We start from the raw sequence: 57,671 nt of genomic DNA on the forward strand, positions 1-57,671 counted from the left end.
TGTGGACATTATCAAAAGAGCCGTACCAAGCGCTGCCAGACGTGATGGACCTCATCCGGCCAAGAGAACCTTTCAGGCAATCAGAATTGAGGTAAATGACGAGCTGAACATATTGAACAAAACTATCGAGGACAGCGTAACATTGCTGAAAAAAGGCGGAAGGCTTTGTATTATAACCTTCCATTCCCTTGAGGACAGGATTGTTAAGGTTCAGTTCAACAAGGAAGTAAACCCCTGCACCTGTCCTTCCGCATTTCCGGCCTGTGTGTGCGGCAAAGAGCCCAGGGCGGTACTGGCAAACAAAAAGCCCATTGTATCCGCAGCCCGGGAGCTGGAGGAGAATCCCCGTGCCAGAAGTGCAAAACTGAGGGTTTTGGAAAAAATTTAGGTCTTAAATTAATATTTAAATATACTCAAGCAGTCAATAAAAAGTACAAAAGAAAACAAACCGAAAAACAAAAGAAAAAGTAACCAAATTACAAAAGAAAAAAATAATAAGACACAAATGAACACTTGCACAACCTTAAGCAACAAATGATGGAATTTACTGCAAAAGACAAATTTTCATCTCAGATGAGAAATCAATGTACCAAGGAAAACACTCGGAGAAACAAAAGCTAAAAAACTTCTAAAAATGGTGGGAATCAGATTGATTCTGATTCCCGAATATTTTCTTAAAATGCAGGACTTAAGTTATTTCAAGGGAGGGATAGAAGCATGGCTGGAAGAGACAGCAAGTATATTTATGGATCGGCCGCTGAAAAAATCAAACATGAACAACAGCTCAATTCATACTCCTCTGCAGCCAACAGCGAGTATTACGACCCCTACGAACAAAATGCAGTCCTCAAGTCCAAAAAGCTTGCAAGAAATAATGCAAGACTTAAAAAAAGGATAATGATTAACATGTTTCTTGTTTTTGGCATGTGTGCGATTATAATGTTCAGATACGCTCAAATCAGCCAGATGAATTATGACAACAATAATTTAAGCAAGCAATACACCGCACTGCAAAATGAAAATGCCCAGCTCACCCTGGATATAGAAAAAGCCAGGTCCTTGCAAAGCATAAGAGAGATAGCAGAGAACAGGCTCGATATGCACTCGCCTGAAAAGAGCCAGATAGTATATATAAGCGTACCTAAGCAGGACGTTACCATTCTTGCGGCAAAGCAGGAAGCAAGGCTGGTGGAAATGGTCAGGGACATTGGCGGGGGAATCAAAAAATTCCTTGGCAGTTTCAATTGACATGTGGCAGGCATACCTGCCTTTTATGAGAGGCAATATGTATTTAACAAATAATAGAAGGATATTGCAAAAGTCAATTACTATCGGCTGAAAGCCTCCTGAAGTATGGACTTCTTAAAAGCCGAAACCGTTGAAACCTTTAAACAAAGTGCTTGAAAGCACATATTCGCCTGGAAGGCGAAGGTTTCAACCGTAATTGACTTTATGAACTGAATATTTTTGTTTATTACTATAACTATAGATTAATACAATTTGAGTCTATAGTTTTTTCAATTAGGCTTGAAACAGGAATATTTATGTTGATTTTATAAATTCTTTCTTACTTAATAATATATTTTAATCTCATTTAATATTAATAATTAAGAAATCATAAATTGCAAAATACTGTAAATTCATCAATATACCAACGGGGAGGGGATATTTTGTCTAGTCCGAATATTACACTGAAGAAAAGGCTCCTGTTTATTCTTGGAGTTTTTACATTTTTCACAGTTATACTTGTGGTCAGGATTGGCTGGATTCAAATTGCCAACGGTCAGGAGTACCAGCAAAAGGCATATGAGCAGCAGACCAACAACCGTACAATCAGCCCTAAGAGAGGAACTATCTATGACAGGAATATGAAGCCGCTGGCTATGAGCGGCTCTGTTGAAACTATCACAATAGATCCTCAGATAGTGAGAGATTCAGGTATGGAGGCTGACAAAGTCGCAGCAGGACTTGCCGAGATACTTGAAATGGATAAGGACACCATCCTTAAGAAGATAAATAAACAATCCCAATATGAGCTTATCAAGAAGAAGGTGGATAAGGAAGTGGGGTCAAGGGTTCGCCAGTGGAAGAAGGATAATGAGATAGGCGGAATATTTATTGACGAAGATACAAAACGCTTTTATCCCAATGGAAATATTGCAGCCCATGTAATCGGCTTTACGAACATAGACAATGATGGAATTGACGGCGTGGAAAAGATGATGGAGCAGTACCTGAAGGGCATTCCGGGGAAAATCCTCAGTGAGGTTGACGCCAGCGGCATGGAATTGACAATGGGGGAAGAGAAATATATACAGCCACAGGATGGCAACAATGTAATTCTCACCATTGATGAAACAATCCAGTATTTTGCCGAAAAGGCTCTGGAGAAGGCCATAGCCGACAATAATGTAATAAACGGAGGGACTGCCATAGTCATGGACCCCAGAAATGGCGAAGTACTGGCGCTGACCTCCAAGCCTGATTTTGACCTGAACAATCCAAGAGCGGCGCCTAAGGGAAAGGATGCTTCAACCTGGACGGGAACCAGTGTAGAAGACGTTCAATACCTTCAAAAGACTGTTTGGAGAAACAAGGCGGTGGTTGACACCTACGAACCGGGTTCTACCTTCAAGCCTGTTACTTCTGCAGCAGGACTGGAGGAAGGGGCAATTACCCCGGAGACACAGGTGACAGATGCTACCGTAAAGATAGCCGGACACAGCATAAATTGCTGGAAACCCAATGCCCACCTGCACGAAACCTTCAGAGAAGGGGTTTATAACTCCTGTAACCCCGTTTTTGTAAGACTGGCACAGCAGCTTGGAATATCGAAGTTTTACAGCTATGTAAAGGCCTTTGGCTTTTATCAAAAGACAGGTATTGATCTTCCGGGTGAAGCAGGAAGCATAATTCATACAAAGCCCACGGAAATCGACATGGCAACAGCCTCCTTCGGGCAGCGCTTTCAGATAACTCCAATTCAGCTTATTCAGGCCTATGGGGCCATAGCCAACGGAGGTAATCTGATAACACCCCATGTTGTAAAGGAAGTAGTGGATGACTCGGGAAATGTTATAAAGAAATTTGAACCCAAGGTAGTCAGAAGTGTAATATCCAGGAAGACTTCCGATACCCTGAAGGATATATTGAAGGGCGTGGTAGATGTGGGTACGGGTAAAAATGCCCGCATACCCGGCTACAAGATAGGCGGAAAAACCGGTACTTCCGAGACCAGAGAAAATGAGCAGCTCCTGGTACAGGGGAAAAACAAGAGATATATTGTATCCTTCTCGGCCATTGCTCCCACAGACAACCCGGTCATATGCGTCCTGGTGGTTCTTGATTATCCTGACGTATATAATCCCGGCGGCGGTATGCTGGTTGCTCCCGTGGTAGGCAAGCTGATTGACGAAATACTGACTTACAAGGGCATAGAAAAGGAATACAGTGAAGACGACAAGAAACTGCTAAAGCAAGAGGTACAGGTGCCGGACGTAAAGGGCAAAACTGTCAGCGAAGCAATAAAGCTGTTGAAACAAAACAAGCTGGAGTATAAAATAGAAGGCAGCAATACCGACCTAAATGCCACGGTGCAGGAGCAGACCCCGAAAACAACAGCCATACTGCACGAAAACTCAATGGTCATACTGTATACCTACAAGCCGAAAAATGAAGCTGAAGCCATGGTGCCAAACGTCAAGAACAAGACCATAGATGAAGCCACACAGGCCTTCAAAAAGGCGGGAATAAACATTGTAATAAATGGGACGGGAACGGCAGTAAGCCAGGAGGTTGACGCCGGGAAAACGGTTAAAAAGGGCTCCACCGTAGAGGTCACTTTTAGGAACATTTTTGAGGATTAGTCTTTAAATTGACGGGAAATTATGGGTAAATCCCGCCGGAAGGTGTAATTATTAAGCCTGACGGCAAAAATTTTATATAATATTATCTGGAGGTGTGGGTTTTGATACTTGCTGATTTGATTAAAGGTCTGAAAACAAAAAGCGTAAATGGGAAGCTTGATATGGAAATAGACGGAGTTGCGTACGATTCAAGGAAAACACGGCAGGGTGTGCTGTTTGTGTGTATCGAAGGCACTGTGGCAGATGGGCACAAATACATTAGCGATGCTATTGAGAACGGAACCAGGGCATTTCTGGTGCAAAAGCCTGTGGAGGTGCCTGAAGGCATTACGGTTATTGAAATCGAGGATACAAGATATGGCCTGGCCTTTGTTTCGGATGCATTTTTCGGGCACCCCTCAGAGAAATTGAATCTTATCGGTATTACCGGCACCAAAGGAAAAACCACCACCACCTACATGGTCAAATCCATATTGGAGGCGGCCAGTCATAAAATAGGACTCATTGGCACTGTGTCCAATCTTATAGGACAGGAAATATTGTACACCTCCAGAACCACGCCTGAATCCTATGATCTTCAAAGCCTGTTCAATGATATGGTGGAAAAAGAGGTGGATACGACAGTCATGGAGGTGTCCTCCCAGGGGCTGGAACTCCACAGGGTGGCAAAATGCGACTTTGATGTAGGGGTATTTACCAACTTTTCACGGGATCACATCGGGCCAAAAGAGCATGCCACCCTTGAAGAATACTTCAATGCAAAGGCAAAGCTTTTCAATATGTGCAAGCAAGCGGTCATAAACATAGACAATGAGCACGGCAGAAAAATGGCTGAACTTGCCAGGTGCAGGGTTTATACCTATGGCCTTGGGGAAAATGCAGATATCAGGGCTACTGATATAATAAAAAAGACAGCCTACACCTACTTCAAACTGACCACTCCCTGGGGGAATACCGAGATAGAGACAAATCTTCAGGGTGAGTTCAACATATCAAATGCTTTAGCTGCCATAGGCTCCTGCTGCCTAATACCTGGAATAACTCTTGAACATGTAAGGGCCGGTCTTGCAAGGGTAAATGTTCCGGGGAGAATGGAAGCGGTGACCACCGGAGGAAACTATTCGGTGCTGATAGATTATGCACACACTCCCGACAGCCTTGAAAAGGTTTTGTCAACAGTTAAGGAATTTGCCCATGGCAGGGTGGTAAGCCTGTTTGGGTGCGGCGGAGACAGAGACAGGGGCAAGCGGCCGGAAATGGGAGCTATTTCGGGAAATATAGCGGATTTTACCGTAATAACCTCTGACAACCCCAGAACCGAAGAGCCTGAGAGAATAATCAACGATATTGAAGTTGGTATTCAAAAAACCAACGGAAAATATGTTAAAATCACTGACAGAAGGCAGGCAATAAAATTTGCACTTGAAAATGCTCTGGATGGAGATATAATTATTTTGGCGGGTAAAGGCCATGAAACCTACCAGCAGTTTAAAGACAATACCATTCATTTTGATGAGCGGGAAGTTGTCGCGGAGCTGATAGAAGAATTAAAAGAGGCTGGAAGGAGATAAAGATGGTAGCTTTTGACTGTGCGGAACTTATGGAGGCGGTTGGCGGAAAGCTGCTCTGGGGTCAAACAGAAAAAGCCTTTTGCGGCATTACCACCGATTCCAGAAAGGTTGAAAAGGATAATCTTTTTATACCCTTGATAGGTGAAAAGTTTGACGGCCATGATTATATAGAGCAGTGTTTTGACGCCGGGGCAGCAATCTGCCTGACTCAAAACCCCATACCTGAGAGAAAGGACAGAAGTGCCATACTTGTAAGTGACACTTCCAAGGCACTTAGGGATATTGCCACCTGGCACAGAAACAAATATAATATACCTGTTATAGGTATAACCGGAAGTGTTGGAAAGACAAGTACCAAGGACATGGTAGCCTGTGTTCTGTCAAAAAGCTATGAAGTTCTGAAAACCCAGGGCAATTTTAACAATGAAATCGGCCTTCCTCTCACCTTGCTCAATCTTGAAGCACGACACCAGGCTGCGGTCATAGAGATGGGCATGAGCGGTTTTGGTGAAATAAGCAGGCTTACTGCGGCAGCACAGCCTGAAGTTGCCGTTATAACCAATATTGGTGTTTCTCACATTGAAAAGCTTGGCTCACAGCAGGGGATTCTTGCAGCAAAGCTGGAGATTCTTGAAGGTCTTAAACAGTGGGGGCTTGTAGTCCTTAACGGTGATGACCCGCTGCTGAAGGCCTTGAGCGGAAAGCTGGGTTTCAGGACCGTATTCTACGGTATGGAAGCAGGTCTTGATTATTGTGCACAAGACTACCGTTCCCTGGGTGAGAGCGGCACGGAATTCAGTATAGTAATTGAGGGCTCGAAATACCAGGTGAAAGTGCCTGTGCCGGGCATACATAATGTATATAATGCCCTGGCGGCCATAGCAGTGGGGCTTGAAATGAAAATACCCATGAATGCCATTGTGGAAGGGATAGCTCAATTCAGCCCGGGAAATATGCGTCAGAATATAATAGGACATAGGGGCCTTAAAATCATAAATGATACTTATAATGCCAGTCCTCAATCCATGCAGGCTGCAATAAGCGTGCTGGAGGAGCTGTCTGCAAAAACAAGGGGAATAGCAGTTCTTGGAGATATGCTCGAAATGGGGGCTGTATCCAGTGAACAACATTACTCGGTGGGTAATTTTATCAAGGATAAAAAAATAAGCATTCTTATAACAGTTGGAAATGACTCCGGAAATATCCTGCAGGCTGTTGCGGATTCAGGCAATTCAGCCATCAGCCTGCGACACTTTGAAGACAATTCCCATGCTCTTGATTATTTAAAGAGTATTGTAAAACAAGGGGACTATATACTTATAAAAGGTTCAAGAGGTATGAAAATGGAGCAGATTGCTGAAGGCTTGCTGACGCTTCAGACTGTTCCGGAATAAAAAACAGGGGGAAGTTCTATTGCTTACTTTTTCGTTAACATCAGAGCATATTATTGCCTTTGCGGCGGCGTTCGTGCTGGCTATTATTGCAGGCCCCATACTGATTCCATTCCTGAGAAGACTTAAGTTTGGACAGACAGTAAGGGACGACGGGCCGCAATCTCACCTTAAAAAAATGGGTACGCCTACTATCGGGGGACTGATATTTCTTGTGCCCGTTTCAGGGGTGGCATTGTACTATTCACAGAAATATCCTGAGATTATCCCGATTTTGCTGGCAACACTGGGATTTGGTGCAGTGGGCTTTATAGATGACTTTATCAAGGTTGTCAAAAAGCGTAAGGATGGGCTTTATGCAGGCCAGAAAACCTTTTTGCAGCTTCTGGTATGTGTATCCTTTGCTTTCTATGTTATCAGGTTTACCGAAGCAGGAAGTTCAATAGTCATCCCTTTTACCAATTTTGTTGTGCAACCCTGGCTGTACTTTTTATTTATAGTAGTATTCATGTACTTTTTTACCAATGCAGTAAACATAACTGATGGGTTGGACGGCTTGTGCGCAGGAATTACTCTTGTGGTAGCTATTTATTTTACAATAGTTTCGCTGTCCAACAGTGAGTGGGGCTACATAAAGGTATTTGCGGCAGCTATAGCCGGGGGATGTCTGGGTTTTCTGGCCTTCAACATTCATCCTGCAAAGGTATTTATGGGAGATACGGGAAGTCTTGCCTTAGGTGGTGCTCTGACAGCTATAGTTGTTATGATGAGGCTGCCTCTGATTTTATTCGTCGTAGGGGGAATATACCTTATAGAGGCCTTGTCCGTGATACTTCAGGTTGCCTCCTTTAAGCTTACCGGCAGGAGAATATTCAAAATGGCACCCATTCACCACCACTTTGAACTCAAAGGCTGGAAAGAGACCAAGGTTGTGGCGGTGTTTATATTAACCACAGTCATACTGGCTATTGCGTCTCTATTTATTGTAAGCATGGGGACATACTAGTGGTCTGTTGAACTGGAATTAATAGGCCGGTAATTTCATATAATCAGAATATGAAATACGGGGTAAGGCTGGAGGAAGTTAATGAAAAACAAAAATAAAAAGCCTTTTGACTTTTGGATATTTGCAGCGGTAATACTGCTGCTTTCTCTGGGTACCATCATGGTATTCAGTTCAAGCTATTATGTTTCTGTAAAGCAGGTTGGAAATTCATTCAGCATGATCAAGCCGCAACTGCTGTATATGCTTATAAGCATCCTGGTACTTGTGGCTACTATGAACTATGATTACCGCAGATGGGGAAAGATTTCTCCCATACTGCTTATGGGCAGCATCGGGCTGCTTATCCTGGTGCTCATTCCGGGAGTGGGAAAGGAGCTGAACGGAGCTCAAAGATGGCTGGGAGTGGGAAATAAAACCTTTCAGCCATCCGAATTGGCTAAGCTGTCGCTGATAATGTTTCTGTCCTTCAGCCTTTCCAAACGCAGGGATGCCTTGCAATCCTTCACTAAAGGCTTATTGCCTTATCTTGCGCTTATAGGTTTTATATGCGGTCTTGTAGTAATTGAACCCCATCTGAGCGGAACGATTATTATAGCTTTGACCGGTTTTATAGTATTGTTTTGCGGAGGGGCCAAAATTTCACATTTTGTGGCGCTGGCGATTCCTGTAATAGTGGCGGGGGTTGGGGCCATTCTGGTAGCACCCTATAGATTTGACAGGGTTAAAGCCTGGCTCGATCCCTTTGAATATAAAATGAACGAGGGCTGGCAGATAGTAAATTCACTGCTGGCAATAGGCTCAGGGGGCTTGTTCGGCAGAGGGCTGGGCCAGAGCATGCAGAAATACCTGTATATTCCCGAGCCCTATAATGACTATATATTTGCTGTATTGGCAGAAGAACTGGGTTTCCTGGGTTCTGTGGTGGTATTGATTTTATTTCTGGTATTCATATGGAGGGGTATAAAGGTTGCAATGAACGCACCGGATGTCTTTGGCAGCCTGATGGCTATAGGCATTACCTCTCTTATAGGAGTACAGGCTTTGTTCAACGTGGCGGTTGTAACAAACTCCATCCCATCCACGGGTATTTCGCTTCCCTTTTTCAGTGCGGGAGGCACCTCGCTTATATTTTTAATGTTTGGTGTTGGGATTTTGCTGAATATATCCAGGTATTCAAATTATGAGCGTTTTTAGGCGAAGCTTGATTTTTTGCCTTTTGCAGTTTTATGGATATAATTTAACCCGTTGTGCCAGTTAATAAAGACATTAAGAGGCAAGTTTGCAATTCACGTGAGGACGACTTTAAAGAAATGCGCAGTATGATTAAAAGCTTTTGCTGAAATTGTAGGCTTTCAGCATGCTGCGACGGCTAAAAAGGCATGCCGAAAGGTATTACAATTTCGCCAAAAGCGTTATATACAAGCATTTATTTGAAGCTTGTCCGGGAGTGAATAGCATTCTCTTCCTGTTATCACATTTTCAATTAGCACAACAGGTTAATTTAAAACAGCACGATAAAAAAAGGGTCACGGAGGTATAAGGTGAAGGTACTCATAGCAGGCGGCGGGACAGGAGGGCATATAAATCCCGGACTGGCAATAGCAAAACACATAATGAAAAAAAATCCTTCTGCAGAAATAACTTTTGTCGGAACCAAAAAAGGTCTTGAGACCAAGCTTGTTCCAAGAGAAGGCTTCACTCTTGAAACAATAACTGTGAGAGGCTTCAAAAGAAAGCTGTCCCTTGATACTGTGCTGGCACTCAAGGAGCTTGCCCAGAGCTTTTTTCAAGCTTCAAGGCTGATAAAGAAAGTGAGGCCGGATGTGGTAATAGGCACAGGAGGCTATGTATGCGGGCCGGTATTATATGTTGCTGCGAAAAAAGGCATACCCACACTGATACATGAATCAAATGCCTTTCCCGGCGTTACCAACAGGCTGCTGGAAAGATATGTGAATTATGTAGCCATTAGTTTCAAGGATGCGGAAAAGTACTTTAAAAACAAGGAAAAGCTTGTCCATACGGGGAATCCTGTAAGGCAGGAGCTGATGAATACAAATCGTGAGGCAGTGTTGAAGAAGCTGGATATAGTGGAAGGAAAGCCTTTGCTTGTGGCAATGGGCGGCAGCAGGGGTGCGAGAAAGATCAATGAGACGGTGGTGGAAATGCTGAATACCCGTTTTAAGGGTGAATTCAACCTAATTTTTGCAACCGGGGAGGCTCAGTTTAACGACATAAATCTTTCGGTTTGCCTGGATGAAAAATACAAGAAAATGGTTAAGGTAGTCCCGTACATATATGAGGTGGGACAGGTATATGCCGCCAGCGACCTGATGATTTGCCGGGCCGGAGCCATTACCATAAGCGAGCTGCAGACCATGGGAATTCCATCTCTTTTGATACCTTCGCCTTATGTGACGGCCAACCACCAGGAGCACAATGCCCGCTCCCTGGAAAAGGACGGCGGCGCGGTGGTAATACTGGAAAATGAGCTCAATGCGGATATTTTATATAACAGTATCATTAAGCTGATTTCAAATAGGGATGTTCTTAACAGGATGGCGGCTGATGCCACCAAAAACAGGATAATTGATTCTGGTGAGAAAATTTATTCACTGGTGGAGAATATGTGCAAGTGATTTTGCAGCCGGCGAGGGATGCGGAGCCAAGGTGGACAGGCCATATTGTTTGGTCTGCGGCACAAAATTTTTTAGATATTTTGTAGACATTTGGTGAATACTTGTGATATACTTGTGTGCGGATAAAAAAACTTTTAAATTAGTCCAGAGAGGCTAGTAAGGGTATATAAGTACTTTTGTGCACTCGTATGGGATTAGGGATGTACAGAGGTATGGGGAATAGTTTGTCACTATTTGATGAAACCCGACCTTGCTGCGCCAACAGGCAGTAAGGTTTTTTTATTTCAAAAAAATAATAGGGGGATTTATACAATGAAGTATTCCAGACCCGTAATTCAGGTTGAAGAAAAAGTTCCATTTCTTAAGGCACTTCCGCTTAGCTTTCAGCACTTGTTCGCAATGTTCAGCGCGTCAGTCCTGGTTCCTTTTTTATTTAACAGCTATGCCAGGGATCATTTCCTGGGAGGTTTGAAATTAACAGTTGCCCAGTTGAATGCAGATCAACTGGCACAGTACAACAGCATTCAGGTTATCGACCCTGCACTGGTGCTTTTGCTCAATGGTATAGGCACACTGCTGTATCTTTTCATTTGCAAGGGAAAGGCTCCTGCATTCCTTGGTTCAAGCTTTGCATTCCTATCACCTACTGCTGCAATAATACAAGCATCCTCAGATTATGCAGACAATTTCTCCAAGGCGTTAGGCGGTTATATAGCATGTGGACTTGTATTCATAATTGTGGCCCTAATAATAGGAAAAGTAGGTACCCGCTGGCTGGATATAGTACTTCCTCCCGCAGCAATGGGACCTATAGTGGCTCTTATCGGTCTTGAGCTGTCAGGCACTGCCGCAGGTATGGCAAAGTTGTTTCCAAATGCTGACGGCAGTTTTGATACCAAAGGTATTATTATAGCTCTGGTTACCTTGGGAGTGTTGGTAATAGGCAACCTCTGCTTCAGAGGCTTCCTGTCGGTTATCCCCATTTTGCTGGCTGTTATGGTGGGCTATGGATTATCGGCTGCTATGGGATATGTCCAGTATGAAAAGGTAGTTGAGGCAACCTGGCTGAAACTTCCGGATTTTGTAGTGCCCTCCTTTGATGTTAAGGCAATAATGATATTGGCACCTGCAGCCCTGGTAGTCTTATCGGAGCACATAGGTCATTTGTTTGTAACCAGCAATATTGTCGGCAGGGATTTGACAAAAGACCCCGGTCTCCACAGATCCTTATTGGGCGATGGAATATCAACCATGCTGTCAGGCTTCTGCGGTTCATGTCCAACAACTACCTATGGTGAAAATATGGGTGTTATGGCAATCACAAAGGTATACAGCGTATGGGTTATCGGTGGGGCAGGCATTATTTCAATAATAATTGCATTCTTTGGCAAATTATCAGGAATCATATCAAGTATACCTGATCCGGTTATGGGCGGTGTCAGCTTGCTGCTGTTCGGTACAATTGCAGCTTCAGGTATCAGAATGATTGTTGAGGCCAGGATTGATTACAGTAAAGCTAAAAATCTTGTACTTACTGCGTTGGTGTTTGTTATAGGTATAAGCGGAATATCAATAAATCTCGGTGACAAGGTTCAGCTTAAGGGAATGGTTTTAGCAACCCTTGCAGGTATGGTATTAAGCCTTGTATTCTATATACTTGAAAAGCTGAAGCTTACCAATGATGCAGAGGCATGAGTTTCACAAAACCAGACGTATAAATAACAAAAGCATTATATAAAGCAAATTTTGAATGCTCCTGTGTAGAACTGTTTCAGGCAGTTCCATGCGGGAGCATTTTTTACAGCCTGTATATCTGCTTCCATAGTCACATAAATCCAAAAAAAACTCAAAAAGTAATTAATCTTAATATTCTTTACATAATATTCACAGAATTTACAACAATATACATAATATTACTTGTATTAATTATTTTTATATATTATATTATTTATGAATTTGTTAAATATTACATAATTTTACAAGGAGGACAATTTTATGTTTGAAATGGAAGTTGATAAACTAAAGAAGGTATTTACCATTGTTGCAGCAGGTTTCTTTTCCATGCAGGAGGGTATTGATTTCATGAACGAATACAGGTCAAAGGCCGCTCAAATTGTTCCGGAGGAGTATACACTCATAGTTGACGGAAGAGAAGTAAAAACATCGGCCCAGGATGTTGCCGAACAGCTAAAAAATATGATTATGCTGTATATGAGTGTTCCTTTCAAGAAAAGGATTATTGTTCAGCAGCAGTCGGCGGTGGCAGCAAGTCAGACAAAGCGGTTAGCCAAAGACATACCAGGTTTTGAGACCATAATATTTGTGGAGTCGACGGAAGAAGCTTTTGCCAAGGCATGATTGCGGTCATATATTGTTGAGAATGCTGTAAAGCATGTGTTTGAGGTACCAGCTTATTACTGTCATCAGCCTTTATAGAAGGTAGAAGGTATGCTTTACCAGAAATACAGGTTCGTATGACGCAACAGGCTGATACCTCAAAGGGCATTTCTTGCAGTTCATAATCTGTACAACAGGGCACAAATGTTATAGCCTGCACCTACCGAACAGAACATGACATAGTCTCCGTCGTTGATTGCTCTGTTTTGAAGGGCCTCGTTATAGGCCAGTATGGGACTGGTAAGGCCGGTATAGCCGTATTTATTTCCTACATATGTATACTTGTCCAGGCCCACAGACATCAAGCCCAGAGTTGTCTCTGCATCAGGTTTTGAAAATTGTGAAAAAAAGTACTGTGTGATGTTGTGCTTGCTTATATTGTATCTTTCAAAAAGCACCTGCATCAGTTGCACCCATTCGTGGCATATAAAGCTGGTATCAAAGGGAATCAGCTTTAACTTTTTCTCCTCGGCCCTCGTTTCATTGTCAAAAAGCTTTGTTAAGCCGCACACCGGAAATTGAAATGCGTCTTTTACAACCGGATCGGTTTTGAAATTCGTATCTATAAAGCCTCTTCTGTCAGATTCCTCTACTTTCTCAAGAACCACTGCTGCTGCTGCATCAGCCATATTTGAATAGCAGACGGGATCTTCCATGCTGGAAATCCTGCTTCCCATAAAGCTGCCCACAACAAGTGCCTTGCTTATCCTGTGATTGGTAAGCAGGAGACGGGCCGCCACGTCGATTGCCGAAAGCATTCCTATGCAATTTGAATTCATATCAAATATTTGATGTGCATTTACGGTGTTTAATTTGTCGTGCAGCAGCAATGCGTTGGAGGGTACCAACTTCTCAGGGCTATCTGTTCCGAAAATGATTATGTCAATTTCGGAACTGGATATATTGGCTGACTGAAGCGCTTCAAGCGCCGCGTGATAGGCCATAGTGACAGTATTTTCACTTTTTGATTCAGACACACAACGGGTATTCCTTCCAAGGTGGTCTACAAGCCCTGATACGTCAATACCCATGCTTTTAAAGTGCCTTACATAAAATGAGTTCTTTCTCTGTGTAGACGGATGATATGTTCCCACTGATTTAAAGACAATGTTTTGATACATTTTTTACACTCCTTTCCAGTATGATAAAATAAATTATAATGGAAGTTATGTAAAATATCAACAATAAAATACAAATTTAACATAATTTTACTTTTGCTTCCCGAAGGTCAGTTGCGCTCCAAAGACTTTGCCTTTCAGACCATAGTAATTTACTTGTCTGTAAGATGAGGAAAATGCGAGATTGCAGATGTTTTCACAGAGGCAGGAAGCATAAAAAAAGCCTTTCGCGGGAAATACTTCCTGGCTGGAATGCCCTGAAGTATTTCCCATGAAAGGCTTTTTTATTAGCTGAATATTAAAGGCAGTCCATCAGGAACTTCTTCTGGACTGAAGCTTTAGTCTGAGGAAACGTCTTCTGCGCCTGAGTTCCGAAGGGAAAATAAAAACTTCATTTTTGATGAGTCCCAGGGAGGTCTCTACAATCTTCCTGGCCGCATCATGGTCAAAATAGTCGCGCTGAGCCTTTTTTACCTCATTGAGGCCTTTTGCATCATCCTTGAGTAAGTCCGAAACAACAGAAGACAAATGAGATAAATTATCACAGTATATGCCAAGCTTATTATTAACTGCAAAGTCCGGATTTTCCTGTTCCTGCCCCGGAAGGGCCCCGGTTATGATCAGGGGAACATTGCAGGCGATTGCTTCCATCATTACGTTGGGGCTGCCTCTTGTAAAAGCTATGTCGGAGCTCAGCATATAGTCCTGTATATTGGTTACATAGCCATATACTTCAGCTCTGCCGGGATATTGCTGTGAGAGATACTTTTCCAGCTTTTCCTTCATGGAGACATTCCTTCCGGCAATAATCCGCACATTGCAATTGAAATTGTCCAACAGTATTTTTGAAACAGCGTTCATATCTCCTGAACCCTCACCGCCGCTCATAATCAGGCAGTCCAGTGGTCTGTCCAGGCTGTAGTCGGGTTTATGGAAGCCCTGGGCAATATGCTGGGTAAATCTTGAACGCACGGGGAAACCGGCCACCTTTATGGAAGCCTCCGGGACTCCAAAACCCAGACACCTGTCCTTGGCCTCGGCTGTGGGACAAATTATGCAGTCTGCGCGTTTGTCCGCCCACAGAGGTGATATGCTGACAAGGTCGGCTACAAATATGGCAAAGGGTATATTGAGTTTATACTCTTTAAGTATATTGAGTACGGGGGTATTGAACACCGGATGGACTGAAAGTATCAGGTCGGGTTTCAGTTTTCTGAGCATTTTTATAAAATTTTCCCGTATTGTAAGCTCGGTAAACTCATGGATAAAGGTAGGATTTCTTTTTGATATTTTCCATGCAAATTTCCAAAGCTCTTTTGCATTTCTCGTAACCAGGCCATAGGATTTGCCTACCTTGACCCACATGTTGCCGCCCAGGTCAAATCCATCTATAATATTTATATTAACGTCTTCATATTGGTTAAACTGTTCCACCAATGCTTCGCTGATACTCTTATGTCCGTGCCCGGTGTAGTCTGACGAAATTATTACTATATTTCTCATGATTATTCCTTAGCCTCCAAAGGTTAACTGTTTTCATCTATCAATTGCCAAAAACTTCCGCAAAAAATCCATTTACATACTGAATTAACATAAAACTGTTCATATCACAAACTTAACATGTACCCTTCCTAAATAATATATTATACATCTTTTGTATTAAAAGATAGGTATCAAATGTAAAATATATAAACATTTTTGAATTATTATTCTGACTATTTTACGAATATTCCGAATAAATGTTTGATTAATTCCTATATATTTATTAAATTAACCTGTAGTATTAATTAAAAATGTGTAACAGTCAGAAAATGCAACTCACTCCCGGACGAGTTTCAAATAAATGCTTGTATATAACGCTTTTGCGAAATTGCAAACCTTACAGCATGCTTTTTTAGCCGTCGCAGCAACTCGACCATCCAGGTCTCGAGTGCTGCTTAAATTGACATCCTGTCAATTTAACTGCCAAAGCGGCATGCTGTAAGCCTGCAATTTCAGCCAAAAGCTTTTAATCATACTGCGCATTTCTTTAAAGTCGTCCTCACGTGACTTGCAAACTTGTCTCTTAAAGACTTTATTAACTGGCACTACAGGTTAAGTTAATTTAGGCGTTATAAACCAATTACTAGCCTCATATATTATAACGCTTATGTTTTTACAGTATTTAAATTATAAATATAAACAGATAACAACTGATTATATTGGAAAGCTGGGGATGTGAGGCTGTTGAGAAGAACTTTAAGATTAGTAACCGTTATATTAATTATTTTTGCATGTTTTTTATACACAACAGAGGTTTTAGCGGATGATTTGAATGAAGAGGAGCCCATAAGCGGTTTAACCGGGGAGGACAGTATTGAGACCACCGGAAACAAGCTGCCGAAAATTTCAGCAGGTGCTGCCATTGTATTGGATACCGAAAGCGGAAGAATCCTGTACGAAAAGAATGCCTATACCCGGCATTCCATAGCCAGTACCACCAAAATCATGACGGCCATAGTCGCTCTGGAAAACGGCAATGATGACGATGAGGTTGTAATCAGCAAACGGGCGGCGGCAATAGGGGGGTCCACAGTCAACCTGAAGGCGGGTAAAACCTATAAGTTTAAAGACCTGATGTATGCTATGATGCTCAGGTCGGGAAATGATGCCGCAATTGCAATAGCAGAGCACATAGGAGGCTCGGTAGAACTTTTTGCCGAAATGATGAACAGAAAGGCCGCTGAAATAGGTGCTACGAATACCAATTTTGTTACACCCCACGGACTGGATGATCCTCAGCACTATTCAACTCCCTACGATTTAGCGCTTATAACACAATATGCCTTAAAAAACGAAAAGTTCAAAAAGATTGTAGGAACAAAAAATTCTGTTTTTGAAGGCAATAATATATCAAATACAAATGAGATGCTGGGGTTGTATCCCGGAGCGGACGGCGTCAAAACAGGCTATACCGGGCAGGCAGGAAGATGCCTTGTAACTTCCGTTACAAAAAACAACTGGAGAATCATATCGGTAGTCCTGGGCTGTTCCACCCGAACGGTAAGGGCGCAGAACAGCAAGACACTGCTGGATTATGCCTACGGAAATTATAAAAATTATGAACTGCTGAAAAAAGGGATGCCAATACAGGAAATCAATATACATAAAGGCAGAATAAACAAAATAGCACTGTATCCCGATGCAGACATCACACTGCCGTTGAAGCAGGAGGAGGCAGACAAGGTCAGGGCGGTTTACAATGTTCCCGATGCAATAGAGGCTCCGGTGCAAATGGATTCAAAGATTGGAACGGTGGATTTTATATTAGATGGAAAGATTTTGGCCACTACCGATTTAAAAAGCTCCGGAACTATTGAAAGAAAGGATTTCTACTTTTATTTCGATGCTATCTTCAAAACCTGGGCCAGACTTGTACATAACGCATAATGGTGGCATAATAATAGAAAAGTCAACGGAAATGGAGCCCGAAATGAAAACCTTACTAGTAGGTATAAACTCAAAATTCATTCACACCTGTCTTGCGGTCTGGTATTTGAAGGCAAACCTGGGGGAGGCCTGTGACTGCACAATCAGAGAATTTACTATAAATGACAGCAAGGATACAATTTTATCGGAAATCTTTCTGGAAAAGCCTGATATACTGGCTTTTTCCTGCTATATATGGAATATGGAACTGGTGGGCATTCTGACACGGGAGCTGAAAAAACTGCTTCCCCGGTGCAGGGTGATTCTTGGAGGGCCGGAGGTCTCATACAATGCCGGAGAAATTCTTGAGGCAAATGAGGCTGTGGATTTTGTCCTGTGCGGAGAGGGGGAGGAAATATTCCCCGTATTAATCCAATCAATAAGCTATGGCGGGGATAAGTACAAAACCCTCAACGGAATAGCCTTCCGTGAAGGGGACGGGGAGATAGTATTCAGGCCCGGCTTTAATCTGGTAGCTGAATTGGACAGGCTCAAATCTCCATATACAAGCTCTTTATTGGCTGCAGCACAAAACCGTATAGTGTATTTTGAGTCCTCCAGAGGCTGTCCCTTCTCCTGTTCCTATTGCATATCCTCAACCTTTAATGGGGTGAGATATTTTTCCTTCCAGAGAGTGAGGGAGGAGCTTGAAAGGCTCCTTGAGCACAGCCCCAAATTGATAAAGTTTGTAGACAGGACCTTCAACTGCAACCGGAGCAGGGCTAAGGAAATCTTCATGCACATAATTAATCTGGACTGCCCTGCGATATTTCATTTTGAAGCGGCTGCGGATTTATTTGACGAGGAATTGCTGGAATTGCTCAGCAGGGCTCCAAAGGGCAGAATACAGTTGGAAATAGGCCTTCAAACCACAAACCCGGAAACTCTTGAGGAAATTTGCCGGGTTACCGACTTGAGAAGGCTGAAAAGAAATGTGTATAGAATCCTTGCAAACGGTAACATCCATGTACATCTGGATCTTATTGCAGGCTTGCCCTTTGAGTCCATGGCATCCTTCAGGAATTCCTTCAATGAGGTTTATGCCATGAGGCCCCATCAACTGCAGTTGGGCTTTCTGAAAATGCTCAAGGGTTCAAAAATAAGGGAGGAAGCGGACAAGCACGGCTACAGTTTCAGAGCCTATACACCTTATGAAATCTTGGGCAACAGCTATATTTCATATGATGAGATACTTGTTTTAAAGGATGTTGAAGAAACCCTGGAAAGGTTTTTTAACTCAGGCAGATATTTAAAATCACTGGGAACCCTGGAACAATGCTGCGAAGGAGATGTATTTGAACTGTACAGGCAGTTGTCGGCCTACTGCAGGAAAAACGGGTATCTCAACCGGCCGGTAGCCTACAGGGAAAATATAACCGTCTTGTACAAGTTTGCGGTGGAGGGGTTAAAGTACAAAGTTAATATTGAGGAATTCCGGCAAAACATGGTTTTTGACTTCCTGAGCTCTGACAGCTCCTGCTCCATACCGGAGGTGTTAAGTCCGGAGGAATACCTTTTGCCCTCGGAAAGGGTTCATGAGCTTCTCAGGAATAAGGAGTTTGTAAAAGAGCATCTTCCGCATTTGACAGACCTTCCCGCAAAAAATATCCTCAAAAAAGTATTTTTTGTGTCCCTGGGCCTTATAACCGGTTCCCATCAACTGCTGCTGTTTGATTACACACAAAAGGACCCGGTGTGTGAAAGCTTCAGAAGTGTGGTTTTCAAGAAATTAATACCTTGAAGCAGCGTGTAAAAATCCACCTGGTTTTCCCTGAGGGAAACCGGGTTTTTTTATAAAGTCAATTACGGTTGAAACCTTCGGATTTCAGCCGTAATTGACTTTGGTTTCGCGGCTGGCATTTATTCCGGCAGGACTTCCGGGACTTTGTTAAGCATATAAATTCTACAGCATGAAAAGTACGTATTTGATAATATTTTTTGATTCCTCACATATATTTTACAATGAGATATTTTATCAGGAACATATTTTCAGCAACTGATTATAATGACAGTAAAAAACTGTTTGTTCCTTCAAAACTACCAGGTAAAAAGGGAGGTTTCCAGATGACCACACCGGAGTTTGACTTCAAAGCAATGATTCAAAAGGATAGGGATGATAGGGTTAAAAGAAACTTTGAAAGCACATTTCTTGAGTATCTTCAGTTGGTAAAATCAAATCCAGAGGTGGCTGTTCTTGCTCATCAAAGATTATATGACCTTATAGTAAAAAAGGGGGCTGAAATTGTCAAAACCGATGAAAATCCAAGATTACGGAGGATTTACGGAAATGACATTATTAAAAAATATGCTTTTTTCGAGGAGGATTTTTTCGGTATTGATAAGACTATAATGAAGATAGTCAGATATTTCCACTCGGCAGCAATGGCAGGAGAAGAGGCACGTCAGGTTTTGTACCTGGTGGGGCCTGTAGGCGCCGGAAAGTCCTCGCTTATGGAGTCCCTGAAAAAAGCGCTTGAGATGGCTTCGCCTATTTACGCCTTAAAGGGCTGCCCCATGAGAGAAGAACCCTTGCACCTTGTCCCCAAGCATTTAAGAAAAGAGTTCGAGGAAACACTGCATGTTAAAATTGAAGGGGATTTATGCCCTGTTTGCAGATACCGGCTCAAGAACGAATATGGAGGAGAGTATGAAAGATTCCCGGTTGAATCGGTAGGTTTTTCAATCCGTTCCAGGAAGGGAATAGGAGTTGTGCCCCCTGTGGACCCAAACAATCAGGATTCGTCCATACTGACCGGAAGCGTCGACATATCAAAAATTGACCTCTATCCGGAGGATGATCCCAGGGTGCTGTCACTTAACGGTGCATTTAATGTAGGCAACCGGGGAATCGTGGAATTTATTGAAGTTTTTAAAAACGAGACCGAGTACCTGCACACCATGATAACGGCTACACAGGAAAAATCCATACCCGCTCCCGGCAAAGGTGCCATGATTTATTTTGACGGAGTCATACTGGCGCATTCAAATGAGGCGGAATGGAACAAATTCAAGTCGGACCACACAAACGAAGCAATATTGGACAGAATAGTCAGAATCGAGGTGCCTTATTGCCTGGAACTAAGTGAAGAAATAAGGATTTACGAAAAAATGCTGTCCAAAAGCAAGTTCAGGGCGCATATAGCTCCTCATACCATAGAAATTGCATCCATGTTTGCCATCCTTACCAGATTGAGCCCTTCAAACAAGGTAGACCCTATGACCAAGCTGAAAATCTATAATGGTGAAGAAATACTTGAAAAGGGAATGACCAGGAAAATTGATATTTTCGAGTTGCGGGAAGAAGCACCCCGGGAAGGCATGACCGGAATATCCACAAGATTCATAATGAAATCCCTGGATACTACCCTGTCCGAGTCGGAAAATAATTGCATAAATCCAATAGCAGTGATGGAATCCTTGATCAAGTCTGTTAAGGAGCTTGGAATAGGTGATGATGAAAAGGAAAGATACCTGCGCCTTATATACGATACCGTAAAAAAGGAGTACAACAAGATTCTTGAAAAAGAGGTGACAAAAGCATTCATACATGGGTACAGGGAACAGGCCGAGAGCTTGTTCAACAATTATCTTGACCATGCCGAAGCGTTTGTTAACAAGACCAAGATAAAGGATAAGAATACCGGAGAGGAGCTGGAGCCGGACGAGAAGTTCATGAGGTCCATCGAGGAGCAGATAGGCATATCCGATACGGCGGTAAAAGGCTTCCGCTCGGATGTAACGGCCTATATGTTTTTTGTTATGAGAAACGGTGGAAGCCTGGATTATACCAGCTATGAGCCTCTGAAGGATGCCATTGAGAAGAAGCTCACAACCTCCGTAAGAGATTTGAGCAGAATAATTACCCAGGCAAAGGTAAGAGACAAGGAACAAACCCAAAAATATAATACCATGGTCGAAGAAATGAAAAGGAACGGGTATTGCGACCATTGCTGCAATGTAATACTCAAGTATGCTGCAAACAACCTGTGGAAGGATTGATATGCAAAGCCTGCAGTCTCAGGCGGTTAGCATACGAAATAATATGGAGGCTAAAGCGTTATGGCTATATTCAGAGAAAACAGCAGCGGCGGCAGGGACAGATCGGCTGAGGACCGCCGCAGGCACAGAGAACTGGTTGAAGAATCCATAAAAAAAAATCTCGGGAATATAATTGCTGAAGAGAGCATCATTGGCAAGAGCAAGGACAAAAAAATAAAAATTCCCATCAGAGGGATAAAGGAATTTCAATTTATATATGGAAAAAATAAACCCGGCGTGGGCTCCGGAGACGGAACCGAAAAAAGAGGGGATAAGTTTTCCGGCGAATCCCAGAACGGTAACGGAAAGGGAAAGGCGGGAAATCAGGAGGGTGAAGAAATATATGAAACTGAAATTACCATCGAAGAGGTTATAAAATACCTCTTTGATGATTTAAATCTTCCTGACATAGATAAAAAGCAACTGTCCCAGCTTGAGGAGAAAAGCTACAGGAAGCTGGGCTACCAGCACAAGGGCATTCCTCCCAGACTGGCTAAAAAGAGGTCGGTAGTGGAAAAAATCAAGCGAAAGCAGGCAACTAAAAGGGCCTGCAGTGAAATAGAACAGGATACGGTTGACAGTGAGGTCAACCGTGACGAGGAAAGTGAAGCCAACAATGAAGTATCGGGATTAACTGCCCGGAGGGAAAGGTTTCCCTTTATTGAAGATGACTTAAGGTATTACAGGATAAAGGAAGAAAACAAAAAGGACTATAATGCAGTTGTCTTATGTATCATGGATGTGTCGGGATCAATGGACCAGACAAAGAAGTACCTTGCAAGAAGTTTCTACTTTCTTTTGTATCAATTTCTGCAGCTCAAGTATACAAATGTGGAGGTGGTGTTTATTGCCCATACCACCACTGCAAAGGAGGTAAATGAGAAGGAGTTCTTTCACAGAGGCGAGTCAGGAGGAACCTATATCAGCAGCGGCTATGAAAAAGCACTGGAAATAATTGCGGAAAGGTACAGTCCTGCAAACTGGAACATTTATGCTTTTCATTGCAGTGACGGGGATAATTGGTCTGAGGACAATAAAAAAGCAGTGGACAGTGCCATAAGATTGTGCGAGGTATGCAATCTTTTCGGCTACGGTGAAATAGTTCCGGGCTACTACAGTATGGGGAGCACAATAAAATCCGAGCTTCAGAGCAGGATAGACAGCAGGAATTTTGCTGCCATAACCATCAATAAAAAGGAAGATGTGCTGCCTGCCCTGAAAAAGCTGCTTGAGAAAGGCGAAAATACAGCAGGTTAAGCATAAAGTCAATTACGGTAGAAATCTTCGCCTTTTTGCCGATGGCAATTGACTTATAAGTTTTGATAAAGTGGGGGGCTTATGACTGATTTTAGTATTGCTGATCTGGAATATTGGAATGAACGGATTGAAGGTATAGCAAAGGAATATGGTCTTGACTATTATAACCAGGAATTTGAAATCATAAATTATGAGGATATGATAGGCTATGAATCCTACGTGGGTATGCCGTCGCATTATCCACACTGGAGCTACGGAAAATCCTATGAACGTATAAAAACGCTGCACAAATATAACCTGACAGGTCTGCCCTATGAAATGGTCATAAATTCAAACCCCTGTCTGGCCTATCTTATGAAAGACAATTCACTGCTGCTTCAGGTGCTTACAATCGCTCATGTATATGCTCACAATGATTTTTTTAAGAATAACAGGCTTTTCAAGCTTGGAACCAAGGCAGAGTATACGGTAGAAATGTTTAAGAATCATGCCAACCGCATCAGGGAGTATATTTCAGACCCCAGCATAGGCTATGCCAGGGTTGAAAGGATTCTTAATGCGGCGCATGCTGTAAAGCTTCAGACCGAAAGGGTGGTGGATTTCCAGAACAGGAGCGAAAAGCCTGCGAAAGGGGTTTCGGCCCTTACTGAAAACAACAGGGATTTTCCTCATTTGGAGAGGTATTCCCAGAGGCTTGACCAGGGAGACAATAAAAACAGTTTTCAGGAAGTAAAAATTCCTCCAAATCCCCAGGAAGACATACTCAAGTTCATAATAGAATATGGGAGGCTTCAGGACTGGGAAAAGGACATTATCGCAATAGTAAGGGAGGAAGCAAGCTATTTTATACCCCAGATAGAAACAAAAATTATGAACGAGGGTTGGGCCAGCTTCTGGCATTACAACATACTAAACAGTCTGGAACTGCCTCAAAGCATGCACGTGGAGTTTCTCAGGAGGCACAACGAAGTCATACGCCCTTTGAAATCCAGTATAAATCCATATTATATAGGCTTTAAGATTTTTGAAAGCATCAGTGAAAAACATGGCTTTGACAAAATCTTTGAAATAAGGGAGAATGAGCGGGATCAATCCTTTATCAGAAGGTATCTGACCGAGGAATTGTGCAATGAGATGAATTTGTTTGAGTATGTATCGGCAGGAAATGACTATATGATTTCTGAAGTGTCGGATGAGGATGGCTGGAGGGTAGTAAGAGATACTCTGTGCAGTACGGTTGGTATCGGCAGTATACCTACAATACGCATTGAAGAGTGGAACCAGAAGGAAAATACCCTTGTGCTCGCACATGAATACGACGGACGTGAACTGGAACTGAGCTATGCATATGAGACCTTGAAACATGTGGTAGACCTGTGGAATGGCAAGCTGCTTTTAATCACCCAGCTTGAGGGCAAGAAAAAGAATATTTCCTGTGATGAACAGAAGAGGATTTCACTATATGGTTGAATTTTGTTAGCACTCTTACTAAATGAGTGCTAAAAAGTACTTGAAAGTTTGAAGCATTAGAGTTATATTATTAATGTCAAATATTTTCAATTGGAGGTTATATATGATACACGAAAGCGGAAGTATTTCCATAAATACCGAGAACATTTTTCCTATTATAAAAAAGTGGCTGTATTCTGAAAAGGATATATTTATCAGAGAGCTGGTGTCAAATGCCAGTGATGCAATAAGCAAGCTTAAGAAGCTGGATGCCATGGGGGAAGCTGAACTGCCCGAGGATAACAGATATGGGATCAAGGTCCTTGTGGACAAGAAGGAAAAGACCATAAAGGTAATGGACAATGGCCTTGGAATGACCGAAGAGGAAGTAAAAAAGTATATTAATCAGATTGCTTTTTCAGGAGCAGTGGATTTTCTTGAGAAATATAAGGACAAGTCTGATGACGGTCAGATCATAGGACATTTCGGACTGGGCTTTTATTCTGCCTTTATGGTTTCAGAAAGGGTGCAGATTGACACCTTGTCCTACCAGCCCGGAGCTGCGGCTGTCAGGTGGATCAGCCAGGGGGGCACGGAATTTGAAATGACTGAATCGGACAGAAGCGAAAGAGGTACAACAATTACTCTTTACCTTTCTGAGGATGGGGTGGAGTTTACCGATGAATATAAAATGAGATCCACCCTTGAGAAATATTTTTCTTTCTTGCCTTATGAACTGTACCTTGAGGATTCTGCAAAAGAGCCTGAAAAGACAGAAGAAAAGGCGGAAGAAAACGCAGAGGGGACAGAGGAAGCTATCGAAGGAGCAAAGCCAGAGCCCAAAAAGCCCGAGCCCCTGAATGACACACAGCCGCTGTGGCTTAAGAATCCCAAGGATTGTACCGAGGAGGAATACAAGCAGTTTTACACAAAGGTTTTCCACGACTTTAACGAGCCCTTGTTCTGGATACACTTGAACATGGACTATCCTTTTAATCTGAAAGGAATATTATACTTCCCGAAATTAAAGCATGAATTTGAAACCATGGAGGGACAGATCAAGCTTTATTACAATCAGGTATTCGTTGCAGACAACATAAAGGAGGTAATTCCTGAATTCCTGCTATTGCTGAAGGGTGTACTCGACTGTCCGGACCTTCCGCTGAATGTATCCAGAAGCTTCCTGCAGAATGACGGTTATGTAAACAAGATTTCTTCCCATATTACAAAGAAGGTTGCGGACAAGCTCACGTCACTTTATGAGAAGGAACGTGACAATTACAACAAGTATTGGGATGACATAAATCCTTTTGTAAAATACGGCTGTATAAGAGAAGATAAATTTTATGACAGGGTAAAGGATATACTGATTTTCAAATCAACTAAGGGCGGCTACACAACCTTGAAGGATTATCTTGAAAACAACAAGGAAAAGCATGAAAACAAGGTGTTTTATGTATCCAACGAGAAGCAGCAGGCCCAGTATATCAGATTGTTCAATGAAAATGGCATGGAGGCGGTAATACTATCCACAATGATTGACAATCACTTCATGCAGATGCTTGAGGGTAAGATGTCCGGGGTTCACTTCAACAGAATTGATGCCGACATTTCCGATACAATGAAGAATGGAGAGACAGGAATTGCCGAGGAGGATGCGGGCTATCTGGAAAAGCTGTTTAAATCGGCAGTTAGTGATGATAAGCTGAAAATCCAGGTGGAATCCTTAAAGAACGAATCTGTTCCTGCTATGATTCTTTTGTCCGAACAGTCCAGAAGGATGCAGGAAATGAGTGCAATGTTCGGAGGAATGGACATGAGCCATATGTTCCCCAAGGAGCATACGCTGGTTCTGAACTCTTCAAACAGGCTTGTGAAGTCTCTGACCGACATGAAGGCTGATGAGTCAAAGAAGGATGAAATCAAGCTTATCAGTGAGCATATATACGATTTGGCCATGATGAGCCATCAACCGCTGGAACCTGATGCCATGGCCAAATTCATAGAAAGAAGCAATGAGATATTGATGAAGCTGGTTTAAATAAGCTTATTAGTACAAGCTTATTTAGATAAGCTTGTTTACAGAAAGTTCATGAATTATATATGGTTTGTTAATAAAATTATACTATTATTAATTCATGAACTTTTCATAATATGTTTCTCCTATAAAACCCTTTTCCACGGCCCTGTAAAGTACACAGGGCCTTAATTTATGCTGTCCTGTCAAAATTGGCCATGACAGACTTAAGAACGTTGAGTGAGGAGCAATTGAGAGCTTTGTGCCTTCTCTTCACATGTTAACTTGCCGGCAGGTTATTTAAATATTCTGCCGGATATCAAAAAGCTGTAACATTTACATATGATTTTTCATTTAATAATATAGCTGAAATTATATGGAGTCTTGACTTATGTTTTTAAATAGCTATATTGGAGAGAGTATTTTCCTCAGTTTAAGAAAAATGGCCGAACAGAATGCGGTTTTAAATTATTTCTATGACATTGAAAAAATTATTTATGCAAAACTGATAGATGTTGACGAAATAGGTATATGGCTTGAGGGAACCGGAACTATTACAAAACTGCTGGATGAGGGCGGCAAGGAAATTCCCAAGGAACAGCAGGTCTCTGAGAAAAGGTCTACCAGCATTCTTGTAAGGTGGGAATACATTGATGACATATATGTCCTTATTCCCGGTGAAAAGAAGCTCAAACCCATGGGCTTCAGATTCGACCCCACAAAGGGCTAGAAATACCAGGGACTTAAAGCCGGAATATAAGCAGACAAAGGAGCAAAGGCGGACCCCAGAAGAGTCCGCCTTTGCTTGGTTGTATAATAAATTTAACTAACTGGCATTAAGAAGATTAATTTTTATCCTTATCGGTCTGCCTTATCTCAACACGTCTGATTTTACCGCTGATAGTCTTGGGCAGCTCATCTACAAATTCTATTATTCTTGGATATTTATAGGGAGCGGTAACCCTTTTTACATGGTCCTGCAGTTCCCTTACAAGCTCCTCGCCGGGAGTGTAATTTTTGGTAAGAACTACTGTAGCCTTGACTATCTGTCCTCTGACTTCATCAGGAACAGCGGTAATAGCACATTCCATAACCGCGGGATGTTCAATCAGTGCACTTTCAACTTCAAAAGGACCGATTCTGTAGCCGGAGCTTTTTATTACATCGTCGGACCTTCCTACGAACCAGTAATAGCCGTCCTCATCACGCCAGGCCACGTCACCGGTGAAATATATGTCGCCATGCCAGACACTGTGGGTAAGAGCCGCATCCCTGTAATAGCCGCCAAACATTCCGGCGGGCTTTTTCCGGCCGGTTCTGACCACTATCTGCCCTTCTTCACCATCCTGAACGGAATTGCCCTCATCATCCAGAAGATCGATATCGTAACCCGGAGATGGTTTGCCCATTGAGCCGGGCTTTGGCTCCATCCAGGGATATGTGGCCAGGGTCACTGTCAGTTCGGTTTGTCCGAAGCCCTCCATGAGCTTTATGCCGGTTGCTTTGTAGAACTGGTTGTAGACCTCGGGATTCAAAGGTTCTCCTGCAACTGCGCAATATTTGAGACAGCTTAAATCAAACTTTGTAAGGTCCTCTTTTATAAAAAATCTGTACATGGTAGGCGGTGCGCAAAAGGAAGTAACCTTGTGCTTTGAAATGACCTGAAGCAGTTCCTTGGGAACAAATTTATTGTAGTCATATACAAATACAGCGCTGCCGGCCAGCCACTGTCCGTAAATCTTTCCCCAGACCGCTTTGGCCCAGCCGGTGTCCGCCACAGTCAGATGCAGACCTCCGTCGGTTACACTTTGCCAGTACCTGGCAGTGAGAATATGCCCCAATGGATAGACATAGTCATGCTGAACCATTTTAGGCATCCCCGTAGTACCGGAGGTGAAATAGAGCAGGGATATGTCAGCGTTTTGTGAAGATTGATCGCCGGTTGGCCTTTCAAAAACATTTGAGGACCTGTCCACTTCGCTGGAGAAGTCCAGCCAGCCATCCTTGCTGTCTCCCACCAGAGCCTTGTACTTGATGCTGGGGGATTTGCCCAGGGCATCTTCAATATGCATTACAACTTCAGGCTCTGAAACTGAAACTATCATTTTGATATCGGCTGCATTTGCCCTGTATACTATGTCCTTTGAGGTAAGCAGATGGGTGGCGGGTATTGTGATTGCACCCAGCTTGTGCAATGCGAGTATGCAGAACCAGAATTCATAACGTCTTTTTAAAACCAGCATTACCGGGTCACCGCGCTTTATCCCCGCAGATTTAAAGAAGTTGGCGGTCTTATCGCTGTATTCCTTGAGCTGAGCAAAGGTAAAAGTGGCCTCTGCACCTGTTTCATCACACCACACCAGAGCAACCTTGTCAGGAGCTGTCTTTGCGTATTCGTCAACCACGTCATATGCGAAGTTGAAATTCTCAGGTACCTTTATTTCAAAATTCTCGTAGAAATCCTCATAGGAGGAGTAGTCCACACGAGAAAGGTATTTGTTTAACATTTGTTTTTCCCCCTAGTGCTAAAGAATTATTGCCAGAAATTTAGCCTGTTTTCCGTCCAGAGCCTTCATACCGTGATTGGAAGAGGAATCGAAATATATGGAATCTCCTTCTTCGAGCACAAGCTCGTGGCCGTTGATTATTATTTTCAAGGTTCCTTCTATGACATAATTGAATTCCTGGCCTTTATGCGAATTATAGTGCACAGGAAAGCTGTCGGCCTCCGGTGCCACTGTCACAATAAAAGGCTCGGCTTTTTTGCCTATGAAGTTGTTTGCAAGACTCTGATATTTGTAGTGCTCTCTTCTCTCGACATTTGCACCCTTGCCTTTTCTCACAACCTGATAGGTATGGAGTTTGGGATTGTCACCGGTCAGAATGGCGGCAAGTTCCACATTAAACCTGTTTGCTATCTGGTATAAAAAGCTGACAGGAATATCAGTGCTGCCGCTTTCATATTCAAGATATACTTCTTCCGAAATCTGAAGCTCTGCTGCAAGATCTTTGACAGAAATAGCCGAAATATCCCTCAGTTCTTTTATTCTTGAGGCTATGAGCTTAATCTGTTCAGACATTTAATCACCTTCCTAATATAAGCGATTTATTTTCTATAAACATAGCATATTTTATTAAACAATGTATATATTGTAAGCTACCTTTTTAATTAACATTTTTAATGTTTTCTGCTCTGTTGTCCTTTTTGTGTACAAAATATCAAAAAGCATTAAAAGAATGAGGGAAAGAGGAACGAAAAAGCAATAAAGAGAGTATGGATATCCTATACATATTGTGTTAGTATAAGAGATAAAGTTACATACGGGGGAGTGGAGGACTATGTCTATCAGTAAGAAAATAATTATGATTGTTGTGGGGTGCATAGTAGTTGTGGGAGGCGGAATCTCAGCTCATGAGCTTCTGGATTTTCCAATCTTACTTGTGGGAATACTGTCGGCGGTATTTGTAATCGGTGTAGGCACCTGGCTGACATTTTCACTGACTATTCCGGTTAAAGTGCTTCTCAAAGTGGTAGAACGGACTGCAAACTTTGATTTATCCCATGACAAAACCTATGACAGGATCAAGGGCAGAAAAGATGAAATGGGGCTGCTTGCAAAAAATTTGTCTACCATGAGGGGTTCTTTAAGAGAAATGCTGAATCTTATGCTGGAATCCTCCCAGAACATAATGGACAATTCCCAGAAGGTTGAAAATATGGCTCAGGAGTTGAGAGACAAGGCAGACGATACTCTTGAAACCACAGAACATATATCTGCTTCCATGCAGGAATCAGCCGCCACCACCCATCAGATAAATTTCGATACACAGGAAATAATGAGAAATGTAGATCTCATAAACCAAAAATCAGAGGACGGCGCTCATTCTGCGAACATGATAAGTGAGAAGGCAAGTGAAATAAAGGAGAGTGCTGTAAAGTCAGCAGAGAATGCCAGCAATGTCTATGACAACGTAAAGCAGCAGTTGAAAACAGCCATGGAAGCTGCTAAGGCAGTTTCTCAGATTGAATTGCTGGCCCAGGCAATACTTCAGATTACCGAGCAGACTAACCTGCTTTCTCTTAACGCGGCTATCGAAGCCGCAAGAGCGGGCGAGGCAGGGAAGGGCTTTGCAGTTGTTGCCGACGAGATACGGAAGCTTGCGGACCAATCCTCCAGAACAGCCGGAGACATAAGAAATATAGTTAAGACTGTAAATGAGTCGGTGGGGGACCTTACTGAAAGTGCAGGAGTTCTGCTGGACTTTGTGGATCAGGATGTGCTTTCCGATTACAAGAAGCTTATGGAAACAGGTGAACAGTATTATTCGGATTCGGTACGCTTCAGCACCATGATGAATGAATTCAACGAATCCTCAAAAGCCATGAACCAATCTGTCTCCAATATCGTGGGTGCGCTTGAACAGGTTACCTCAAGCGTAAATGAAAGTGCAAGCGGAGTGGAGACCATCACCGTTAAAACCGCAGAGGTTGTGGAGCAGTTCAGAAATGTTGAGAATACCACACGGAGCAGTCTGACATTTTCAAACAAGCTCAAGGACCAGGTTTCAAAGTTTACACTTTAGTTTGCAGATTTGAAGGCATTTTATTGGTACTCGTGAAGTAAGATGAAAATGAATTTAAAACCTGGGCCTGTTCAGGCTCCAGGCAAAATAAAGGCGGAGGCTGCTTAAGCCTCCGCCTTTGCGGTTTTCTACACATATGCTATTCGGTCTTGATTGCTTCCAGAGCACTTAGCTTCATAGCTCTTCTTGCAGGGGAAAAGCCGGAAACAAGGCCAATGAATATGGCAAAAACTATGGAGAGGGCTGCCAGCCAGGGCGGGATTACAGATATCCTGCTGCCGCCACCCATACCCATTCCCATTCCCATATTTCCTGAGTTCATGATGCCCTTACCAACGGCATTCAGTATAAAGGAGGCCAGGAGACTCAAAAGAACTCCTGCCAGACCTCCAAAAAAACCGATGACTCCTGCTTCAAACAGAAAGAGCTGTCTTATGTTGTTCAGTTTGCAGCCAAGTACTTTCATGACACCGATTTCCCTGGTTCTCTCATATATTGACATTATCATGGTATTGGTAATTCCCAGTGCGGAAATAAGCAGGGATATGGCGCCAATACTTCCAAGTACGATCTGAATGGTCTGAGCCTGTTTCTGCATGGACTTTCGAAGGTCTCCCAGGCTGTTGGTGCCATAACCCATTTCATCAATTTTCTTCTGAACACCGTCAACATCCTTGATGTTCTTTACCATAACCATCAGTCTTTCATAGCCCTTGGAGGTGTCGGCATTCCCGAAAATGCCTCCCATACCCTTGTTGCCGCCTTGCTCCTGAGCCTTGTTGGCGTCTTTTATAAGCTTCTGAAGGTGTGTTATATCCATAAAAATATATTGATTTTTCTGCCAGTCATTTGACTGGACCAGTACTCCCGCGGCTCTGACCTTATACAGTTTGGGAGGTTTTGTGTTTTCAGTGCCTCCCTGTCCGGGCCTCTGTTTTTCGCCGTACATCATGTCAAAGGTTATCTGGAGCTTGTCGGTCATAACATTTACGGGAGGCTTTTGATTGGGGCCGCCCATCATACTGTACTGGTTTTTCGGATTGAAAAAATTCTGGGGTATGATGCTGCCTATCACTATGTTGTCGGTGTCGCCCTCCTGCAGCAGCCTGCCTTCGCCGGCAGAATAGTCAAAATCCTTCATGACACCTGCATCAATTCCCAATACGGGAGTGTAGGCAAGGTACTTTCCCGATACAAGCTTTACATAGGATTCCATTACAGGAGTTACCGCCTGTACGCCCTTGATGGCCCCGATATTTGCAATGGCAACTTCGTCAAGCACTATTTCCTTGGAATTTACTGCGGCGCCTTCAGGAGTATTGCGATATTTGGTGACATTGATAATGTTAAGACTGCCCATTTGCTTCAACTGCTCATCAAAGCTCTCGTTCATGCCAAGCCCCAAGGAAACCATGACAACAATTGCAGCCGTACCTATTACTACACCCAATACCGTAAGGATGGTTCTGGTTTTTCGCCTGAAAAGGTTTTTAAGCCCCATTATTATAAGATCAAAGCTCTTCATCCAGCATAAATTCCTTTCTTCTTCTTATTTTTCTGCGTATCAGAAGAATAGCTGCAACTATGACCGCAAGCATTACTACACCACTTACAATGAACGCCCAGGCTGGAATTTTGCTGCCTTGCTCTACGGGAGGCATTTCCCCCTGTCCGGGCATAGGCTGTTGAATGGGCATTTCAGCGGCATTAAAGGATATTTCCTTTTTGAACTCCTGGCTTTTGCCCTCGGAATCCTCATAGGTGAATACAATAAAGCCGTTTGCGGGACCTGCAGCTTCCGGAACCAGAGTCCCATCAAAGGAATCACTCTTGCCCGATTCAAAATTACCCACAAAATAGCTGGTGCCTTCTACCCTGAAATTACCTTCCAGCTTTACCATCAGATTATACAGAGTGGTTTTTCCCATGTTGAAGAAGCTTACATTTACAGGAATGGGATTTCCGATAAAGGCTTCCGGAGGAATGCTCACATCTCCCACCACAAGTCTTGGCGACTGCTGGATGGGTATTCCCACCACATCCTTATTGGTGTATGGATTGCCTTTTTCATCCTCATATTCATAGTTGACGCTGATTGTGTACTGCTTGGGAGGCGCATCGGCTTTTGATGTAAAAGTGATTTTTTTGCTTACACTTGCTTTAGGACCTATGGAATCTATATAAAAAGAGTTTGAGCTTACAGTGCTGAAGGTGCCGTCATCCGATGCCAGCGAAACCTTGACATTGTTAATTGTTGAGGCTTTGCTGGTATTCAGTATGGATAAATCCAGGGTGAACTGCTGACCTGCATTTATTATTTCGGGACTGACACTGTATTTGTCTATAATCAGTCTGGGCACGGATTTTCCGGTTTTATTCTCCACATAGAGTCCCACATATTGCATGGCGGACTGCTTTGTGCCGTTTCCCGAGGAGGTAAGGTCGTACTCCACATTTACTGCAACGGGATAATTCTTAGTTACGGCCTCGTCGGATACAAAAAGCTGGAACTGGACATTTTTGGTCTCTCCCTTTTTAAGTACCGGAAGAATGATGGCATTCAAGGTTCTGGGAATTATCTCCTTTTCATTGTTTAAGGATACTTTTACATTATAAGCATCTGCAGAACCGGTATTTGCCACATCACAGGATATCAGGGCATTATTTCCGGGCATCAGGGCGGAAGCCGGGTAGCTTACATTTTTCAGTTCAATGACCGATTGTGTTCCCGCTGACTGGACATTGTAGAAGAACTCGATTTCCTCGGAAAAGGCCGAGCCTGTATAATCGGTGTAATCAAGCCTTACTTTCAGAGTGTTGGCCCCTGTTTCTATTTTCGGGGAGGCGGAAAGGTCATATGTAAATAATGAGGTGGAACCTCCGTAGATAGTAGCCCTGGTCTGCTTGTTGGTGCTGCCTGTGATACTTGCTCCGTTATTTGTAAGTCCCAGCAGGGTGACCTGTACATTCTTGGCAGCCACTGAGCCCAGATTTTCCAGGTTTATATTCAGTTTGAAATTTTCGCCTGCCAGAGCAGGGGAGGGATTTGTGGCCACCGACTTCAGGGCAAGCTTGGGAAGCTTTGTGCCTTCAGTGGTTTTCAAATAGGCTGTTTCACTGGAGCTGAAATAATTATTTGTAGTATTGTAATACTGTATATTAAACTTTATGGGATAGGTCTTAACGGAAGCATTTGTGGAAATCTGGAAAGTAAAGCTCACATCCTTTTGTTCATTTGGAGCAAGGCTGTCAATTGTCTGGGTTATATTCATGGAGCTCATGACAACCGGGCCTCCGTCGTCCAGCACAGGTGAGACAACAATATTCCTGGCACCATATAAAGAAGTGTTCTTAAGGGGCAGGGTATAGGTTATCTGGGAGCCCACCTGTCCGGAAGGGATGGCAGTATTGCTTGCAATGACTATTTTTGGAGCATATTTTGTGGTGTCCACAGGAGTTTCCTGGGTATCATCCTTTGGCACAGCCTGTGAGATGTTCAGGGAATCCTCCACTTGGAACAGGTTTCCTCCCAGGGTATACTGAATTGTGACCTGAAGCCTGTTTGAGCCCCCGTTATATGAAAAGGTGCGTAATCCAGGTCCCTGTTGCTGTCCGTTGTCGATACTGGGAATTTCCATGCTGGAACTTGAGCTTTTCAGGGTAAATGCAGAGCTGCCGTCAATTATGATTTTTACATTAGTAATTTCAGATCCCGAATTGTTCTGGACTATCAGGTTCATTTGAAATTCGCTGTTGGGGGCGATTTGAGAACTTGGACAGAAATATGAAACCAGATCAACGTCCTGTGCCGCCTTGACAGGTATATTTCCCAAAAAGAGTTCAGATATCACGATTAAACAAATTAAAACTAAAGAAGTAAATTTTTTTATTTTGCTCATATGTCTAGCCTCCAAGCCTTTTGGCTCTTTTAATTTAGTTTGTAATTGCACCCAGAGGAGTAACGGCTTCGATTTTCTCGATATTTCCGTCTAATATATGTATTATCCTGTCCGCATATTTGGCTATATTTGTGTCATGGGTGACAATGATCAGGGTTTGATTGCTTTTTCTTGCAATATCAGTAATAAGGTTCATTACTTCACTGGTGGTTTTCGAGTCAAGGTTTCCTGTAGGTTCATCCGCAAAAACTATTTCAGGGTTTCCCACGAAAGCTCGTGCGATTCCAACTCTCTGCTGCTGTCCGCCGCTCATCTGGGAAGGCTTTCTGTTGTTGTGGGAGGTCAGGCCTACCGAGTGCAGCATTTGTTTGGATTTTTTATCTCTTATCCTGCGTGGAATTCCCTTAAAGGCCAGGGGCAGCCCCACATTCTCAAGAGCGGTAAGGCTGGGCAGCAGATTGTAGGACTGGAATACAAAGCCGATATATTTCTGTCTGAAGAGAACCAGCCTTTTTTCATCCAGCTTTTCCACATGTATATTCTTAATGATAATCTCACCCCTGGAGGGTTTTTCAAGACCGGCCATCAGATTCAGCAGAGTTGACTTTCCCGAACCTGAAGTTCCCAAAAGGCAGCAGATTTCACCTTTGCCAATAGACAGGTCAATATTGTCCAGTGCTACGACTTTCTCACTGCCTACTCTGTACACCTTGCGGATACCTTTGATTTCTATGATGTTCTCCAATAACGCAATCCTCCTTTGTATGTTTTTTTCTAACCCTATTTTGACGTAAATAATGTGAAAAATGTTCCAGCTTACATTAATTAAGAATATCATAAAATTTTTACATATAATGTATTTATATGGCGAAAATTGGGTGACTATTTTATTATTTTATTATATAATATTTATATAGAATAGTAATGGCTGTATTTCTTAAATTTCTCTTAATAATTAAAGGTAGGCGGGGAGACTATGGATAAAAAATATGTTGAAGTCAATGAAGAAATACTGGGAAGCTACCTTGGTGAAGACGTATACTCTATAGGCGGGAATATGATTGTTCCTTTAAATACCATTGTTAACGAGCATATTCTGAAGAAGCTCCTTGACTTCAGAATAGACAGGGTATTTATCTACAATTCAAATCCCGTTCATGGTGACGATTATTTATCCGCTGAAAATATCAACGAGGATCAAAAGAAGTATATTGAAGACGTAAATGAGGCCAAGATGATGATTCAGGATTTGGCTTCGGGTAAGGAGCTGGATTTTAACAAGGCTGAGAACATATCTGAACACATTTACAGCAAACTCAACGACTGCGGTGCACTTATGGATTGCGTCAATTCGGTGAGAATAGCTGACTCCTATACCTATTCACATCTTGTCAATGTCTCTGTTTACTCCATGCTTTTGGGAAAGTGGCTGAGCTTTACCAAAAAACAGCTTAAGGATGTGGTAATGGCGGGTCTGCTCCACGATGTGGGGAAGGCACAAATTCCATTGGAAATACTCAACAAGAAAGGGCCTTTGACCGACCACGAATACGAAATCATGAAAAGGCATCCTGTATATGGCTACGAGATAATAAAGAATTACAGCGAAATCAGCATGGATGTCAAAAGGGCCGTTATAATGCATCATGAGAAGGAAAACGGCTCAGGCTATCCCTTTGGAATAAAGGGAAACCAGAAAAACCTCTATTCAAAAATCATAACGGTTGCAGACATATTTGACGCCATTACCTCCGAGAGAGTATACAGGGGAAGACAGACCCCCTTTACGGCTTTTAAGGAATTGGAAAGTGTAGGCTTTGACACTGTAGACCCTAAAATCATGATGGTGCTGTTTACAAATATGCCCAGCTATTATGTGGGTTCAAAAGTCAAAATGACAAACGGAGAAATAGGTGAAATTGTATATGTGCCCAATCAATGTGCATATGCACCTGTAATCAGGGTTAATGAAAATTTTGTTGATTTTTCGGTGGAGAAGGAGGAACTGATCAAGGAGTTTTTATAATACAATTGCCTAAAGCAGTATGTCCATAAATGTCTGTACTGCTTTTGACAGCATTACATTTTTCATTGTGACTATTCCAACCTCTCTTTCAGGCAGTTTTTCGGCGGTCTCTATCCGGAATAGGCCGCCGCCTTCTATATATTTCATTGCACTGTCCTTGAGAACATAAGCTATTCCTGTTCCAATCAATGCAAATTCCACCAGCAGATCAAGGCTCTCAAGTTCTATTTCGGGTGAACAGGTCAGGCCATGGCTGACAAAAAAAGAGTCTATTGCTTTTCGGGTGGAGCTGTCGGGAGGCAGCATAACCAGAGGGTGCATGGTAAGCTCCCTCAGCGGAACTCTCCTGTTTTTCAGCTCTGCGTACTTGCCAGAGGCTACAAATATATCCTCCACAGTTATAAATCCAACAGAAGCATATATATCCGGATTAACCGGAAGCGTGGAAATAACCATGTCTACAAGACCGTTTTTTAATACCTCCAGCAGTTGAGGGGTAGTACGGTTCACTACTTTTATGGAGATTTGAGGGTATAGCATGCCGAATTTCTTTATATACGGCATAACAAAATATTTGCAGATGGAATCACTTACGCCTATTCTTATTTCTCCTGCCTTCAAGCCTTCCAGCTCCTGGAGCTTTGACTCCGCGGTTTTTATAAAGTTATAAGCCTGTGCCACATAACTGAAAAGCATCTCACCCTCTGAGGTCAATTGAATGGTTCTGGATTTTCTGTAAAACAGGGTTACCCCCAGACGGGTTTCAAGCTGTCTTATGGCCTGGCTCACTGCCGATTGGGAAATAAATAGCTTTTTTGCCGCTTTTGAAAAGCTTTGGTTATCTGCGCAACAAAAAAAAATCTTATACAATTCAAAATTAATATCCATAAGCCACCTTAATACATACTATTAATATTATTAATTTTACTAATACATTTTAACATATTATAATAAATATATCATTATTTTTAAACAGGAGTTGAATTACTTTAAATATAATTTTTTAGGAGATGGAGACAAAGAGACTGTTTTCATTGCCGGAAAAGGGGAAGCTATGGCAAGTACGGTTAAAAGGTTGTTTGTTGAAAAGAAAAAACCTTATGATGTTGAAGCGCAGGGGCTGTTCTCAGACCTTACGGAAACTCTGGGAATCAAGAGCCTTGAGTGGATAAGAATAATAAACAGATATGATATTGAAGGCATCAGTGAGGACGAGTACAAGCTGGCCCGGAATACTATTTTTTCAGAGCCTCCCGTGGATATTGCATATGACGAGGAGTACGCAATTCCTCAAGGCGGCAAGGCCTTTGCAGTTGAATACCTGCCAGGCCAGTACGACCAGCGTGCCGATTCTGCGGCTCAGTGCATTCAATTGCTGACCCAGGGGGAGAGGCCTGAAATAAAGGCTGCCCGGGTAATTGTACTTATGGGGGAAATATCTGAACAGGATATGGAGGCCATCAAGAAATTTTATATAAATCCGGTGGAAAGCCAGGAGGCAAAGCTGGAAAAGCCTGCAACACTCAAAGCTGAGGTTGAACAGCCGGGGGATGTGGCAGCCGTGGACGGATTTACAGACATGGATGGCGGGCAATTGCGGGCTCTATTAAAGGAAATGGGCTTTGCAATGTCTTTTGATGACATATTGTTTTGCCAGAGCTACTTCAGGGATTCAGAAAAAAGGGATCCATGGGTTACCGAAATGAGAATGATAGATACTTACTGGTCGGATCACTGCAGGCATACCACTTTTCTCACCTGCATAGACAGCGTCAGCTTCCAGAAAGGCAAATACACCGGAATAATCGAAGACACCTTTAAGGACTATAAGGCAGCAAGGGAGCAGGTTTACCAAGACCCGGAACAAAGGGACGTGTGCCTTATGGATGTTGCACTCATGGCCATGAAGTCACTTAAAAAACAGGGAAAGCTTGAGGACCTGGACCTTTCTGATGAAATCAATGCATGCAGTATTGTGGTAAATGCAGAAATAGACGGCAAAAATGAAGAATGGCTGGTAATGTTCAAGAATGAAACTCATAATCATCCTACTGAAATTGAACCTTTCGGAGGAGCGGCAACCTGCCTGGGAGGAGCTATCCGCGATCCGCTGTCGGGCAGGGTGTATGTTTACCAGGCAATGAGGGTGACCGGAAGCGGTGATCCCAGAAAAGGCATGGCGGAAACTATTCCGGGCAAGCTTCCTCAGAAGAAAATCACTACCGGAGCAGCAGCAGGTTACAGCTCCTATGGTAACCAGATTGGCCTTGCAACCGGACAGGTTTCTGAAATATACAACGAAGGCTATGTGGCAAAGAGAATGGAAATAGGCGCGGTTATAGGTGCGGCGCCCAGAAGTAATGTTGTGCGCAGACAGCCCGAAGCAGGAGACAAAATTATCCTTCTGGGCGGAAGAACCGGCAGGGATGGCTGCGGAGGAGCCACCGGCTCCTCAAAGGCACATACGGAGGAATCACTGGCAGCTTGTGGGGCTGAAGTCCAAAAGGGTAATGCGCCGGTAGAAAGAAAAATACAGCGCTTGTTCAGAAACCCCCGGGTAAGCACACTTATAAAGAGATGCAATGATTTCGGAGCCGGAGGAGTTTCGGTAGCCATAGGTGAGCTGGCAGACGGACTTGAAATAAATCTTGATATGGTACCAAAGAAATACGAGGGACTGGATGGAACAGAGCTGGCTATTTCCGAATCACAGGAAAGAATGGCGGTAGTTGTAGCAGCGGCTGACGTGGAAAAATTCATAGGGTTTTCCAACCATGAAAATCTTGAAGCAGTGGTGGTTGCAGAGGTTACTTCTGCACCAAGACTCAAGATGTACTGGAGAGGCGGCAAAATCGTGGATTTGAGCCGTGAATTCCTGAATTCAAACGGAGCAAGGCAAAGAATTGACATTGAAATAGCTGCTCCAAAAGAAGAAAGCTACTTTGACAGCTTCAATAATATGAAAATAGATAATCTCCAGGAAAAATGGGCTGAGAACCTGCAAAATCTCAACAGGTGCAGCCAAAAGGGACTGGTGGAGCGCTTTGACTCAACTATTGGAGCAAATACCGTGCTTATGCCCTTTGGAGGGAAGTACCAGTTGACACCGGCCGAAGGCATGGCCGCAAAGCTGCCGCTTATGGAGGGAGATACTTCCACCGGAACTCTCATGTCTTTTGGCTATAATCCTGAAATATCAACGTGGAGCCCTTTTCATGGGGCGGTATATGCTGTTGTGGAGTCCATTGCCAAAATTGCCGCCATGGGTGGAGACTATAAAAAAGCCAGATTGACACTGCAGGAGTATTTTGAAAAGCCCGGGAAAGATCCCATACGCTGGGGAAAACCTTTGAGTGCCTTGCTGGGAGCCTATTATGCCCAGATGAAGCTTGGTACTGCCGCTATCGGCGGGAAGGACAGCATGTCCGGGAGTTTCAAGGAATTGGATGTTCCGCCTACACTGGTATCCTTTGCGGTTGATACCGTGGATGTTAACCATGTGGTATCAAATGAATTCAAGGCAGTGGGAAGCAAGATTGTCCTTCTGACTGTAGGCATGGATAAAAACATGCTGCCGGATTTTGAAGAATTGGACAAGGTATGCAGTGCCATTCACAAATTGTCTGTAAGCAGGGAGCTGTTAGCCGCATGCTCGGTGAGAGAAGGCGGAGTTGCTGAAATCACAAGCAAAATGGCTTTTGGCAACATGATAGGTTTGAAATTCGAGAAAGATATCCAGCCGGAAATGCTTTTCAAGCCACTGTATGGTTCAATGGTGGTTGAACTGCCGGAAAGTGCCTGCCTTGAAACGGCTTTTGCAGGCTTGAACTTTATGCTGTTGGGAACCACCGTGGCTGAAGCGGGGATAGTGCTCGGAGGTACAAATATTCCTCTGGCGGCACTTTCTCAAAAATGGCAGGAGCCGTTGGAAAGGATATTTGCCACAAAAGTAAAGGCGCCAGCAGGCACGCCTGTGGAATACAGCTATAATGCGGGCAGAAAAATACGGCCATCTGCCGTGCTCGCAAAACCGAGAGTGTTTATACCCGTATTTCCGGGGACAAATTGCGAATACGACACTAAAAAGGTATTTGAAAATGCAGGTGGAATAGTTGAAACTCTGGTTATCAGAAATCTGTCCCACAGCGACATTGAAGACTCCATAAAAGAAATGGAAAGGCTCATAGACAATTCCCAGATAATTATGATTCCGGGAGGTTTCAGTGCCGGAGATGAGCCCGAAGGCTCAGGCAAATTTATAGCTACCGCTTTCAGGAATCCCGTGGTAAGCCAGGCTGTGATGAAACTCCTGAAGCAGAGAGACGGACTGGTTATGGGAATATGCAACGGTTTCCAGGCCTTGGTTAAGCTTGGCTTGCTTCCCTTTGGAGAAATCAGGAATATTGATGAGAATTGCCCCACTCTGACCTTTAATACTATTGGTCGTCATCAGTCCTGTCTGGTTAACACAAAAATAACCTCAAATCTGTCGCCCTGGCTTAACAATGTAAAGGTTGGAGATATTCACACAATAGCTATATCCCATGGAGAAGGGCGATTTACTGCCGGCAGTGAGATTTTGAAGACTCTTGAGGCCAATGGGCAGATAGCTGCACAATATGTTGACTTGAACGGAAAGCCCACCTATGATATCGGTTACAATCCAAACGGGTCAATAAACGCCATAGAAGGGATAACAAGTCCTGATGGAAGAGTATTCGGCAAAATGGGGCACTCAGAAAGAACCGGCTCAAATCTGTACAGGAATGTGCCGGGGGAGAAGGACCAGCAGTTATTCAAGGCCGGAGTGGATTATTTCAGAAGCTAAGGTACAGTATGGCATTGAAGCATTCCGCAAGAAAACTTGTAGATTTGAATTTTGTAAACCAGAGGTTATGAAAGTATGGGTAGGAGCAATAAGGAAAATATGAAAAAACTTGCAGGCCGCATAGCGCTGCTTTTACTGGCGGCATATCTTCTTTTACTGCTCTACCTGACTTTCTTCAGCCCCCGTTATGGAAGAGCGGCGGGGCTCAGAGGCATAAATCTGATCCCCTTTTCTACCATTATGCAATACCTTACCGGGTATATGACAACCCGCAGCGTAATTATAAACCTTCTGGGAAACATTATAGCCTTTATGCCCATGGGATTTCTTCTTCCCCTTGCATTTACTTCTGTCAGGAGTTTCAGAAGGGTATTGATTATTTCCTGCCTGTCCACGGCTCTTGTGGAAATTACCCAATACCTTACAAGGTCGGGTATCAGTGATATTGATGATATTCTCCTGAATGTGGTCGGTGGAATACTGGGCTACTTTTTGTTCAAGCTGTTCTTTTATTTCCTTAAATTCTAATCTGCTTCTCAGAATAATAACATAATATATATGGCCATATGGGGCTGTATATGGCTTTGTCAGCATAAAAAGTGCAATCTGCCTCACTGGGCCGATGGTAAGCCAAGGGTGTTGCTTTCTTGCAGGCAGCGGAAAAAAATGTTATCATGAAAGCAAGTTAAATGTTGTTACATTCAATTCAACTGTGTGCAGCCGCACACCGACGGGAGGTTTATATGAAAATATCATTTTCTACGCTGGGATGCCCTGGCTGGAGCTGGGAGGATATGCTTGCTACTGCCAAGGATATAGGCTTTGATGGTATAGAAATTCGAGGTATAGGAAATGAGCTTTATGTACCCAAGGCAAAGCAGTTTGCCGTTGAAAATATTGATCTGACAAAAAAGAAGCTGGATAGAATCGGGCTTGAAATCCCTTGTTTGACATCTGCCAGTTTTTTATTTGACAAGGCAAATATTCAAAAGCATATTCAGGAAGCTGAGGATTATATTGAACTTGCAGCAAAAATCGGAACACCCTATGTAAGGGTGCTGGGAGATGCTCACCCCCAGCCAGGGGAGGTGGATGTGGAGTTCGTAGTTGAAAATCTCAGGAAGCTGTCTGTCCAAGCTGAAGAGAAGCATGTAAAGCTCCTGGTGGAGACAAACGGTGTCTTTGCCGACTCAAAAGCCATGAAGGCAGCCATTGAGAAGGTTTCCTCCCACAGTGTAGGCGTCCTCTGGGATGTCCATCATCCAATCAGATTTTTTAATGAGTCGGTGGAGGAAACCTACCGGAATCTGAAGGAGTATATCTGCTTTATTCATATTAAGGATTCCCTGGTTTTTGAAGGTGCTATAAAATACAAAATGATGGGGCATGGAGATATTCCCATAAAGAGTATTGTAAGGCTGCTGAAGGAAAATGACTATACCGGCTACCTATCCCTTGAATGGGTAAAGCGATGGAATCTGGATCTTGAAGAACCGGGAATAGTTTTTTCGCACTACGCAGGTTATATGAAGAGCCTTATATAGTGACAAAAAATATAAAAACAGCTTGAAAACAAGGCTGCAGGCTTTAAATAAAGACACTTCAAGCAAATATTCCTGTCCGTTCGTATAAGAATTGGACAGGAAATATTTGGAAGATTTGAGTAAGTATGTTATTATTCTTGCGAATACAAAACTTGCAGGGAGAAAACATGAAAAAATTTTTCACTCTATTCTTAATCGGTATTTCAATTCTTATTTCTGGCTGCGGCGGGCAGGCTGAAACTGCTCACAGGCAGGATTCCATCAAATATGATAATTCGACCATTGAACTCACAAAAAAGATTAAAACACTAAACATTTTTGTAGATTCCGGAAAGCTCCAAATCTTTTGCTGGGACAACCCCAATATCAGTTCCGAGATAAAGTACACTGTCAGAGCCCATAAAAGCCAGGAACAGCTTCAGAAGCTTCTTGGCAGATTCTCTGTGGAAACCGCCATTAAAGATAGTACCTGCAATATTTATGTAAAATATAACGGTAAAATAAAAAATTCCGAGGATGTGTACTCAGATATCAAGCTTACCATACCACGCTGGATTAAGGATATAAAACTGGAGCAGAGGGTGGGGAGCTTTATCCTTGAGGACAAATATGAAGGAAATGTTCATGCGCGGCTGGACAGTGTAAATACCGAAATCAGGGCTTTGTATGGTGCTCTGTCCTTGGAGTGCGGAAAGGGCAATATGCGGCTTGACTCTGGCAGACTGTCCGACGGGTCTGCGGTGATTTTGCAGACAGGGAATATATACATAAAAAATGAATGCGGGAACAAAGCCGGATATTCTTTTGAAACAGGCACAGGAAATATCAACCTGAACTTTCCTGCTGCCAGCAGCATATGCCTTAATGCGGTTGGAACAATAGAAAATAACCAGTTTACAGGCTTAGAGGGTGATATTATGGTAAACGCAGCAGCAAAAATCGGCAAAATATCTGTAAATGGCTACTAAAAATTTATAAATATGAAATAATTTAACAAAAATAGAAAAAATATGTTGACAAAATCCAAATATATAATATAATTGTACTAGATTATAAAATTCTTCTTTTTTCACTTCATTAGTCATTCATTTAATATTTGTTTTTATATATGTCAAAAGAACTGGAGAAAGCTAATGGCACTCATAAAGTTGATGATTGTGGACGATGATGATGAATATTCGTTCAATCTTTGCAATTCTTTAACCCACAATTTTTCTGAAATCCTGCTGGTAAGTTATTGCAGTAATTCCTACAACATAGAGGAATGGATAAAAAAAATAGACCCTGATATTGTCCTTACCGGTGAGAAGTTTTACAACGTCATTACCAAGCATTATGCAAAAACCCTGCTAATCCTTTCCTCAGGCTCAAGCAGCAGTGGAGTCGCAGAAATCCCCTCAATCTACAAATACAAAGATGTAAATAAGATTGCCGGAGACATAATAAACAGTTTTACAAAGGCAGGTAATATTATCAGTCCGGCAAAAGAAAAAGCAGCCAGAATCATACCGGTTTATTCGGCTTCCGGCAGTACAGGCAAGACCTCAATTGCACTGGGAATAGGTTCGATTTGTTCTCTGTACGGTCTGAAAGTTCTTTATTTAAATCTTGAGCAGTTTCAGTCTACAAAATTCTTTTTTTCCTGTAATGCTGATTATTCAATATCAGAAGTGATTTATTATGTCAGAGTAAAAGACAATAATCTGATCTCAAAGCTTACTGCTATGAGGTGCCAGGATCCATCCACCAACATGTTTTACTACCAGCCTGCAAATAATCCATTGGAGATGACTGAACTGCTTCCAGGCGATTTGGAGTTTCTTATTGACAATCTGAAGGAATCCGGACAGTACGATATCATTGTGGTTGATATGGATTCACGCCTTGATGCAAATACTCTTAAAATTTTTAATAATAGTGATGAAATTATATATTTATTAGTTAATGATGAAATTTGTTTACATAAGACATCTATCTTTTTGGGAAGTTTAAATAAGCTGTCGAACTCTTCCAATCAATTTGCTTATTTGCCGGATAAAATTATATATGTGGCAAATAAAGTGTCAAATCAGGCCCTCCCATTAATCAAAAATGTCATTTCAAGCGAAAGAATCCTATCCGAAATCCCTTTGATTGAAAGCTTCAATTCCAAAAAGTTCGGTATAATGGGAGGACCTGATACAATTTACAGTTCCTTAAAGCAAATAGCAGGAAGGTATATAAGACAGCAGTCGCAGGGGGGATGACCTTGAACCGGGACTTGCTGAACGAAATAAAAGCTGCCATAAGTGAAAAAATCGACTTAAAGAGGTATTTTACAGATGAAGAAATATTGGGAGTTATAGAGAAATCCGTCTTTGAAAAATCAAGGGAAATATTTTTAAAGTCATATGAAAAGAAAGATTTGATTTCGGCGGTATTCAACTCCTTGAGAAGGCTGGACATACTTCAGCCAATACTTGATGATTCTGATATTACAGAGATTATGATAAACGGACCCAACAGCCTGTTTATAGAAAAATTCGGCAGGAGTACCAGGCTGAATATGCAATTTGAATCGGCACAAAAGCTGGAAGACATTATTCAGATAATGGTAACGGCAGTCAACAGAACCGTTAATGAATCAACACCAATAGTAGATGCCAGACTCAAGGACGGGTCAAGAATAAATGTAGTCCTGCCGCCTATAGCTCTTGACGGGCCCATAGTTACCATCAGAAAATTCCCTTCCAAACCTGTAGATATGGAAAGGCTCATTGAACTTGAGTCCGTGACACCTGAAGCCGCCGAGGCACTGAAGAAACTGGTGCTTGCTAAATACAATATCTTCATATGCGGCGGAACAGGCTCAGGAAAAACCACATTTCTCAACGCACTGTCAAATTTTATACCCCAGGACGAAAGAATCATTACTATTGAGGATTCGGCAGAGCTGCAAATACAAAACATTCCCAACCTCGTAAGGCTGGAAACCAGAAATTCAAATCTTGAGGGCAGAGGAGAGATTACCATCAGAGATTTGATAAAAACCTCTCTTCGTATGAAGCCGACTAGAATAATTGTCGGTGAAGTGCGGGGCACAGAGACAATAGATATGCTGCAGGCAATGAATACGGGGCATGACGGGTCGCTCTCAACAGGACATGCAAACTCAACTGAGGACATGTTGTCCAGGCTGGAGACCATGGTTTTGAGCTCATCGCCTTTGCCTCTTGAGGCGGTGAGAAAACAGATATCTTCAGCTATTGATATTATTATATTTCTTTCCAGGCTCAGGGACAGTTCGAGAAGAACAATTGAAATATCAGAGGTGCTGGGGCTGGAGAATGGACATATCCAGCTAAACCCGCTGTTTACCTTTGAGGAAGCCTCCAATGACATGGCCTTCACTGATAAGGTGGAAGGATGTCTTAAGAGAAGTTCAAACCCCTTGATCAACACCCGGAAGCTGAGAAATTCAGGAATTGCCTGCGACATTTAAAATATTTCATAAAGGAGAGTGTACTGTGGAGGATTACGATAATTATATTATTTCTTTTAAATGGAAAATAATTTATGTTTTATTGGCTGGAGCAGCTATTTTTGGCATAACCTATCTTTTTTACAGAAACAGCTTTCTTGCCGGAGGTCTTAGTCCATTGGGCATTTTCTACTTAAGGCACAGAAGAAAACAACTGGTTTTGAGACGTAAAAACCAGCTTAATCTTCAATTCAAGGATCTTCTGACTTCGCTGGCTTCATCACTGTCCTCAGGAAATGCTGTAGAGAATGCTTTCAGTAATGCTTTGGGAGATTTGCTGGTGCTTTACCCGGGTGATGATGCCTGTATCATTAGGGAGACCAGAATAATACTTCATAAACTGGCTCTGAATGTAACTATAGAGGAGGCGGTAGGAGATCTTGCAAGACGATCGAAATTGGATGATATAGTAAATTTTTCTGATTGTATATCCATTTGCAAGAGAAGTGGCGGCAATCTGATAGTAGCTGTAAAAAATGCATCCGGAATAATCAGTGACAAGATAGAAATGAAGCAGGAGATAGAAACCTTGTTGGCTTCCAGAAAATTTGAACAGAGAATTTTAAATATTATGCCCGTAGTCATAATCTCTTTATTATCAGTTTCAGCTCAGGATTATATAAGCCCCCTGTTCATGACAAATGCAGGTAAGGCAGCCATGACAGTCAGTCTCCTGCTGTTGGCCGCCGCCTATCTCATATCCGGTAAAATAATGAGTATAAGGCTGTGAAAATATGCTAGTGATAAATATTTTTTTAATAGCAGCAATACTTTGCATGGTTCTATATTTTGCAATAGTTATTATAAGAAACCGAGCAAAATATATTGCATATATTGAAGCGCTAGACAGTAGTGAACCTTTTAAAAATTTCCTTATCTTCGGTTTGTTTGTTCTGGACAAATACAACTATTCCTTCAACACCTCCTACGACAGAAGAATATTGAATTATGCAACTGAAATATATGGTCAGGAGTACTCCTCCTTCTATGCCAGAGTGGCCTATTCAAAAAAAATAGTTTTGATTATGCTGTTTATGGTCATTGAATTGATAACCTCTCTGGCTTCCGGGTATGACCCTGCCTATATGTGTTATGTCCCTGCAGTATCAGTGCTCCTATGGTTTCTGGAGGATGCCCGTCTGAAAAACCGGGTAAAAAAAAGAAGGCTTGGAATGCAATTGGAATTTCCTGATTTTATAAACAAGCTGACTTTATTGCTCAACGCCGGAATGACTATGTTCAAATCATGGGAAAAGATAGCTCTGGACAGAACAGCTCTTGAAAACAGTGAAAGTGCATTTTACATGGAGGTCAGTGCCACGGTGGCTGATATAAAAGCTGGAATGAATGAAAATGAAGCATACAGTCTTTTTGCAAAGAGAATAAGGACACCGGAGATATCAAGGCTTATGTCTACTATCCTGCAAAATACCAAAAGAGGAGGCAATGACCTGGTGCTTTCCCTGAGACTTCAGGCACATGAATGTTGGGAAATGCGCAAAAATATCATCAGAAGGCTGGGTGAGGAAGCCGCAACAAAGCTGCTGCTTCCTATGATGCTCATGTTTTTTGCAATCCTGATAATAGTTGTAACCCCGGCATTTCTTTCTATGCAGGGAATTGCCTCGGGGTTTTGACTAATTATACATAAATATATTTAAAAGGAGGTGATGGCTATGATACAGGAAATTAAAAGATTTATCCGGGAAGAGGACGGAATGGGAACGGTTGAGGTTATTATAATAATAGCTGTACTGGTAGGAGTGGCTCTATTATTTAGAAAGCAGCTTATAAATTTTGTTAATGGAATAATAAACAATCTATTCCCTGATGCCAGCAAGCTTGAAAACAATAAAGCCGGAACACAGGGAACGCTTGGGGGCTGAGACCTGAAATTTTTCCCGACAGGAGTTGATTATTGATGGCTGTTTCTGAAAAGGATACTCTGATTACCAGATTTTGCAATATGAGAGCCAGCTTTACCCTGGAAGCCTCCTTGATTTTTTCTCTGGTTTTTCTTCTTTCAGCAGCACTGGTGTATATTTTCATATTAATGTACCAGCATGCGGCCCTGCAAAGCGTAACCTGCCAGGCGGCAAACAGAGGGGCTCAATATTATGTAAAACAATTTGATTCCAGCAATAAATGGTCTGACGAAGCTGGTTTGTATTGGAGAATCTTTGACGGGGAGGGAGATATTAAAAGAAACCATATAGCTGAACATGCCTTAAATATGTCTAATCCTTCAATAATAAAATCTGAAGCGGATGCAACAATTTCAATCTCATATATTTATTTGATGAAACAGCTTAAGGTAGAGCATGAAAAAAAATATTTGCTGCCTGTTGGAGATTTGCTGGACATTTTCGGCATTCCTTCAAAGCTGAGCCTGCTCTCTGTAGTAACCTGTCCGCTTGAGGATAATGCGGAATTTATAAGAAATATGGATATGATTGCAGATATAAAAAACTGTCTGGTAAATAACGATAACAAATGGATAGGCAGCAGTAAAAAAATGGATGAGGCAATTGATAATCTGGTAAAAAATATTGAAAGACCGGTGGAAATACATGAAAGTTTTAAAAATAATTAATTACAGGGGAGCTATAACTGTTTTTACAAGTATTGTTCTGGCATCTATTTTTCTGGTTGCCGGCATTTTCACAGATGCCGCAAGGATAAAGCTTGCTCAGGCACAGGTGCACAAGGCAAATCAGACAGCTCTTTCCTCCGTACTGGCTTGCTATAACAACGAGCTAAAGGACCTGTACGGACTTTTCGGGTATAACCTGGACTATGAAACACTTAATGACAGTTATGAAGAATATTTCTCAAAAAACCTTAATATTGGCAGCAGGGATTTTCTTTATGGGTTCAACATAGAAAACATACGTCTGGAGCAAGCGTTCAGCCTTCAAAACAATGAGATTTTTGAGAATCAGCTTAAGGAATTCATGAAATACCGTGCACCAGTAAAAATCGTATCAGACCTGCTTTCAAAAATCCAGGGCATAAGCAATCTTTCCAAAGGGTCAAAGATTTACAGAAGGAAAGTGGAGACTGAAAGGAAAGCGGGAGATATCGGGCAATTACAAATGCTGCTGGAGGAAAAGGCCAAAAGTATAAACAATTCGGATATAGCTCTGGAGCTTGGTGAGCTGAAAAACAAACTTAAAGAGAAAATCTCGGTTAAAGCCGGAATACTAAATGAACTGAGCAGACTTGAAGGCGAATTTATGAACGAAGAGAATAGTGAAATAAGAGATAGTCTGTTAAGCAGCATAAGTTCAATAAAAGAGGAACTTCAAAATATTGAAGCGTCTGCTTCCGGGCTTAGGAATACCATGCTTGATACTATAAATCAGTATAAAAGCTATAATTCGGAGGCTTTGGAATATGCCGGAAATATTACTTTACAAAAGCAAGAGCTTATTAAAAGAATGGAAGCAGAATTAGAGTCGGTTGCAGGCGGCACCAACGGTATTGAAGAAGTTCAGAAGGCTTACAGGGATAGTATGCTATACATTAAATCTCTTGTTAAAGAGGATAATTCCGAGGCCATCACTGAGATTCTGGAAAGAAATATGAATAACTGTCTGAATTCCATAAATTCAGCTTCCGAAAGTGATGACAGCTTTTTAATGACAATTGATCAATTATGCAGCGCTGCAGAAATAAATTACATTTTTAATAAATGCGTGCCGGTCTCTTCGGAGGAGGAAGACAATAGGGACAGGGTGCTTCAACTGCTGGAACAGGCCTTTACCCAAAAGGTACAGTTAAAAAGCATTGAAAATAATGTATTTAACCAGCTTCCCTCGAGAAAGGAACAGCAGCAACGGGAGGAAAACATTGATTGGAGTTTCAGGGACTTTAATTGGGACAGGGGTGCAGAAAAACAACTGCAATATATTGCTGACAGGGAAAGCAGTTTTTCCGGGCTGGCAGAAAATCTTGTAAATCAGCTTTACATAAATGAATATATTATGGGTACTTTCAGACATGATGTAGCTCTGCTTAAAAATGAAGATGAAAGCAAGGCCTTTAATTTAAGATCAGTAAGCAAATATGAAAGAGAGGGCTATTTTTCCTGCTTTGAGGTTGAGTATATAATAAATGGAAACAGAGATGAAGCAGTAAATTCAATGCTTTTAAAATCTGAGATACTGGCTTTGCGGCTTGCTTCAAATGTTATTCATATATACACAGATGCGGCAAAAATGAACAGACTAATCGGGCTGGCCGCAGCATTGAGCAGTTGGAGCGCAGGCCTTGCAGCGCCCATACTTCAAACCGTGCTGGTTTTCTCCTGGGCCATGCTGGAATCCCTTTATGATCTGGAACAATTAGGTCTGGGGGATAAAATAGTTCTTTTTAAGAATAAAGAGCAATGGAAAACCGATTTGTCAGGCCTGGTAAATAAAAATAACCCTTCCGGCCCTGAAGACAATCCATTATTACTCAGTTACCAGGATTATTTACGTGTATTTCTGCTTTTGACGGAGAGGGACAAGAAGTTGGACCGTATTCAGGACCTTGTACAGATGAATATAGCCCTTTCAAGGCCTGGCTTCACTGTTGAAAATACCTTTGTGGCATTGCAGGCGGATACGGACGTAACTATAAAAAACCTGTTTTTAGGTCTTCCTATATTTGCATCCCAATCAGGAGTCAAACTGTCACGCTCACTGATTAATGCAAGCATGCTGTTGAGTTACTAGCTTCTCGGAGAAAAATATGAAGAACTTATGTAAAAGCAATATGTTTCTTAAGGGGTCCATTACAGTTGAAGCGGCAGTTATACTTCCATTTGCCATCATGGCTGTTCTGACTTTTGTCTTTATAATTAAAATTTATTATACCTATGATGTTGTTCAAAATGCCATAACAGGAACCGGCAGGCAGATGAGTGCATACAGTCTGCTCTATTATAAGACCGATGCTGAAGAAATCATAAGCGGCATTGAACGGTTCGGCAGCTCTGATGCGGTGAGTGATGCTCTGGGAGATAACTGGCTGAGTTCCAGCCTTCGGGATGCAGGAAAAAATGCTGCGGATTATATAAGAACGCAGTTGGCATTAATACCGATAACCAGGCAATTGGTATCGAGACAACTGGAGACCTGCTTTGGCGCAGACGCTGACAAGGCCCTGAGAAGGCTGGACATAACCGACGGGCTTTCCGGCTTGGATTTTTCACAAAGCAAAATGCTTGCAGACGGAAAGAGCATTGATATTATTGTACAATACAAAATTAACTTCCCGATTTTATCAGGTGTACTTCCTGAGATCCAAATAAGTCAAACTGCATCTGTTTGCATATGGGCAGGTGAAAATGGAATAGGTGGTGAGGAGAACGGAGAAGCTGAAAAAACTGTTTGGGATATGTCAAACATAAAAAGAGGACAGGCTATAAGAAAACTTCAGGGGGCAAATCTGCCGTTTAATTTTCCTACAGTAGCCAGTTTTAAAAACGGTACTGCAACAAGCGTTAAGAGTTTGAATATTGATGAGCCTTATTATAAGGATGCTGTGAGTCTGGAAAAGAAAATTTCAGGTTATGTAAAGAAGTTGGATGAGTTCTGGAGCGGAAGCTGTGGTGATATATCCATAAATGAAAGTGAAATATTAAGAAAGGAACTTATACTCGTAATACCTGAAACCGAGCTTTCATCAGATCAACAGAATGTGGTTGACAGGTGTGTCAAACTGGCTGAATTGAGAGGTATCACATTAAATGTTATTAAAGCATATGGAAAAAAAGGGGGAAACAGTGGTGTGCCCGACACGGATGAAGGAGGTAAACAAAGTACTGAGGGTGATTAACAGCCTTATAAAAGGCAAGCAGAAAATATCCTTGCTCTGCTGTTTTGTTATTGCAGTTGCAAGTTCGGGAGCAGTATTTTCCGGGGTGGGCAAAACGGATAAGGGTATTCTGGCCGCTGCCTTGATGCTGGTTCAACTGGTGGCTGCTGCAAGTGACCTGAATTCAAAAATGATACCTTTACGGCTTATGCCCTTATCACTGCTGTTAGGAACAGTAATTTTATATTTGACTGGCGGTTCAGGTGGTTTTAAAAATCATATTATTGGAGGTTTAGTTGCTTTTGCTGCACTTGTAATTCTGATTTTTATTTCAAAAGGCCAGATAGGAGGGGGTGACTTACAGTTGTTTACTGTAACAGGTTTTTACACTGGCGGTTTTGTTGTCTTGAGTATAATATTATTATCAACGGTTTTCTCAGGGCTGTATTCTTTATTTCTCCTGATTCTCAGAAAGGGAGGCAGGAGCACTGAATTTGCATTTGCCCCGTTTGTTTTATATGCAACTGCCCTTGTAAGCCTTAACAGTTTGGATATATGAGCTATGGTACAAATTTATTTATAACTATGGATTGATAATACATTTGATAATGGTAGGGTGATGCTTATTGGAAGCCAACATGGCAGAGGGATTTGCAGCAGCGTTTGAAAACAGCGCGGCGGCCAGTTATTTGGTATTAAGTACAAAAGATAATTCAAACATACTGGATTACCAGGTACAGATGCTCCTGAGCAACAGGATAGGCGGTCTGCTGGAATTCAATATAAATTACACAGGTAATGATCTTAACTGCTTTTATAATATCACATCAAAATGTACCCTCGTTAATTACATGTCCAGAAGGAAATTCAAGAGAAATGAGTTTTTGATGCTGCTCCTTAATGTGACAAATAATATTTGCCATATAAAGAACTATTTGCTGTATGAGAGTAATGTTCTTCTGGATGAAAGGTATATTTATGCTGACCCTGAAAAAGAGGAATTTTACTTTGTGTATCTGCCTTTTTCATCATACAAGAATGATTACAAAGCATTTTTCTTAAAACTTGTTATTGAGCTTTCGGGCTTTTATGAGGAAGAAAGTGACAATTACCTTCAAAAGCTTCTGGAGGAGATTAAAAGTGATTTATTCAGCCTCAGTGCACTAAGAACCAGGCTTGAAACGCTTCTGGGGTACGATGACAGAGCCATGTCCGAGACAGTGAGAGATATAAAGGCAGCCATAAAGAAAAATGCCAAATCAGATAATTCTGAAACATCAGGAGAAATGAAACCACAGGAAAGGAGCGTCCAGAGACTTTATACGGGGAAAGAAACAAGAAACATAAAGATTCCGGTCAAAAGTAATCACAGCAGGCAAAGTAATCAAAGTAATCAAAGTAATCAAAGCAAACCCGAAAATGATAAAAATACTCAACAGTCGGTTTCGGGAAGGTTTAACGGACAGGCAACAGTCTTTTTGCTCCTGCAGCCGGTTTTTATTACGGCATACATTTTAAGCCTTTCAAGCGGGGTTTTATTTACCGGTGACCGAGGACTTCCTGCAGCAGCTATTGCGTTTATTATTGTAGCATGTATAGATATTTTGATATTCAGGCTGATTAAGGAGCGGTATAAAAATGCAGCAGGTCTTGACGTATCAGGCGTAATCAGTCATATAACCGGTAAGATGAAAGCTGGCAGCCAAAATACAGGTTCAGGTCCGGGAAGGGAAACATCAAGAATGCACCAACAGCAATCGGATAAAAAACAGGATATACGGTCTCCGGCTGTTTACAACGGTGAGACAGAAATACTTATAAAGCCCGGAATACAGGCAAATGCATATTTTAAGGAGGAGGAGGGGGAACTGGTGCTTGCACTTGACAAAAACAGCATACTGATAGGCAGGATGGAGAATTTTGTTGATGCCGTTGTAGACAGCAGTGCGGTGGGAAAAATCCATGCAGAGGTTATAAGGGAAGCCCAGGTCTACTATCTTGTAGACTGCAACTCCAGAAATGGTACATATATAAATGAAAAACGGCTTTTGCCAAATACAAGAAGTCCGCTTTCAAATAATGATGCCGTAAGATTTGCAAACAGGGAGTTCAGATTCTTTTACACTGGCATACCTGAGGAGGAAGGCCGGTGATTATTTACAGCCAGGTGTTCCTGTTGCTTGCGGCATCGGTAGTCAGTGATCTGAGGTCATCTAAAATAAAAAACACAGGTGTTTTCTTCTTTTTAATATCCGGAATCTTGTCAAATTACTGTTTACAAGGTTTGGAAGGCCTGAAACTGAGCTTGGCCGGTGCAGCCATACCTGTGCTGTTACTTGTGTTGTTCTTTTATCTGCGGCTGCTGGGAGCGGGAGATATTAAGCTGTACAGCGCAATAGGAGCACTGCTGGGCTGGAAAGCCGGGCTGTACGTGCTTGCCTATTCCATGCTTGCTGCAGGTGTGGTATCTTTTGCAAAATTATATGGTACAGGTGAAGCAAGAAGAGGCTTTACAGAATTATTTCATGAAATAATTCTGTTTTTCAACAGTGCAATTCCGGGCAACCAACTACCTCCGCCTGTGAATATCAATAACAGGCATGTTATTAAGCTGTCTCCGGCAATTGCATTTGGTACGGGCCTTCAACTGCTTACCGGCCTGCTGTTATAAAACTGCCTTAAAGGACAGCTTACATAGCAAATTTTTATTAACAGCTTTTGTAGCTTATATTTTCAAAGTCCCTGCAAAGCTGCAATATGTTTTCAAATTTTTCGGCAGCATCCTCATAGCCATCTTTGTACAGTTTTTTGAGGTTTTCGGGATTTCTCTCAAAGCGTGAGACCTGTACAGGCTGCTTTGGCCGGATTATTACGGCTTTATTCTGCTTTTCCAGTTCTTCAGCCAGGTCAATGCTTTCATTGTAAACCTGAGGCCTGTTTCTGATTGTATTTACCAGATTTGGATACTTCCTCAGCAGCAGCCTGTATAAAGGATAAAGATTGCTCTTCTTTTTTCTGTAACCGCCATGCTGGGTCATAATCACTATATGAGCATCAAAGCCGCAATCAACCGAATAGCGGATTGGTATGGAATCAGAAGGACCACCGTCCACCAGCATTTTTCCTTCCACCTCCACAATAGGGGAAACAAGAGGAATAGAACTTGAGGCCCGGACATAAATGCCATCATCAAGCATATCCCGTATGGGGGTATACATGGGCCGGCCTGTTGAGCAGTCTGTAGAAACGGCTGTGAGCCTGCATTCCGAATTTTTAAAACTATTATAGTCAAAAGGCAGAAGTCTGTTGGGTATATCATCAAACAGAAAATCCAAATTAAAAACAGAGCCCCTTGTAAATAGTCCCAAGAGACTCAAATAGCGCTTATCGGAACAAAAGCCGGCATTGATATCCAGATTTCTTCCTCTTTGACCGGATATATAGGAAACTGAATTGCAGGCACCTGCTGAGACTCCGATTATATCCTGAAAAATAAGCCCCTGATCCATGAAATAATCCAGCACACCCGCGGTGTACAGTCCTCTCATTCCTCCGCCTTCAAGTATCAAGCTTACTTTTGCCATAGAAAGTAACTCCCTTATGTCATACACGTGGTACTTGTAAAAATATACCTTTAACTATTTTCTTACTGAATTATACCTCTTTTTTTATCTATATTCAACAATGCTTTATTTTGTTTTTTCAGAGATAATTAATATTAAAGTACATATTCAGCCGCTACTGCTTAATATGCTTGGAAGTGTAAAAGCTATACCGCAGCTTTGTTCATTACTGGAGGATGTCAATGCCTAAGATTGTGGAATATTCATACGGAAAACTGTTCAAATACACGATGAAAGCTATAAACCCTGTAAAAAAGGCAATAATAACAACGGATTGCAAGGTACATAGGGCCATTAACATACAATCTTTGGCTGTCCTCAAAAGTGACGGGAAATATCAACAGTTCAATATGTTCTCAAATTATGTGCTTGAATTGAATATGGGTGTTGTCTGGGCAGATCAGGATTTTAAGAGCTCCGGGCATTTTTATAATCCTTTTAAGGACAGAGGACTATATGGAAATACAAATGCACTAACGCTGGCGTGCAATTATTACTCTTTTGCACTTGGCTGTTATGAGGCAGGCGATATAAAAAAGTCAATGTTTTTTCTTGGTGCGGCGGCGCATTTGGTTCAGGACGTTACAGTGCCTCAACATGCCAACATAAAATTGCTGCAGGAACACCACAAGTTTGAAAAGTTTGTCAGGGATTCTTTCAGCAGTACGCCTGAATACCTGGTTGGTGATAAAGGCTGTTATCTGGATGACATAAAGGAATTTATATATCACAATGCCATTAGTGCCATAAAAGCCAGCAAATATCTAAGCTATATTCCGGATGATGAACGGAGGTATTATGAACTGACAAAGAGTGTGCTGCCTTTGGCACAAAGAAGTACCGCCGGTTTGTTCTCAATGTTTTATAGAGATACCCGGGATATGGAAAGCGGCAGTTACAGTTCATCTATCCTATAAGTCTGCTGCCTGCCAAAGAATCAACATCTGACTACAGTTCAATTTCATCAGTTGGGACAAAATCAGGTGGATGACAGATTTATCTTAGTAGAGGATAAGCCCAATGAGTAAATATGCTAAATCAATTGACTTTGTTTTGGAAAACGCCAACGTAGTAATCCAATATCGTCTACGTAAGGAAATCTTGCGCAACCTCACTAAAACAGATGAGGAAAACTTACTGGAAAAAATCTATCAAACACCCCACTTTAAACTTGTACAAAGCTATGTCAAGCCGGATGGCTATATCGGAAGCGGTTGCCATAGCTGGGCTAACTGGCAGGGAGCAATACTGCATGACACGCCGCTTCAGGATGGAGAAACGGCTGCGCGGCTGCTGGCATATTACGCCATACCCAAGAGGCACCCGATTATCGCAAATTTCGTTGCAGCAATGCGTGATGAGGATATTTTACGTAAGGAATTTTCATATATCCCTCCAGAAATCCATCGCTACCAGAACCGGTTTGTAGGGATTAACAGCGGCAACAGCCTCATGGCTCTTATATATACTATTCAAGCGATGCTGGGATATGGTGATGACACCCATGAAGTTAACCGCTTCCAAGATATTGCATTAAAAGGCTTTAAGCGCATACTTCAGATTTCGTCACTTGACGAGATATTAAGATATAATCCAAACTTAAGAAAAAAATATAATTATCCATA

General features: G+C 42.2%; 45 protein-coding genes (2 of these 45 cut by a window edge). 36 read left to right on the forward strand and 9 right to left on the reverse strand.

What is annotated here, in order from left to right; genetic code table 11:
* The 10 genes from rsmH to CLHUN_RS00330 all read left to right on the forward strand — a co-directional run.
* Nucleotides 1–388: the end of a 16S rRNA (cytosine(1402)-N(4))-methyltransferase RsmH gene (rsmH, locus tag CLHUN_RS00285; protein WP_080062564.1), read on the forward strand. 554 nt of this gene lie to the left of the window's left edge; only the last 388 of its 942 coding nucleotides appear in the window; its start codon lies beyond the left edge, outside the window; it ends in the stop codon at nucleotides 386–388.
* 329 nt (nucleotides 389–717) lie between these two features.
* Nucleotides 718–1,248 (forward strand): FtsB/FtsL family cell division protein, encoded by a 531-nt coding sequence (locus CLHUN_RS00290; protein WP_080062565.1) that lies wholly within the window; start codon nucleotides 718–720, stop codon nucleotides 1,246–1,248.
* Between the two features lie 422 nt (nucleotides 1,249–1,670).
* Nucleotides 1,671–3,866 carry a PASTA domain-containing penicillin-binding protein gene (locus CLHUN_RS00295; protein WP_080062566.1) on the forward strand — a complete coding sequence of 732 codons (2,196 nt, stop codon included), beginning with the start codon at nucleotides 1,671–1,673 and terminating at the stop codon, nucleotides 3,864–3,866.
* A 101-nt stretch (nucleotides 3,867–3,967) separates the two neighbouring features.
* Complete coding sequence (locus CLHUN_RS00300; protein WP_080062567.1) at nucleotides 3,968–5,437, forward strand: UDP-N-acetylmuramoyl-L-alanyl-D-glutamate--2,6-diaminopimelate ligase; 1,470 nt, start codon at nucleotides 3,968–3,970, stop codon at nucleotides 5,435–5,437.
* Nucleotides 5,438–5,439: 2 nt separating this feature from the next.
* Nucleotides 5,440–6,831 carry a UDP-N-acetylmuramoyl-tripeptide--D-alanyl-D-alanine ligase gene (locus CLHUN_RS00305; protein WP_080062568.1) on the forward strand — a complete coding sequence of 464 codons (1,392 nt, stop codon included), beginning with the start codon at nucleotides 5,440–5,442 and terminating at the stop codon, nucleotides 6,829–6,831.
* A 19-nt stretch (nucleotides 6,832–6,850) separates the two neighbouring features.
* Entirely contained in the window at nucleotides 6,851–7,834 is a 984-nt protein-coding gene (mraY, locus tag CLHUN_RS00310) for a phospho-N-acetylmuramoyl-pentapeptide-transferase (protein WP_080062569.1), read from the forward strand.
* An 81-nt stretch (nucleotides 7,835–7,915) separates the two neighbouring features.
* Nucleotides 7,916–9,028, forward strand: a complete 1,113-nt coding sequence (ftsW, locus tag CLHUN_RS00315; protein WP_080062570.1) for a putative lipid II flippase FtsW — start codon at nucleotides 7,916–7,918, stop codon at nucleotides 9,026–9,028.
* A gap of 347 nt (nucleotides 9,029–9,375) precedes the next feature.
* The gene (murG, locus tag CLHUN_RS00320) at nucleotides 9,376–10,473 is read left to right on the forward strand and encodes an undecaprenyldiphospho-muramoylpentapeptide beta-N-acetylglucosaminyltransferase (protein ID WP_080062571.1); all 1,098 of its coding nucleotides are present in this window, start codon (nucleotides 9,376–9,378) and stop codon (nucleotides 10,471–10,473) included.
* Between the two features lie 312 nt (nucleotides 10,474–10,785).
* Entirely contained in the window at nucleotides 10,786–12,168 is a 1,383-nt protein-coding gene (gene uraA / locus CLHUN_RS00325; RefSeq protein ID WP_080062572.1) for a uracil permease, read from the forward strand.
* 300 nt (nucleotides 12,169–12,468) lie between these two features.
* Nucleotides 12,469–12,831, forward strand: coding sequence for a hypothetical protein (locus tag CLHUN_RS00330; protein WP_080062573.1), 363 nt, complete (start codon nucleotides 12,469–12,471; stop codon nucleotides 12,829–12,831).
* A gap of 158 nt (nucleotides 12,832–12,989) precedes the next feature.
* On the opposite strand, the gene CLHUN_RS00335 is transcribed toward CLHUN_RS00330, so the two are convergent.
* A complete protein-coding gene (locus tag CLHUN_RS00335) occupies nucleotides 12,990–13,991 on the reverse strand; it encodes a 3-oxoacyl-[acyl-carrier-protein] synthase III C-terminal domain-containing protein (protein ID WP_080062574.1) in 1,002 nt (333 codons plus the stop codon).
* A 309-nt stretch (nucleotides 13,992–14,300) separates the two neighbouring features.
* A complete protein-coding gene (locus tag CLHUN_RS00340) occupies nucleotides 14,301–15,491 on the reverse strand; it encodes an MGDG synthase family glycosyltransferase (protein ID WP_080062575.1) in 1,191 nt (396 codons plus the stop codon).
* Nucleotides 15,492–16,214: 723 nt separating this feature from the next.
* On the opposite strand from CLHUN_RS00340, the gene CLHUN_RS00345 reads away from it, so the two are divergent.
* The 7 genes from CLHUN_RS00345 (at nucleotide 16,215) to CLHUN_RS00375 (ending at nucleotide 26,947) form a co-directional block, all read left to right on the forward strand.
* A complete protein-coding gene (locus tag CLHUN_RS00345; RefSeq protein WP_080062576.1) occupies nucleotides 16,215–17,417 on the forward strand; it encodes a D-alanyl-D-alanine carboxypeptidase family protein in 1,203 nt (400 codons plus the stop codon).
* A 43-nt stretch (nucleotides 17,418–17,460) separates the two neighbouring features.
* Nucleotides 17,461–19,197, forward strand: a complete 1,737-nt coding sequence (locus CLHUN_RS00350) for a B12-binding domain-containing radical SAM protein (protein ID WP_080062577.1) — start codon at nucleotides 17,461–17,463, stop codon at nucleotides 19,195–19,197.
* Between the two features lie 323 nt (nucleotides 19,198–19,520).
* Nucleotides 19,521–21,455: a PrkA family serine protein kinase gene (locus CLHUN_RS00355; protein WP_080062578.1), complete on the forward strand. Its 1,935-nt coding sequence runs from the start codon at nucleotides 19,521–19,523 to the stop codon at nucleotides 21,453–21,455.
* Nucleotides 21,456–21,515: 60 nt separating this feature from the next.
* Entirely contained in the window at nucleotides 21,516–22,751 is a 1,236-nt protein-coding gene (yhbH, locus tag CLHUN_RS00360) for a sporulation protein YhbH (protein ID WP_080062579.1), read from the forward strand.
* 81 nt (nucleotides 22,752–22,832) lie between these two features.
* On the forward strand, nucleotides 22,833–24,221 hold the full coding sequence (locus tag CLHUN_RS00365) for a SpoVR family protein (protein WP_080062580.1): 1,389 nt from the start codon (nucleotides 22,833–22,835) through the stop codon (nucleotides 24,219–24,221).
* 103 nt (nucleotides 24,222–24,324) lie between these two features.
* Nucleotides 24,325–26,241, forward strand: a complete 1,917-nt coding sequence (gene htpG, locus CLHUN_RS00370; protein WP_080062581.1) for a molecular chaperone HtpG — start codon at nucleotides 24,325–24,327, stop codon at nucleotides 26,239–26,241.
* Nucleotides 26,242–26,608: 367 nt separating this feature from the next.
* A complete protein-coding gene (locus CLHUN_RS00375; protein WP_080062582.1) occupies nucleotides 26,609–26,947 on the forward strand; it encodes a hypothetical protein in 339 nt (112 codons plus the stop codon).
* 115 nt (nucleotides 26,948–27,062) lie between these two features.
* On the opposite strand, the gene CLHUN_RS00380 is transcribed toward CLHUN_RS00375, so the two are convergent.
* Both CLHUN_RS00380 and CLHUN_RS00385 read right to left on the reverse strand, forming a co-directional pair.
* Nucleotides 27,063–28,724 carry an AMP-binding protein gene (locus tag CLHUN_RS00380; RefSeq protein WP_080062583.1) on the reverse strand — a complete coding sequence of 554 codons (1,662 nt, stop codon included), beginning with the start codon at nucleotides 28,722–28,724 and terminating at the stop codon, nucleotides 27,063–27,065.
* 18 nt (nucleotides 28,725–28,742) lie between these two features.
* A complete protein-coding gene (locus CLHUN_RS00385) occupies nucleotides 28,743–29,297 on the reverse strand; it encodes a helix-turn-helix domain-containing protein (protein ID WP_080062584.1) in 555 nt (184 codons plus the stop codon).
* A gap of 259 nt (nucleotides 29,298–29,556) precedes the next feature.
* Between CLHUN_RS00385 and CLHUN_RS00390 the strand changes: the two genes are divergently transcribed.
* Nucleotides 29,557–30,801, forward strand: a complete 1,245-nt coding sequence (locus CLHUN_RS00390) for a methyl-accepting chemotaxis protein (RefSeq protein WP_080062585.1) — start codon at nucleotides 29,557–29,559, stop codon at nucleotides 30,799–30,801.
* A 139-nt stretch (nucleotides 30,802–30,940) separates the two neighbouring features.
* On the opposite strand, the gene CLHUN_RS00395 is transcribed toward CLHUN_RS00390, so the two are convergent.
* Genes CLHUN_RS00395 through CLHUN_RS00405 form a run of 3 tightly spaced genes read right to left on the reverse strand, consistent with a single transcriptional unit; the run spans nucleotide 30,941 to nucleotide 35,445 of the window.
* A complete protein-coding gene (locus CLHUN_RS00395) occupies nucleotides 30,941–32,326 on the reverse strand; it encodes an ABC transporter permease (protein ID WP_080062586.1) in 1,386 nt (461 codons plus the stop codon).
* Nucleotides 32,313–34,700 carry a COG1361 S-layer family protein gene (locus CLHUN_RS00400; protein ID WP_080062587.1) on the reverse strand — a complete coding sequence of 796 codons (2,388 nt, stop codon included), beginning with the start codon at nucleotides 34,698–34,700 and terminating at the stop codon, nucleotides 32,313–32,315. The genes CLHUN_RS00395 and CLHUN_RS00400 overlap by 14 nt, the downstream gene beginning before the upstream one ends.
* A gap of 34 nt (nucleotides 34,701–34,734) precedes the next feature.
* The gene (locus CLHUN_RS00405) at nucleotides 34,735–35,445 is read right to left on the reverse strand and encodes an ABC transporter ATP-binding protein (RefSeq protein WP_080062588.1); all 711 of its coding nucleotides are present in this window, start codon (nucleotides 35,443–35,445) and stop codon (nucleotides 34,735–34,737) included.
* A gap of 231 nt (nucleotides 35,446–35,676) precedes the next feature.
* Here CLHUN_RS00405 and CLHUN_RS00410 point away from each other — a divergent pair, with 231 nt between their 5' ends.
* Complete coding sequence (locus tag CLHUN_RS00410) at nucleotides 35,677–36,726, forward strand: HD-GYP domain-containing protein (RefSeq protein ID WP_080062589.1); 1,050 nt, start codon at nucleotides 35,677–35,679, stop codon at nucleotides 36,724–36,726.
* A gap of 9 nt (nucleotides 36,727–36,735) precedes the next feature.
* Here CLHUN_RS00410 and CLHUN_RS00415 read toward each other — a convergent pair whose 3' ends face one another.
* Nucleotides 36,736–37,614: a LysR family transcriptional regulator gene (locus tag CLHUN_RS00415; RefSeq protein ID WP_080062590.1), complete on the reverse strand. Its 879-nt coding sequence runs from the start codon at nucleotides 37,612–37,614 to the stop codon at nucleotides 36,736–36,738.
* A gap of 166 nt (nucleotides 37,615–37,780) precedes the next feature.
* On the opposite strand from CLHUN_RS00415, the gene CLHUN_RS00420 reads away from it, so the two are divergent.
* The 15 genes from CLHUN_RS00420 (at nucleotide 37,781) to CLHUN_RS00490 (ending at nucleotide 55,094) form a co-directional block, all read left to right on the forward strand.
* Nucleotides 37,781–41,554 (forward strand): phosphoribosylformylglycinamidine synthase, encoded by a 3,774-nt coding sequence (locus tag CLHUN_RS00420; RefSeq protein WP_080062591.1) that lies wholly within the window; start codon nucleotides 37,781–37,783, stop codon nucleotides 41,552–41,554.
* A 75-nt stretch (nucleotides 41,555–41,629) separates the two neighbouring features.
* A complete protein-coding gene (locus tag CLHUN_RS00425; RefSeq protein ID WP_080062592.1) occupies nucleotides 41,630–42,082 on the forward strand; it encodes a VanZ family protein in 453 nt (150 codons plus the stop codon).
* Nucleotides 42,083–42,297: 215 nt separating this feature from the next.
* The gene (locus CLHUN_RS00430; protein WP_080062593.1) at nucleotides 42,298–43,098 is read left to right on the forward strand and encodes a sugar phosphate isomerase/epimerase family protein; all 801 of its coding nucleotides are present in this window, start codon (nucleotides 42,298–42,300) and stop codon (nucleotides 43,096–43,098) included.
* Between the two features lie 167 nt (nucleotides 43,099–43,265).
* Complete coding sequence (locus CLHUN_RS00435; protein WP_080062594.1) at nucleotides 43,266–44,066, forward strand: DUF4097 family beta strand repeat-containing protein; 801 nt, start codon at nucleotides 43,266–43,268, stop codon at nucleotides 44,064–44,066.
* Nucleotides 44,067–44,231: 165 nt separating this feature from the next.
* Nucleotides 44,232–45,344 carry a P-loop NTPase family protein gene (locus CLHUN_RS00440; RefSeq protein ID WP_080062595.1) on the forward strand — a complete coding sequence of 371 codons (1,113 nt, stop codon included), beginning with the start codon at nucleotides 44,232–44,234 and terminating at the stop codon, nucleotides 45,342–45,344.
* Nucleotides 45,341–46,579: a TadA family conjugal transfer-associated ATPase gene (locus CLHUN_RS00445; protein ID WP_080062596.1), complete on the forward strand. Its 1,239-nt coding sequence runs from the start codon at nucleotides 45,341–45,343 to the stop codon at nucleotides 46,577–46,579. The genes CLHUN_RS00440 and CLHUN_RS00445 overlap by 4 nt, the downstream gene beginning before the upstream one ends.
* Nucleotides 46,580–46,604: 25 nt before the next feature.
* Nucleotides 46,605–47,348, forward strand: a complete 744-nt coding sequence (locus CLHUN_RS00450) for a type II secretion system F family protein (RefSeq protein WP_080062597.1) — start codon at nucleotides 46,605–46,607, stop codon at nucleotides 47,346–47,348.
* A gap of 4 nt (nucleotides 47,349–47,352) precedes the next feature.
* Nucleotides 47,353–48,255 (forward strand): type II secretion system F family protein, encoded by a 903-nt coding sequence (locus tag CLHUN_RS00455; RefSeq protein WP_080062598.1) that lies wholly within the window; start codon nucleotides 47,353–47,355, stop codon nucleotides 48,253–48,255.
* 39 nt (nucleotides 48,256–48,294) lie between these two features.
* Nucleotides 48,295–48,504, forward strand: coding sequence for a Flp1 family type IVb pilin (locus tag CLHUN_RS00460; RefSeq protein WP_080062599.1), 210 nt, complete (start codon nucleotides 48,295–48,297; stop codon nucleotides 48,502–48,504).
* 35 nt (nucleotides 48,505–48,539) lie between these two features.
* Nucleotides 48,540–49,211, forward strand: coding sequence for a TadE/TadG family type IV pilus assembly protein (locus CLHUN_RS00465; RefSeq protein WP_080062600.1), 672 nt, complete (start codon nucleotides 48,540–48,542; stop codon nucleotides 49,209–49,211).
* On the forward strand, nucleotides 49,189–51,339 hold the full coding sequence (locus CLHUN_RS00470; RefSeq protein WP_080062601.1) for a DUF5702 domain-containing protein: 2,151 nt from the start codon (nucleotides 49,189–49,191) through the stop codon (nucleotides 51,337–51,339). The genes CLHUN_RS00465 and CLHUN_RS00470 overlap by 23 nt, the downstream gene beginning before the upstream one ends.
* 16 nt (nucleotides 51,340–51,355) lie before the next feature.
* Nucleotides 51,356–52,444: an endonuclease toxin domain-containing protein gene (locus CLHUN_RS00475; RefSeq protein ID WP_242656400.1), complete on the forward strand. Its 1,089-nt coding sequence runs from the start codon at nucleotides 51,356–51,358 to the stop codon at nucleotides 52,442–52,444.
* Nucleotides 52,410–52,982, forward strand: a complete 573-nt coding sequence (locus tag CLHUN_RS00480; protein WP_165755602.1) for a prepilin peptidase — start codon at nucleotides 52,410–52,412, stop codon at nucleotides 52,980–52,982. The genes CLHUN_RS00475 and CLHUN_RS00480 overlap by 35 nt, the downstream gene beginning before the upstream one ends.
* Before the next feature lie 79 nt (nucleotides 52,983–53,061).
* Nucleotides 53,062–54,576: a DUF6382 domain-containing protein gene (locus tag CLHUN_RS00485; protein WP_080062603.1), complete on the forward strand. Its 1,515-nt coding sequence runs from the start codon at nucleotides 53,062–53,064 to the stop codon at nucleotides 54,574–54,576.
* Nucleotides 54,573–55,094, forward strand: coding sequence for an A24 family peptidase (locus CLHUN_RS00490; protein WP_080062604.1), 522 nt, complete (start codon nucleotides 54,573–54,575; stop codon nucleotides 55,092–55,094). Before CLHUN_RS00485 ends, CLHUN_RS00490 begins: the two co-directional genes overlap by 4 nt.
* Nucleotides 55,095–55,131: 37 nt before the next feature.
* Here CLHUN_RS00490 and CLHUN_RS00495 read toward each other — a convergent pair whose 3' ends face one another.
* Complete coding sequence (locus CLHUN_RS00495; protein ID WP_080062605.1) at nucleotides 55,132–56,007, reverse strand: patatin-like phospholipase family protein; 876 nt, start codon at nucleotides 56,005–56,007, stop codon at nucleotides 55,132–55,134.
* Nucleotides 56,008–56,228: 221 nt separating this feature from the next.
* Between CLHUN_RS00495 and CLHUN_RS00500 the strand changes: the two genes are divergently transcribed.
* Complete coding sequence (locus tag CLHUN_RS00500) at nucleotides 56,229–56,963, forward strand: zinc dependent phospholipase C family protein (protein WP_080062606.1); 735 nt, start codon at nucleotides 56,229–56,231, stop codon at nucleotides 56,961–56,963.
* 103 nt (nucleotides 56,964–57,066) lie between these two features.
* A protein-coding gene (locus CLHUN_RS00505; protein ID WP_080062607.1) for a hypothetical protein crosses the window boundary here: on the forward strand, nucleotides 57,067–57,671 show its 5' portion. It continues 544 nt past the right edge of the window; 605 of the gene's 1,149 nt are visible here — the first part of the coding sequence; its start codon is at nucleotides 57,067–57,069; the stop codon falls past the right edge of the window.

Source organism: Ruminiclostridium hungatei (genome assembly GCF_002051585.1).
GTDB lineage: Bacteria > Bacillota > Clostridia > Acetivibrionales > DSM-1351 > Ruminiclostridium > Ruminiclostridium hungatei.

Excerpts from the sequence above, each read along its gene's own strand:
- CLHUN_RS00465 (WP_080062600.1), top strand. The coding sequence starts at position 48,540 with ATGGCTGTTTCTGAAAAGGATACTCTGATTACCAGATTTTGCAATATG.
- CLHUN_RS00460 (WP_080062599.1), top strand. The coding sequence starts at position 48,295 with ATGATACAGGAAATTAAAAGATTTATCCGGGAAGAGGACGGAATGGGA.
- CLHUN_RS00305 (WP_080062568.1), top strand. The coding sequence starts at position 5,440 with ATGGTAGCTTTTGACTGTGCGGAACTTATGGAGGCGGTTGGCGGAAAG.
- CLHUN_RS00500 (WP_080062606.1), top strand. The coding sequence starts at position 56,229 with ATGCCTAAGATTGTGGAATATTCATACGGAAAACTGTTCAAATACACG.
- CLHUN_RS00290 (WP_080062565.1), top strand. The coding sequence starts at position 718 with ATGGCTGGAAGAGACAGCAAGTATATTTATGGATCGGCCGCTGAAAAA.
- uraA (WP_080062572.1), top strand. The coding sequence starts at position 10,786 with ATGAAGTATTCCAGACCCGTAATTCAGGTTGAAGAAAAAGTTCCATTT.
- CLHUN_RS00330 (WP_080062573.1), top strand. The coding sequence starts at position 12,469 with ATGTTTGAAATGGAAGTTGATAAACTAAAGAAGGTATTTACCATTGTT.
- CLHUN_RS00385 (WP_080062584.1), bottom strand. The coding sequence starts at position 29,297 with ATGTCTGAACAGATTAAGCTCATAGCCTCAAGAATAAAAGAACTGAGG.
- CLHUN_RS00375 (WP_080062582.1), top strand. The coding sequence starts at position 26,609 with ATGTTTTTAAATAGCTATATTGGAGAGAGTATTTTCCTCAGTTTAAGA.
- CLHUN_RS00415 (WP_080062590.1), bottom strand. The coding sequence starts at position 37,614 with ATGGATATTAATTTTGAATTGTATAAGATTTTTTTTTGTTGCGCAGAT.
- CLHUN_RS00485 (WP_080062603.1), top strand. The coding sequence starts at position 53,062 with ATGGCAGAGGGATTTGCAGCAGCGTTTGAAAACAGCGCGGCGGCCAGT.
- CLHUN_RS00355 (WP_080062578.1), top strand. The coding sequence starts at position 19,521 with ATGACCACACCGGAGTTTGACTTCAAAGCAATGATTCAAAAGGATAGG.
- CLHUN_RS00340 (WP_080062575.1), bottom strand. The coding sequence starts at position 15,491 with ATGAGAAATATAGTAATAATTTCGTCAGACTACACCGGGCACGGACAT.
- CLHUN_RS00400 (WP_080062587.1), bottom strand. The coding sequence starts at position 34,700 with ATGAGCAAAATAAAAAAATTTACTTCTTTAGTTTTAATTTGTTTAATC.
- CLHUN_RS00420 (WP_080062591.1), top strand. The coding sequence starts at position 37,781 with ATGGCAAGTACGGTTAAAAGGTTGTTTGTTGAAAAGAAAAAACCTTAT.
- yhbH (WP_080062579.1), top strand. The coding sequence starts at position 21,516 with ATGGCTATATTCAGAGAAAACAGCAGCGGCGGCAGGGACAGATCGGCT.
- CLHUN_RS00425 (WP_080062592.1), top strand. The coding sequence starts at position 41,630 with ATGGGTAGGAGCAATAAGGAAAATATGAAAAAACTTGCAGGCCGCATA.
- CLHUN_RS00395 (WP_080062586.1), bottom strand. The coding sequence starts at position 32,326 with ATGAAGAGCTTTGATCTTATAATAATGGGGCTTAAAAACCTTTTCAGG.
- CLHUN_RS00440 (WP_080062595.1), top strand. The coding sequence starts at position 44,232 with ATGGCACTCATAAAGTTGATGATTGTGGACGATGATGATGAATATTCG.
- CLHUN_RS00480 (WP_165755602.1), top strand. The coding sequence starts at position 52,410 with ATGAAGGAGGTAAACAAAGTACTGAGGGTGATTAACAGCCTTATAAAA.
- CLHUN_RS00455 (WP_080062598.1), top strand. The coding sequence starts at position 47,353 with ATGCTAGTGATAAATATTTTTTTAATAGCAGCAATACTTTGCATGGTT.
- CLHUN_RS00335 (WP_080062574.1), bottom strand. The coding sequence starts at position 13,991 with ATGTATCAAAACATTGTCTTTAAATCAGTGGGAACATATCATCCGTCT.
- CLHUN_RS00475 (WP_242656400.1), top strand. The coding sequence starts at position 51,356 with ATGAAGAACTTATGTAAAAGCAATATGTTTCTTAAGGGGTCCATTACA.
- CLHUN_RS00430 (WP_080062593.1), top strand. The coding sequence starts at position 42,298 with ATGAAAATATCATTTTCTACGCTGGGATGCCCTGGCTGGAGCTGGGAG.
- ftsW (WP_080062570.1), top strand. The coding sequence starts at position 7,916 with ATGAAAAACAAAAATAAAAAGCCTTTTGACTTTTGGATATTTGCAGCG.
- CLHUN_RS00390 (WP_080062585.1), top strand. The coding sequence starts at position 29,557 with ATGTCTATCAGTAAGAAAATAATTATGATTGTTGTGGGGTGCATAGTA.
- CLHUN_RS00435 (WP_080062594.1), top strand. The coding sequence starts at position 43,266 with ATGAAAAAATTTTTCACTCTATTCTTAATCGGTATTTCAATTCTTATT.
- CLHUN_RS00470 (WP_080062601.1), top strand. The coding sequence starts at position 49,189 with ATGAAAGTTTTAAAAATAATTAATTACAGGGGAGCTATAACTGTTTTT.
- CLHUN_RS00365 (WP_080062580.1), top strand. The coding sequence starts at position 22,833 with ATGACTGATTTTAGTATTGCTGATCTGGAATATTGGAATGAACGGATT.
- CLHUN_RS00445 (WP_080062596.1), top strand. The coding sequence starts at position 45,341 with ATGACCTTGAACCGGGACTTGCTGAACGAAATAAAAGCTGCCATAAGT.
- CLHUN_RS00410 (WP_080062589.1), top strand. The coding sequence starts at position 35,677 with ATGGATAAAAAATATGTTGAAGTCAATGAAGAAATACTGGGAAGCTAC.
- htpG (WP_080062581.1), top strand. The coding sequence starts at position 24,325 with ATGATACACGAAAGCGGAAGTATTTCCATAAATACCGAGAACATTTTT.
- CLHUN_RS00495 (WP_080062605.1), bottom strand. The coding sequence starts at position 56,007 with ATGGCAAAAGTAAGCTTGATACTTGAAGGCGGAGGAATGAGAGGACTG.
- CLHUN_RS00380 (WP_080062583.1), bottom strand. The coding sequence starts at position 28,724 with ATGTTAAACAAATACCTTTCTCGTGTGGACTACTCCTCCTATGAGGAT.
- CLHUN_RS00350 (WP_080062577.1), top strand. The coding sequence starts at position 17,461 with ATGAAAACCTTACTAGTAGGTATAAACTCAAAATTCATTCACACCTGT.